Annotated in this window: 49 protein-coding genes and 1 tRNA gene (1 of these 50 only partly in view); 31 read left to right on the top strand and 19 right to left on the bottom strand. The window is 63.8% G+C overall.

Features of this window, described 5'->3' with window-relative positions; translation table 11 throughout:
• Nucleotides 1-37: 37 nt before the first annotated feature.
• The 3 genes from OCX61_RS26310 to OCX61_RS26300 form a co-directional block, all read right to left on the bottom strand.
• Nucleotides 38-2,902, bottom strand: a complete 2,865-nt coding sequence (locus OCX61_RS26310; protein WP_261941997.1) for a class I adenylate cyclase — start codon at nt 2,900-2,902, stop codon at nt 38-40.
• Between the two features lie 211 nt (nt 2,903-3,113).
• Nucleotides 3,114-3,359: a TIGR02647 family protein gene (locus OCX61_RS26305; protein WP_261941996.1), complete on the bottom strand. Its 246-nt coding sequence runs from the start codon at nt 3,357-3,359 to the stop codon at nt 3,114-3,116.
• 69 nt (nt 3,360-3,428) lie between these two features.
• Entirely contained in the window at nt 3,429-3,728 is a 300-nt protein-coding gene (locus OCX61_RS26300) for a hypothetical protein (RefSeq protein WP_261941995.1), read from the bottom strand.
• 148 nt (nt 3,729-3,876) lie between these two features.
• On the opposite strand from OCX61_RS26300, the gene OCX61_RS26295 reads away from it, so the two are divergent.
• Entirely contained in the window at nt 3,877-4,539 is a 663-nt protein-coding gene (locus OCX61_RS26295) for a glutathione S-transferase (RefSeq protein WP_261941994.1), read from the top strand.
• A gap of 134 nt (nt 4,540-4,673) precedes the next feature.
• On the opposite strand, the gene argH is transcribed toward OCX61_RS26295, so the two are convergent.
• Entirely contained in the window at nt 4,674-6,068 is a 1,395-nt protein-coding gene (argH, locus tag OCX61_RS26290) for an argininosuccinate lyase (RefSeq protein WP_176509181.1), read from the bottom strand.
• A 309-nt stretch (nt 6,069-6,377) separates the two neighbouring features.
• Between argH and OCX61_RS26285 the strand changes: the two genes are divergently transcribed.
• The 7 genes from OCX61_RS26285 to rsd all read left to right on the top strand — a co-directional run bounded on the left by OCX61_RS26285 (nt 6,378) and on the right by rsd (nt 12,816).
• On the top strand, nt 6,378-7,121 hold the full coding sequence (locus tag OCX61_RS26285; protein ID WP_261941993.1) for a LytR/AlgR family response regulator transcription factor: 744 nt from the start codon (nt 6,378-6,380) through the stop codon (nt 7,119-7,121).
• A 177-nt stretch (nt 7,122-7,298) separates the two neighbouring features.
• A complete protein-coding gene (gene hemC, locus OCX61_RS26280) occupies nt 7,299-8,240 on the top strand; it encodes a hydroxymethylbilane synthase (protein ID WP_261941992.1) in 942 nt (313 codons plus the stop codon).
• The gene (locus tag OCX61_RS26275) at nt 8,237-9,019 is read left to right on the top strand and encodes a uroporphyrinogen-III synthase (RefSeq protein ID WP_261941991.1); all 783 of its coding nucleotides are present in this window, start codon (nt 8,237-8,239) and stop codon (nt 9,017-9,019) included. Before hemC ends, OCX61_RS26275 begins: the two co-directional genes overlap by 4 nt.
• 31 nt (nt 9,020-9,050) lie before the next feature.
• A complete protein-coding gene (locus tag OCX61_RS26270; RefSeq protein ID WP_261941990.1) occupies nt 9,051-10,151 on the top strand; it encodes a uroporphyrinogen-III C-methyltransferase in 1,101 nt (366 codons plus the stop codon).
• Nucleotides 10,148-11,386, top strand: a complete 1,239-nt coding sequence (locus OCX61_RS26265) for a heme biosynthesis HemY N-terminal domain-containing protein (RefSeq protein WP_261941989.1) — start codon at nt 10,148-10,150, stop codon at nt 11,384-11,386. Before OCX61_RS26270 ends, OCX61_RS26265 begins: the two co-directional genes overlap by 4 nt.
• A 220-nt stretch (nt 11,387-11,606) precedes the next feature.
• Nucleotides 11,607-12,113: a disulfide bond formation protein B gene (locus tag OCX61_RS26260; RefSeq protein WP_261941988.1), complete on the top strand. Its 507-nt coding sequence runs from the start codon at nt 11,607-11,609 to the stop codon at nt 12,111-12,113.
• Nucleotides 12,114-12,345: 232 nt separating this feature from the next.
• Nucleotides 12,346-12,816 carry a sigma D regulator gene (gene rsd, locus OCX61_RS26255; RefSeq protein WP_261941987.1) on the top strand — a complete coding sequence of 157 codons (471 nt, stop codon included), beginning with the start codon at nt 12,346-12,348 and terminating at the stop codon, nt 12,814-12,816.
• Nucleotides 12,817-12,825: 9 nt separating this feature from the next.
• Here the strand turns inward: rsd and OCX61_RS26250 are convergent, their stop codons facing one another.
• Nucleotides 12,826-13,485 carry an FKBP-type peptidyl-prolyl cis-trans isomerase gene (locus OCX61_RS26250; protein ID WP_261941986.1) on the bottom strand — a complete coding sequence of 220 codons (660 nt, stop codon included), beginning with the start codon at nt 13,483-13,485 and terminating at the stop codon, nt 12,826-12,828.
• 299 nt (nt 13,486-13,784) lie between these two features.
• On the opposite strand from OCX61_RS26250, the gene OCX61_RS26245 reads away from it, so the two are divergent.
• On the top strand, nt 13,785-14,891 hold the full coding sequence (locus OCX61_RS26245; RefSeq protein ID WP_261941985.1) for an AlgP family protein: 1,107 nt from the start codon (nt 13,785-13,787) through the stop codon (nt 14,889-14,891).
• Here the strand turns inward: OCX61_RS26245 and OCX61_RS26240 are convergent.
• Nucleotides 14,867-15,349 (bottom strand): TIGR02444 family protein, encoded by a 483-nt coding sequence (locus OCX61_RS26240; RefSeq protein WP_261941984.1) that lies wholly within the window; start codon nt 15,347-15,349, stop codon nt 14,867-14,869. The two genes, OCX61_RS26245 and OCX61_RS26240, sit on opposite strands and share 25 nt — an antisense overlap.
• Nucleotides 15,350-15,399: 50 nt before the next feature.
• Here OCX61_RS26240 and OCX61_RS26235 point away from each other — a divergent pair, with 50 nt between their 5' ends.
• Together OCX61_RS26235 and OCX61_RS26230 are read left to right on the top strand one after the other, a co-directional pair.
• Nucleotides 15,400-17,310 carry an ATP-binding cassette domain-containing protein gene (locus tag OCX61_RS26235; protein ID WP_261941983.1) on the top strand — a complete coding sequence of 637 codons (1,911 nt, stop codon included), beginning with the start codon at nt 15,400-15,402 and terminating at the stop codon, nt 17,308-17,310.
• Between the two features lie 212 nt (nt 17,311-17,522).
• Entirely contained in the window at nt 17,523-18,155 is a 633-nt protein-coding gene (locus tag OCX61_RS26230; RefSeq protein ID WP_261941982.1) for a LysE family transporter, read from the top strand.
• A 30-nt stretch (nt 18,156-18,185) separates the two neighbouring features.
• On the opposite strand, the gene OCX61_RS26225 is transcribed toward OCX61_RS26230, so the two are convergent.
• Together OCX61_RS26225 and OCX61_RS26220 are read right to left on the bottom strand one after the other, a co-directional pair.
• The gene (locus OCX61_RS26225; RefSeq protein WP_261941981.1) at nt 18,186-18,938 is read right to left on the bottom strand and encodes a slipin family protein; all 753 of its coding nucleotides are present in this window, start codon (nt 18,936-18,938) and stop codon (nt 18,186-18,188) included.
• Nucleotides 18,938-20,290, bottom strand: a complete 1,353-nt coding sequence (locus OCX61_RS26220; RefSeq protein WP_261941980.1) for an NfeD family protein — start codon at nt 20,288-20,290, stop codon at nt 18,938-18,940. Before OCX61_RS26220 ends, OCX61_RS26225 begins: the two co-directional genes overlap by 1 nt.
• Nucleotides 20,291-20,388: 98 nt before the next feature.
• Here OCX61_RS26220 and OCX61_RS26215 point away from each other — a divergent pair, with 98 nt between their 5' ends.
• The 3 genes from OCX61_RS26215 to OCX61_RS26205 all read left to right on the top strand — a co-directional run bounded on the left by OCX61_RS26215 (nt 20,389) and on the right by OCX61_RS26205 (nt 21,860).
• Nucleotides 20,389-20,847, top strand: coding sequence for an aminoacyl-tRNA deacylase (locus OCX61_RS26215; RefSeq protein ID WP_027916942.1), 459 nt, complete (start codon nt 20,389-20,391; stop codon nt 20,845-20,847).
• Nucleotides 20,848-20,908: 61 nt separating this feature from the next.
• Nucleotides 20,909-21,151, top strand: coding sequence for a DUF2789 domain-containing protein (locus tag OCX61_RS26210; RefSeq protein ID WP_261941979.1), 243 nt, complete (start codon nt 20,909-20,911; stop codon nt 21,149-21,151).
• A gap of 70 nt (nt 21,152-21,221) precedes the next feature.
• A complete protein-coding gene (locus tag OCX61_RS26205) occupies nt 21,222-21,860 on the top strand; it encodes an NADH:ubiquinone oxidoreductase subunit N (protein ID WP_261941978.1) in 639 nt (212 codons plus the stop codon).
• 7 nt (nt 21,861-21,867) lie between these two features.
• Here the strand turns inward: OCX61_RS26205 and OCX61_RS26200 are convergent, their stop codons facing one another.
• From OCX61_RS26200 to OCX61_RS26190, 3 genes are all read right to left on the bottom strand, one after another.
• Nucleotides 21,868-22,305 (bottom strand): CBS domain-containing protein, encoded by a 438-nt coding sequence (locus tag OCX61_RS26200; protein ID WP_261941977.1) that lies wholly within the window; start codon nt 22,303-22,305, stop codon nt 21,868-21,870.
• A 232-nt stretch (nt 22,306-22,537) separates the two neighbouring features.
• Nucleotides 22,538-24,268 (bottom strand): dipeptidase, encoded by a 1,731-nt coding sequence (locus tag OCX61_RS26195; RefSeq protein ID WP_261941976.1) that lies wholly within the window; start codon nt 24,266-24,268, stop codon nt 22,538-22,540.
• Between the two features lie 157 nt (nt 24,269-24,425).
• Nucleotides 24,426-24,502 (bottom strand) — tRNA-Arg (locus OCX61_RS26190).
• A gap of 265 nt (nt 24,503-24,767) precedes the next feature.
• Here OCX61_RS26190 and OCX61_RS26185 point away from each other — a divergent pair.
• The 9 genes from OCX61_RS26185 to OCX61_RS26145 all read left to right on the top strand — a co-directional run bounded on the left by OCX61_RS26185 (nt 24,768) and on the right by OCX61_RS26145 (nt 34,298).
• The gene (locus tag OCX61_RS26185) at nt 24,768-25,517 is read left to right on the top strand and encodes a GntR family transcriptional regulator (protein WP_261941975.1); all 750 of its coding nucleotides are present in this window, start codon (nt 24,768-24,770) and stop codon (nt 25,515-25,517) included.
• Nucleotides 25,514-27,238, top strand: coding sequence for a fumarate reductase/succinate dehydrogenase flavoprotein subunit (locus tag OCX61_RS26180; RefSeq protein ID WP_261941974.1), 1,725 nt, complete (start codon nt 25,514-25,516; stop codon nt 27,236-27,238). The genes OCX61_RS26185 and OCX61_RS26180 overlap by 4 nt, the downstream gene beginning before the upstream one ends.
• Nucleotides 27,239-27,397: 159 nt before the next feature.
• On the top strand, nt 27,398-27,643 hold the full coding sequence (locus OCX61_RS26175) for a 4Fe-4S dicluster domain-containing protein (RefSeq protein WP_008096634.1): 246 nt from the start codon (nt 27,398-27,400) through the stop codon (nt 27,641-27,643).
• A 123-nt stretch (nt 27,644-27,766) separates the two neighbouring features.
• A complete protein-coding gene (locus OCX61_RS26170; protein WP_261941973.1) occupies nt 27,767-29,173 on the top strand; it encodes an ABC transporter substrate-binding protein in 1,407 nt (468 codons plus the stop codon).
• A 15-nt stretch (nt 29,174-29,188) separates the two neighbouring features.
• Entirely contained in the window at nt 29,189-29,971 is a 783-nt protein-coding gene (locus OCX61_RS26165; protein ID WP_261941972.1) for an ABC transporter permease, read from the top strand.
• Complete coding sequence (locus OCX61_RS26160; protein ID WP_261941971.1) at nt 29,971-30,819, top strand: ABC transporter ATP-binding protein; 849 nt, start codon at nt 29,971-29,973, stop codon at nt 30,817-30,819. Before OCX61_RS26165 ends, OCX61_RS26160 begins: the two co-directional genes overlap by 1 nt.
• Entirely contained in the window at nt 30,816-31,781 is a 966-nt protein-coding gene (locus OCX61_RS26155) for a HEAT repeat domain-containing protein (RefSeq protein ID WP_261941970.1), read from the top strand. The genes OCX61_RS26160 and OCX61_RS26155 overlap by 4 nt, the downstream gene beginning before the upstream one ends.
• Nucleotides 31,781-32,062, top strand: a complete 282-nt coding sequence (locus OCX61_RS26150) for a DUF971 domain-containing protein (protein ID WP_261941969.1) — start codon at nt 31,781-31,783, stop codon at nt 32,060-32,062. Before OCX61_RS26155 ends, OCX61_RS26150 begins: the two co-directional genes overlap by 1 nt.
• 64 nt (nt 32,063-32,126) lie before the next feature.
• Nucleotides 32,127-34,298 (top strand): dermonecrotic toxin domain-containing protein, encoded by a 2,172-nt coding sequence (locus tag OCX61_RS26145; protein WP_261941968.1) that lies wholly within the window; start codon nt 32,127-32,129, stop codon nt 34,296-34,298.
• Here the strand turns inward: OCX61_RS26145 and OCX61_RS26140 are convergent.
• Nucleotides 34,295-35,158 carry an ABC transporter ATP-binding protein gene (locus tag OCX61_RS26140; protein WP_261941967.1) on the bottom strand — a complete coding sequence of 288 codons (864 nt, stop codon included), beginning with the start codon at nt 35,156-35,158 and terminating at the stop codon, nt 34,295-34,297. The two genes, OCX61_RS26145 and OCX61_RS26140, sit on opposite strands and share 4 nt — an antisense overlap.
• Nucleotides 35,155-36,759: an ABC transporter permease gene (locus tag OCX61_RS26135; RefSeq protein ID WP_261941966.1), complete on the bottom strand. Its 1,605-nt coding sequence runs from the start codon at nt 36,757-36,759 to the stop codon at nt 35,155-35,157. Before OCX61_RS26135 ends, OCX61_RS26140 begins: the two co-directional genes overlap by 4 nt.
• A gap of 297 nt (nt 36,760-37,056) precedes the next feature.
• On the opposite strand from OCX61_RS26135, the gene OCX61_RS26130 reads away from it, so the two are divergent.
• Nucleotides 37,057-38,094, top strand: a complete 1,038-nt coding sequence (locus OCX61_RS26130; RefSeq protein WP_261941965.1) for an ABC transporter substrate-binding protein — start codon at nt 37,057-37,059, stop codon at nt 38,092-38,094.
• A gap of 36 nt (nt 38,095-38,130) precedes the next feature.
• Nucleotides 38,131-39,036 carry a TauD/TfdA dioxygenase family protein gene (locus OCX61_RS26125; protein ID WP_261941964.1) on the top strand — a complete coding sequence of 302 codons (906 nt, stop codon included), beginning with the start codon at nt 38,131-38,133 and terminating at the stop codon, nt 39,034-39,036.
• Between the two features lie 195 nt (nt 39,037-39,231).
• Here OCX61_RS26125 and OCX61_RS26120 read toward each other — a convergent pair whose 3' ends face one another.
• A complete protein-coding gene (locus tag OCX61_RS26120; protein WP_261941963.1) occupies nt 39,232-40,146 on the bottom strand; it encodes a LysR family transcriptional regulator in 915 nt (304 codons plus the stop codon).
• A 193-nt stretch (nt 40,147-40,339) separates the two neighbouring features.
• On the opposite strand from OCX61_RS26120, the gene OCX61_RS26115 reads away from it, so the two are divergent.
• From OCX61_RS26115 to OCX61_RS26095, 5 genes are all read left to right on the top strand, one after another.
• On the top strand, nt 40,340-42,676 hold the full coding sequence (locus OCX61_RS26115; RefSeq protein WP_261941962.1) for a TonB-dependent receptor: 2,337 nt from the start codon (nt 40,340-40,342) through the stop codon (nt 42,674-42,676).
• Nucleotides 42,677-42,693: 17 nt separating this feature from the next.
• On the top strand, nt 42,694-44,370 hold the full coding sequence (locus OCX61_RS26110) for an aryl-sulfate sulfotransferase (protein WP_261941961.1): 1,677 nt from the start codon (nt 42,694-42,696) through the stop codon (nt 44,368-44,370).
• 370 nt (nt 44,371-44,740) lie between these two features.
• Nucleotides 44,741-46,183 (top strand): NADP-dependent succinate-semialdehyde dehydrogenase, encoded by a 1,443-nt coding sequence (gene gabD / locus OCX61_RS26105; protein ID WP_261941960.1) that lies wholly within the window; start codon nt 44,741-44,743, stop codon nt 46,181-46,183.
• A gap of 182 nt (nt 46,184-46,365) precedes the next feature.
• The gene (gabT, locus tag OCX61_RS26100) at nt 46,366-47,643 is read left to right on the top strand and encodes a 4-aminobutyrate--2-oxoglutarate transaminase (RefSeq protein ID WP_261941959.1); all 1,278 of its coding nucleotides are present in this window, start codon (nt 46,366-46,368) and stop codon (nt 47,641-47,643) included.
• Nucleotides 47,644-47,780: 137 nt separating this feature from the next.
• Nucleotides 47,781-49,043 (top strand): response regulator, encoded by a 1,263-nt coding sequence (locus tag OCX61_RS26095; protein WP_261941958.1) that lies wholly within the window; start codon nt 47,781-47,783, stop codon nt 49,041-49,043.
• Between the two features lie 120 nt (nt 49,044-49,163).
• On the opposite strand, the gene OCX61_RS26090 is transcribed toward OCX61_RS26095, so the two are convergent.
• Together OCX61_RS26090 and desA are read right to left on the bottom strand one after the other, a co-directional pair.
• Nucleotides 49,164-50,150 carry a GGDEF domain-containing protein gene (locus OCX61_RS26090; protein WP_261944368.1) on the bottom strand — a complete coding sequence of 329 codons (987 nt, stop codon included), beginning with the start codon at nt 50,148-50,150 and terminating at the stop codon, nt 49,164-49,166.
• A gap of 141 nt (nt 50,151-50,291) precedes the next feature.
• Nucleotides 50,292-51,476, bottom strand: a complete 1,185-nt coding sequence (gene desA / locus OCX61_RS26085) for a delta-9 fatty acid desaturase DesA (protein ID WP_261941957.1) — start codon at nt 51,474-51,476, stop codon at nt 50,292-50,294.
• Nucleotides 51,477-51,624: 148 nt separating this feature from the next.
• Between desA and dibA the strand changes: the two genes are divergently transcribed.
• Nucleotides 51,625-53,520, top strand: a complete 1,896-nt coding sequence (gene dibA / locus OCX61_RS26080; protein ID WP_261941956.1) for a phosphodiesterase DibA — start codon at nt 51,625-51,627, stop codon at nt 53,518-53,520.
• A 287-nt stretch (nt 53,521-53,807) separates the two neighbouring features.
• On the opposite strand, the gene OCX61_RS26075 is transcribed toward dibA, so the two are convergent.
• The 3 genes in view from OCX61_RS26075 to OCX61_RS26065 are tightly spaced (at most 1 nt apart) and all read right to left on the bottom strand, a layout consistent with a single transcriptional unit that may run on beyond the window.
• Entirely contained in the window at nt 53,808-54,452 is a 645-nt protein-coding gene (locus tag OCX61_RS26075) for a methionine ABC transporter permease (protein ID WP_261941955.1), read from the bottom strand.
• Nucleotides 54,442-55,551: a methionine ABC transporter ATP-binding protein gene (locus OCX61_RS26070; protein WP_261941954.1), complete on the bottom strand. Its 1,110-nt coding sequence runs from the start codon at nt 55,549-55,551 to the stop codon at nt 54,442-54,444. The genes OCX61_RS26075 and OCX61_RS26070 overlap by 11 nt, the downstream gene beginning before the upstream one ends.
• A gap of 1 nt (nt 55,552) precedes the next feature.
• On the bottom strand, nt 55,553-56,072 hold the 3' portion of the coding sequence (locus OCX61_RS26065; RefSeq protein WP_261941953.1) for a MetQ/NlpA family ABC transporter substrate-binding protein. The gene runs 281 nt beyond the window's last position; the window shows 520 of its 801 coding nt (coding positions 282-801); its start codon lies beyond the right edge, outside the window — the gene reads right to left on this strand; the stop codon is at nt 55,553-55,555.

The raw sequence follows: 56,072 nt of genomic DNA, 5'->3' as shown, positions 1-56,072 counted from the left end.
CTTGTCGGCGATGGGCTGCGAAGCAGCCCCAAGATCTTCAAGGCTCCAGAGCAGCCTGCAACTGCGCCAGTCCATCATTCAGCGCCTGCTCCAGCTCGCGCTTGTAGCGCAGGTACAGGCTGGTCGACCCCTGCTCATCCTCGAGCAGCTCGGACAGGTCGAGGTCGGTGATGTAGCAGCGGTAGTGCCCGGCACTGCGGCGCTGGCCAAGGATCTGCCGGGCGACCACTTCATACAGCTGGTCGCCATGCTCCAGTTCGGAAAACTCCTGCTGGTCGCAATACAGCGTCACATGCACATCATCCCCCGTACCGGCCTGCAGAATGGCCTGAACTTCGTAATAAGGTTGGTCGAGGCCAGCGCTGGGCGCCGGGCGGGGCTCGATGCTGCGTGCCTTGCCCGGCCCGGAGGGCAGCAACTGGGCATAGTGGATGCCAAGTGAAGCCTGCTGCAGATGGTCGAGCGGAAGGCGGGCATCGTGGCGCACCACCACCGAACGCAGAAAACGCTGCAACGGCAGCAACAGGTGGTTCTCGTCGTGCAGCGGCAGACGCTGCTGCCACAGGGCGTTGTACTCATCCAGCACGTACAGGTCGGCCCAGCCGTCGAGCAGACGGTAGAACACCTGGATGCAATTGCGCCGGCCGTGTTCCAGTACCAGGGGCAGGTCGTAGTCCTGCAGCGCATTGCCATCCAGGTGCAACGGGCTGTAGCGGTTGCGCACTTCGCCCAGGTGATCGAGCAGCGCGTCATGCTCGGCCAAGGTCGCCAGGCTGACCTGGCCGGGCAACAGTTCCAGCACATGGGTGTATTGCGCTACCTGCAGCAGGTAGCGGTGGTTCAGGCCCTGGTCGAGCAGCAACTGCACCGTGTCGAAGATCTCCTCGACCCGCTGGCTGATGGCCTGGGCGCGGTTGTGGCAGAAGCAGCGCACCCGAACCTGCGGGCGGTGGCGGCGCTGGCCGAGGCTGTTGAGGAAGTCACGCAGGCAGCGCAGCAGTGCGTGTTCACCGTCGTAGCGCTGCACCAGCACTTCGTTCCAGCTGTTGAGGGTGATCTGGTCGACCGTCAGCACCAGGTTCTCGCGCACGCCGGCATAGCTCAGGGAGTCAGTGCGCTCGGTGGTCATCAGGATGTTCAGGTCGCGGTGATGGCGCAGCGGGTCCACGCCGACGTTGACCAGCAGCAGGATCTCGTCAGCCACGCTCGGTTGCAGCAGGCGCTCTTCGCTGACGCTGCCCAACGGCAGCGGGATGCTCTGCTGCAGGCTGCCCAGCAGGTTGAACAGCTCGAACTCGCTGAGGTCGCTGTCGCCCGGGTGCAGGGCAATGCGCGTGGTGCTGTCGATGACGCCGTTGCGGTGGGCCCAGGTCAGCAGTTCGAGCAGCTCGCGGCAGCGCTTGATCGGGCTGAAATGCTCCCATTCGTGCACCCCCAGATTACCGTTGTACAGCCCCCAGTGATGGCTGCCAGGCTCCTTGCGGTTTGGCGACTGGACCAACGTCAAGGTGTCTTCGGCGATGTCCGGGGCAATGCCTGGGTTGATCACTTCGATCTTGCCGGCGCGGCGTTCGAAAGCCGCGTACAGGCGCCGGCCCAGGACATTCAGGTCACGCTGGTCGGCGCGGCTGCTGGCGGCCTGGCTTTGCGCGAACTGGCCGAGGAAGCGATAGCTATGGTTGAGCTCCGCTACCAGTTCACGGCGTTCGACGGCGACTTGGCGGACCTTCCATTGGCTGCGGCTGTCGAGCATGGCCAGTTGGCGTTCGTCCCAGCCCCACTCATCGGCCAGGCGCTGCAACAGCTGCCGCTGCCAGCCGTTGCTGCGGCTACGGTCCAGTCCGCTCAGCTTCTTGTTGACCTTCAGGTACAGGCTGCGCCTGACCAGTTCGAGCCGCGCGGTTTCGCCGCGTTGCTGCAGGTAGCGCTCGATACGCCGGTACACCATCACATAGGGATCGAGTTCGTCGAGGTTGAGGTGGTTGGCGAACACTGCCTGCTTGTAGTCCAGGCTCAGGCAGCGCACGGTCGGGTGCTCGCTGGCATAAACCTCGGTCAGCAGCAGCTTGAGCAGCGACTTGTAGGGCGAGTCGATGCCTTTGTACAGCTGCCACAGCCCAGCCCCGACATACTCGCCGGGCGGAATATGTGCAAGGTTGCCAAGGTCGAGGGCGTCCTGGTTGCGGATGAAGCGCTTGGACAGCAGGGTCTGGGTATAGGCCTGATAGTTGTGCTCTTCATAGACCGGCACCAACCACCACAGCGGCGTGCGCCCGGCGAGCCAGATGGCGGTGCGGTAAAACTCGTCGAGCAGCAGGAAATGCTGGGTGGTGCCGCAGTCATCGGAGCTGAGCTGGCTGTCACGTTGGCCCTGAGCGAAGCTTTGCGGGTCGATCAGGAAGAAATGCGCCTCGGCGCCCTGGCTGGCCGCCCAGGCTTCCAGCAGCAGGCATTTGCGCCGCAGTTCATCGCGTTCGGCCTCACTCAAACCGGGGGCATGGCACACCCACAGGTCCATGTCGCTCTGTTCGGCTTGGGCCAGTGAGCCAAGGCTGCCCATCAGGAACAGGCCGTGGATCGGGCGTGGCGGGTTGCCATGGCGCGCCTTGTAGGCAAACGAGCGAGCCAGGCGCTGGGCGTCGGCGACCTGTTCGGCATCCGGCTCGAAGCCCGCCACCCCGGCCGGTGTGGCACCAGAAACGTAACCGGGCAGCAGCGGATGGTTGACGTGGAACAGCAGCGGCAGCAGGGTCAGGACCAGCTGCTGGCGGCTCGACAGGCCCTCCATTGCACGTTCGAGCCGGCATTGGTTGATGTGCAGGAAGCGCGCACGCAATGTCGCCAGCACCTTGCGGTCGATGCCTTCGTCCAGGTCAGGGCGGATTTCGTGGGGGTGGTTCATTGCACACTCAGGGCGGGCCGGGGGAGCTGTGGGCGAGTTTAGCCTGAGTGGGGCAGTCGGATAAGCGGAATATGGATTATTGGCGCCATTTTTCTATCGCCTGTTCTGGCCCTTTCGCGGGCCAGCCCGCTCCCACAAGTACCGCGCCATACTTGGGGGGCGGTGTAAAACCTGTGGGAGCGGGCTTGCCCGCGAAGAGGCCGGTGTGGGTTTATGCGGGCTGTGGGGATTTGAGGATGTTCAGCAGCAGTTGCACGCTTTCTACCGCATCATGCCCCAGGCTGGTCAGGTAACCGCCATCGGGTTGATCGGTCAGTTGCTTGTCGTACAGCCGTTGCGCGGCGGCGACCAGGGCAGGGGAGGCGTTGGCGTGAATCTTGATCCCTTCCTGGCTGCTGTCCAGGTTGAACAGGGCGAGCACTTCCAGTTCGGCGATCAGCTCGGGGGTAAAGGACATGGCGACTCCTGACTTCCAGACGAGGATGGCGGCACCGCCAGCGGTGCCTGACCCTGGAGTGTAGCCGGGTTATTCGTCGTCGCCTTGATCTGCCTCAGGCGGCAGTTCGGGCAGGGCGCGCAGGGCGGCCTCGTACCACTCGCCGTTGAACGGGCGGTCATCCTTGAGCATGTTGTCGATCTCGATGGCCAGCACGTGGGCCATGAGGTTGAGGATGTCTTCGCGCTCGTAGCCGACCAGGGTCAGCTTGTTGAAGGTGGCCTTGGCCGCTGGCGGCTCGCCGCTTTCAATCTGGTTTTCGATGGCCTCGGTCAGCGTCGCCTCGGCGAAGGCTTCGTCGTCATTGTCGATTTCGTCGTGCTCGCTCATGGCGGTACTCCTGTGGTGGGGACGCACAGTTTGCCATGCCCGCGTCAGCAATGCCCGGTCATTGACCGGGTGCATGACGCTGGTCAGGCATCGGCGTACGGTCTATAACAGCCGAGCCATCCCCACACGGCCTGGAGGCTGTAACCCCATGCTCAAGCTTCACGGATTCTCGGTCAGCAACTACTACAACATGGTCAAGCTGGCCCTGCTGGAGAAAGGCCTGCCTTTCGAAGAAGTCGCCTTCTACGGCGGTCAGGCGCCGCAGGCGCTGGCAGTCAGCCCGCGCGGCAAGGTGCCGGTGCTGGAAACCGAACACGGGTTCCTCAGCGAGACCAGTGTGATCCTCGACTACATCGAGCAGACCCGCGGGGGCAAGGCGCTGCTGCCTGCCGACCCGTTCGAGCAGGCCAAGGTGCGTGAACTGCTCAAGGAAATCGAGCTGTATATCGAATTGCCGGCGCGTACCTGCTATGCCGAATCGTTCTTCGGTGCGGCGGTGGAGCCGCTGATCAAGGAGCGGGCGCGTAGCGAACTGCTGGCGGGCTTTGCCACGCTCAAACGCAATGGGCGCTTTGCCCCTTATGTGGCGGGCGAGGAGCTGACGTTGGCCGACCTGATGTTCTGCTTCTCGGTCGATCTGGCCTATGCGGTGGGCAAAAAGGTGCTGAATATCGACTTCCTGGCAGACTTCCCTGAGGCGAAGGCGTTGCTCGAGAAAATGCGCGAGAACCCGCACATGGCGAAAATCGTGGCGGACAAGGAGGCGGCGATGCCGGCCTTCATGGAGATGATTCGTAGCGGCAAGCGCTGAATGACCGGGGGCTGCTTTGCAGCCCATTCGCGGGCGCGCCCGCTCCCACATGAATTGTGCATTGCCTGAGCCTTGCACCATACCTGTGGGAGCGGGCTTGCCCGCGAACGAGGGCGAAGCCCTCGCAATGGACCTTAGCGCGAAGCCAGCAGGGCCTTGCCGCGAGCGACGGCAGCACGCACCTGGGCCGGTGCCGTACCACCGATGTGGTTACGGGCATTCACCGAGCCTTCCAGGGTCAGTACGGCAAACACATCCTGCTCGATCTGGTCGCTGAACTGGCGCAGTTCGTCCAGGCTCATCTCGGCCAGGTCCTTGCCGGTGTCGACGCCATATTTCACGGCGTGGCCGACGATTTCGTGGCAGTCACGGAACGGCAGGCCGCGGCGGACCAGGTAGTCGGCGAGGTCGGTTGCGGTAGAGAAACCGCGCAGCGCCGCTTCGCGCATGATGGCGTGCTTGGGCTTGATCGCCGGGATCATGTCGGCAAAGGCGCGCAGCGAGTCGCGCAGGGTGTCGGCGGCGTCGAACAGCGGCTCCTTGTCTTCCTGGTTGTCCTTGTTGTAGGCCAGCGGCTGGCCTTTCATCAGGGTCAGCAGGCCGGTCAGGGCGCCGAAGACACGGCCGCTCTTGCCACGCACCAGCTCCGGCACGTCCGGGTTCTTCTTCTGCGGCATGATCGAGCTGCCGGTGCAGAAGCGATCAGGCAGGTCGATGAACTGGAACTGGGCGCTGGTCCACAGCACCAGTTCTTCGGAGAAACGCGACAGGTGCATCATCGCCACGCTTGCGGCAGCGCAGAATTCGATGGCGAAGTCACGGTCCGAAACGCCGTCCAGCGAGTTGCCGGCCACGGCCTCGAAGCCCAGCAGCTTGCAGGTCAGTTCACGGTCGATCGGGTAGGTGGTGCCAGCCAGCGCGGCGCTGCCCAGCGGCATGCGGTTGGCGCGCTTGCGGCAGTCGACCAGGCGCTCGTAGTCGCGGCTGAGCATTTCGAACCAGGCCAGCAGGTGATGGCCGAAGGTGACCGGCTGGGCGGTCTGCAGGTGGGTGAAGCCGGGCATGATGGTTTCGGCTTCACGCTCGGCCTGCTCCAGCAGACCCTGCTGCAGGCGGGTGATCTCGGCCAGGATCAGGTCGATCTCGTCACGCAGCCACAGGCGGATGTCGGTGGCTACCTGGTCGTTGCGGCTACGGCCGGTGTGCAGCTTCTTGCCGGTGATGCCGATGCGGTCGGTCAGGCGTGCTTCGATGTTCATGTGCACGTCTTCGAGATCGACGCGCCAGTCGAAGCTGCCAGCCTCGATCTCGCCCTGGATGGTTTTCAGGCCATCGATGATGGTGTCGCGCTCGGCATCGCTGAGCACGCCGACCTGCGCCAGCATGGTGGCGTGGGCGATCGAACCCATGATGTCGTGGCGGTACAGGCGCTTGTCGAAGTCGACCGAGGCGGTGAAACGGGCGACGAAGGCGTCGACGGGCTCACTGAAGCGGCCGCCCCAGGACTGATTGGTCTTGTCGGTGCTCATGGATTCACTCATTGCAGGCGTGAACGAAAAAGTGGCGCCGATGATAGCAGGGTTGGGCCGACTGCCGCAGGGCGTCGGTCGTCAGAAACCGCTGGAAAACATCCATAAAGGCAGGCCAGGACGATATTCAACGATTGAACGGCAGTGTTCCACGGACCGTCTACAGTTGGACAGAGGACTGGCAGCGATTCTGCCGGCTCAGTGAATCTTTGGCCTTCGTATCGGTCTAGAGCGTGACCGCAGTGTCGCTCGACCTGCTCTTGTCTACGCTATACCTGTGCGAGACTCACTCAGGAATCCAGAGCAATTATGAATGTCCTGATCGTTGATGACGAACCCCAAGCCCGTGAACGCCTCACACGGCTGATCGCTGAACTTGAGGGGTACTCCGTGCTGGAGCCCAGCGCCACCAACGGCGAGGAGGCCCTGGCACTGATCGAAAGCCTCAAGCCCGATGTGGTCCTGCTGGACATCGGCATGCCAGGCCTGGATGGCCTGCAGGTCGCTGCTCGCCTGTGCGAGCGCGAGGCGCCGCCGTCGGTGGTGTTCTGTACCGGTGATGATGAATACGGTGCGGAGGCTTTCAAGGACAGCACCCTCAGCCACGTGACCAAGCCGATTCAACCTCAGGCCCTGCGCGACGCCTTGCGCAAGGCCGAGAAGCCCAACCGTGCCCAGTTGGCGGCGCTGACCCGGCCTGGCAGTGAAGGCGGCGGCCCGCGCAGCCATATCAGTGCGCGCACGCGCAAAGGGATCGAGCTGATTCCTTTGCCCCAGGTCATCTATTTCATTGCCGACCATAAGTACGTGACCTTGCGGCACGAGGCCGGTGAGGTGCTGCTCGACGAGCCGCTCAAGGCGCTGGAGGACGAATTCGGCGAACGCTTCGTGCGCATTCACCGCAATGCGCTGGTTGCCCGCGAGCGTATCGAACGCCTGCAACGCACGCCGCTGGGGCATTTCCAGCTGTTCCTCAAGGGCCTCGACGGTGATGCCCTGACCGTCAGCCGCCGGCATGTGGCGGGTGTGCGCAAGATGATGCAAACACTCTAAGGCCGAGCCTGCATGGCAAGGGCCGCGCCCTTGTTCGCGGCTCAAGCCGCTCCCGCAGGTACAGCGCCGCCTGTAGGAGCTGCGTTGGCCGCGAAGGCCCTCACGCGGATCCACATCTGCTAGCGATGCCGGTGATGCTGTTATCATCAGCGGCATTTCTCTGGATCGGGGCGTTCCATGTCCACTCGCGAAATCCGCATTGCCACCCGTAAAAGTGCCTTGGCCCTGTGGCAGGCCGAATACGTCAAAGCCCGCCTCGAGCAGGCCCACCCCGGTCTGCTGGTGACCCTGGTGCCCATGGTCAGCCGCGGCGACAAGCTGCTCGATGCGCCGCTGGCGAAGATCGGCGGCAAGGGCCTGTTCGTGAAGGAACTGGAAACAGCGCTGCTGGACAATGAAGCCGACATTGCCGTGCATTCGATGAAGGACGTGCCCATGGACTTTCCTGAGGGCCTGGGGCTGTACTGCATCTGCGAGCGCGAAGACCCACGCGATGCCTTTGTCTCGAACAACTTCGCCAGCCTCGACGCGCTTCCGGCCGGCAGCATCGTCGGCACCTCCAGCCTGCGCCGTCAGGCCCAGCTGCTGGCACGTCGGCCGGACCTGAAAATCCACTTCCTGCGCGGCAACGTCAACACGCGCCTGGCCAAGCTCGACGCCGGTGAGTACGACGCCATCATCCTCGCCGCAGCGGGCCTGATCCGTCTGGGCTTCGAGGACCGCATCACCGCTGCCATCAGTGTCGACGACAGCCTGCCAGCCGGTGGCCAGGGGGCGGTGGGTATCGAGTGCCGCAGCGCCGACAGTGAAATCCATGCCTTGCTGGCACCGCTGCACCATGCCGATACCGCCGACCGCGTGGTTGCCGAGCGAGCCTTGAACAAGCGCCTCAACGGTGGCTGCCAGGTGCCGATTGCCTGCTATGCGGTGCTCGAAGGCGACCAGCTGTGGCTGCGTGGCCTGGTGGGCCAGCCAAGTGGCGGCACCTTGCTGGTGGCTGATGCCCGCGCGCCGCGTGCCAATGCAGAAGCCTTGGGCGTGCAGGTTGCCGAAGACCTGCTGGGCCAAGGCGCCGAGGCCATTCTCAAGGAAGTCTACGGCGAGGCCGGGCATCCGTGAGCCCCTGGCGCCTGTTGCTGACCCGGCCTGAAGAGGACTGCGCGGCACTGGCGCAGAGCCTTGCCGCTGCCGGTGTGGCCAGCAGTTGCTTGCCGTTGCTGGCCATCGAGCCAGTGGTGCTGGGTGGGGCACAGCAGCAGTTGCTGACAGGGTTGAGTCAGTGCCAGGCGATCATCGTGGTCAGCAAGCCAGCTGCCCGGCTGCTGCTCGGGCGGTTGGCAGAAGCCGGTCTGCAGCCCCCGCCGACAAGGTGGTTCACTGTGGGTGAAGCGACCGCGGCGGTGTTGCAGGCCGCCGGTCTGAAGGTGACTTTCCCTACACAAGGTGATGACAGTGAGGCCTTGCTCGCACTGCCGATCCTGCGCGAGGCTGTCGCAGTTCCTACCTCACGCGTGGTAATTGTCCGTGGCGTCGGAGGTCGCGAACTGCTGGCCGAGCGTCTTGCAGAGCAAGGTGCTAGTGTCGAATATCTGGAACTGTATCGTCGCTGCTTGCCGGAGTACCCGGCGGGCACACTGATGCGCCGCATACAAGCGGAACGCCTCAATGGCCTGGTGGTCAGCAGTGGGCAGGGTCTTGAACATTTGCAGCAGATGGCCGCCGCCGACTGGCCGCGCGTAGCCAGCCTGCCGTTGTTCGTGCCGAGCCCGCGGGTCGCTGAACAGGCCCGGGCCGCCGGGGCCCAACAGGTTGTGGATTGCCGTGGCGCGAGTGCCACGGCCTTGCTGGCAGCCGTGCAGCGCAGTGCTGCACCTGCCTCTCAAGGCGCTTCGCACTAGCGCGAGGCGCCCCCATGCAAAGGATGGATACGTGAGCGAAACTGTCTTGTCCAACAATGATCAGCCGTCGGTGCAAGAGCCGGCGCAACCCGTCACCGACAAGCCTGTAAAGCGTTCTGGCAGTGGTCTGGCCGTGCTGGCGCTGTTGTTGGGTGCGGCCGGGGTTGCAGTGGGGGGTTGGGGTGTCTGGCAGGTGCGGCAGCTGCAAAGCAGTGAAGTGAACCAGGGCCAGCACCTCGAAGCCCTCAACCAGCGCGCCGCTGCACTGCAGCAGCGTGAACAGCAGATCAGTGCGCAACTGGCCAGCCTGCCGGCGGCCAGCGAACTGGAAGACCGCCGCCGCCTGGTGGCGCAGCTGCAAGGCGACCAGCAACGTCTCAGCCAGCGTCTGGAAACCGTACTCGGCGAGAGCCGCAAGGAATGGCGCCTGGCCGAGGCCGAACACCTGTTGCGTCTGGCCACCCTGCGCTTGTCCGCGCTACAGGACATCACCAGCGCCAAGGCGCTGGTCGAAGGTGCCGACGAAATCCTCCGCGAGCAGAGCGACCCGGGTGCCTTTGCCGCCCGCGAGCAGCTGGCGCGCAGCCTGGCCACACTCAATAGCACCCAGCAGCCGGACCGCACCGGCCTGTTCCTCAAGCTCGCCGCCCAGCGTGAGCTGGTGCAGCAACTCAGCGCCCAATCGCCCGAGTTCGCCAGCAACGCCGATGCGCTTGGCGCGCTGACTGCCGATGGTGATGGGGCCAGTCGCCTGTCGCAGTGGTGGGCAGAAATCTCCAAGTACTTCCAGATCGACTTCAATGCCGACGACAATGTGCGGCCGTTGCTGGCTGGCCAGCAGCTCAACCAGCTGCGCCTGGCCCTGAGCCTGACCATCGAGCAGGCGCAGTGGGCTGCGCTCAATGGCGAGGCCAAGGTCTACAACCAGGCCCTGGATGATGCACGCAGTGTGCTGCTGGCCAACTTCAATGCTGATAACCCGCAAAGCAAGGCGATGCTCGACAGCCTCAACGCGCTGGCGGAGCAGCCTGTCTCGGTAGTGACCCCGGACCTGAGCGAAAGCCTGGCGGCGGTGCAGGCATATATCCAGCGCCGCCATCTGCCAGCCGAGGCTGAAGGGGGCAAACCATGAAGCGTGTCTACCTGTTGGCCGTACTGGCGATCGTGATTGCCGCAGCGCTGGGCATTGCGGTGGCCAAGCACAGTGGTTATGTACTGATCGCCTACGGTGGTTTCCGTTACCAATCCGGATTGTGGGCGGCACTTGCGGCGCTGGCGGGCGTGGTGGTGGTGCTGTTGCTGCTGCGTTACCTGGTCGGCCTGGTGCTGACCTCCAGTGGCGTGGTCAACCCGTGGTCGCGGCGCAACCGCAGCCGCCGCGTGCGGATCGCCATCGAACAGGGCCAGCTGGACCTGGCCGAGGGCCGCTGGGCCAGCGCTCAGCGCCACCTGCATCGTGCTGCCGAGGCTGAGCGCCAGCCACTGCTGTATTACCTCGGCGCCGCCCGCGCCGCCAATGAACAGGGGCGCAAGGAGGACAGCGACAACCTGTTGGAGCGTGCCTTGGAGCGTCAGCCCCAGGCCGAGCTGGCCATTGCCCTGACCCATGCGCAATTGCAGATGGACCGCGGCGAGCGCGATGCTGCGCTGGAAACCCTGCTGGCCATGCAGGAGCGCCACCCCCATAACACCCAGGTGTTGCGCCTGTTGCAGCGCCTGCACCTGGAGCGTGGCGACTGGTCGGCGCTGATTCGCCTGCTGCCGGACCTGCGCAAGGGCAAGGTGTTGCCGGCCGATGAGCTGGCCGCGCTGGAAAAGCGCGCCTGGGGCCAGAACCTTGGCCTGGCGACCACCCGTGGCGAGGATTCGCACAGTGCCCGTCAGGCCCTTGAGCTCGCCTGGCAGCAGTTGACCGCAGCCCAGCGTCAGGAGCCGCAACTGGTGCTGGCCTATGCCGAACAGCTGCGCCAGGTCGGTGCCCAGGGCGAAGCCGAGCAGGTGCTGCGCACTGCGCTCAAGCGTGAGTACGAAAGCCACCTGGCTCGCCTGTATGGCCTGGTCCGCGGTGATGACCCGGCGCGTCAGCTACAAACCGCCGAAGGCTGGCTGAAGGCCCATCCCCAAGACCCGAGCCTGTTGCTCACCCTGGGTCGACTGAGCCTGCAGAACCGCCTGTGGGGCAAGGCGCGTGACTATCTCGAAAGCAGCCTGCGCATGGAGCGTAATCCGGAAGCCTGTGCCGAACTGGCGCGCCTGCTTGCCAGCCTGGGCGAAACCGAACGCAGCAATCAGCTGTTCGAGGAAGGCCTGGGCCTGCTCGATGAGCGTCTTCTGGCACTGCCGTTGCCTGAGGGCGCGCGCGCCTGAACGCCCATGAGCCCGCGCCAGTGCGCGGGCTCATGGGGCCGGTAACTTATTCAGCGTTATAAAGTTAGTTCTACAATCTTCTCTTAAGAAATTTCCTACAGCTCGAATTGAAACTTCCCTTGCAATACAGCGACTTGTCATTCCAGTAGCGCCTTGAAACAACCCCGGCCTTTCCTCTACCGTTCCAGGCCACTTCAACTTTCCCGGGACATTTCTGCCCATGTCTATGGCCAGTCTGCGCACGTTCTTCATTCCGGCATGCCTTGCCGCGCTGGCGGTGCTGGGGGCGTCTTTCCATCTCGAAAGTGTTCTTGGGCTTGTGCCTTGCCCACTGTGTTTCAGCCAGCGGGTACTGCTGGGCATTTATGCATTGGTGAGCCTGTGTGCGGCGTTGCATGCGCCTGGCATTGCCGGGGCACGGCGGTACGCGCGAACGGCGCTGCTGTTCGCAGCCAGCGGTGCCGTGCTGGCTGCGCGCCATGTGTGGTTGCAGGGGGCGGTAGATGCCAGCCACATGTGCCCGTTGCCGATCGGGCGCATGTTCGAGCTGTCGTGGCGCGAAGCTGCGCGCCAGCTATTGCTCGGCGGCCCCGACTGCAGCTCGCTGACTTGGAGCTTTCTCGACCTGACCTTGCCGGAATGGAGCCTGCTGGCGTTTCTGTTGCTGGCAGCGCTGCCCTTGAGCTGGCTGCTGGCGTATCGTTTCCGCTCGCTTGGCAATCCTTGACCTGGCGCATAGCGCTGGCCGATAGCGCGACCAATGGTGGTGCATCGGAGTATTAAACACTTGTATGAACTTTGTCTGCTGCGTACCTTGATGCTAAGCACGCGCGGGAATAATCTCCCAGCACGCATACCGAAAACACAACTGCTCGATGCCGTCCTGCTGATGTCACCTTTGTGCTGCACGGTCGTGGTGCGAGGTGCAGCGGCATCTACCCAGAAGGGAAGAGATCGCCATGCTCGATAGTTGTCAGAACGCCCAGGAACGCTGGGGTGGGGTTCACAAGCTGATCGACCGTTGGCTCGAGGAGCGAGAGGAGCTGGTCCAGGCTTTCCGCATCTTGCGCGACGCCAAGCCAGCCTTTGCCGACAAGCACAAGAACCGCGACTTCTGTGCGGTGCTGGTGGATTATGTGTCAGCCTGGCACTTCGAAGTTAGTGAGCAACTGGTCACCGAGGCCAAGGCGTTCGGGGATGAGAAGGCGCTGAAACTGGCCGAAGAGATCAACCCGCGAATCAACGACATTACCCAGATCGCACTGGCTTTCAACGACCATTGCGAGAAGGGTGAATGCAAGGACATCGAGCGCTTCGCCGAGAAGCTGGGCAAGTTGGGCAGCCTGCTGCACGAACGCTTCGAGCTCGAAGACTGCCTGATCGAGGTGCTGCATAACGCGCACAAGGAAGAGGGCGCGGTCGAAGCTTGACGGTCGGCCTCAGTCGCCGACCGCCAGCAACTCGATTTCGAACACCAGCGGCGTGTAGGGCGCGATCAGGTCACCCGCGCCCTCGGCACCGTAGGCCTGTGCCGAGGGGATAACCAGGCGCCAGGTCGAACCCGCCTTCATGTGTGGCAGCGCCACCTGCCACCCTTCGATCACCGAGTCGAGGCTGAACCACTGCGGTTGCTGGTTCTGGTCGAATACCGAGCCATCCGGCAGCCTGCCGACATAGCGCACCTGAACCTTGCCGCCGGCTTTGGGCTGCGCGCCATTACCCGCTTTCAGCTCAGTGTACAGCACGCCTTCGGGCAGTTCGTGCATGCCGGCGCGGGCCCGCTCGTTGGCCATGAAGCGGGTTTCCACGGCTTGCAGCTTGGTCACTTCGGCTTGTTCGGCGGCGCTGCTGGCCTGCTCTTCGTGCTGTTGGAGAATGGTCTCCATGCGTGCCTTGTCGAGCTTTAGTGGCTGGCCCTGATAGGACTGGCGCAGGCCTTCGACCAGCGCATCCAGTTGCAGGCCGGGCATTTCCTGGCGCAGGCGCTCACCCAGGCTGGCACCGAGGCTGTAGGCCAGATCGTGATCATTGGCAGGAGCGGTATCGGCCAGGGCGAATGGCGCCATCAGGCACAGGCTGAGAACAAGAATACGAGACATGGGTAGGTTCTGATCCAGATGTGTGTAATGGCTCGGGTGCTTGGCGTGATTGATTGGTTGTTGTCGAGATCGAGCGCCGCCCGCGCGGCGCTCGATATACGCAACGATAAACGACTCAAGTCATGCACCCCGCAAAAACCTGCAACGTTTTGTTAAGCAACTACACTTGCACGGAGCTGCAAGATAACAACTTTGCCCAGGCATGCAACGCGGCGCCATCAATACTGTCAACATGCCCTAGCGGCGGTAGCAGCAGAAGCATAGTATGAGCCGCAATCTCGTCAGCCAGGAGGTAAACCATGTCGGCTAAAAAGAAACCAGTAAATACGCCGTTACACCTGCTCCAGCAACTTTCGGGCAGCCTGCTCGAACACTTGGAAGAGGCCTGCTCGCAAGCGCTGGCTGATGCGGAGAAATTGCTGGCCAAGTTGGAAAAGCAGCGCGGCAAAGCCCAGGAAAAACTGCACAACGGTCGCCTGAAGTTGCAGGATGCGGCCAAGGCAGGCAAAGCCAAGGCACAGAACAAGGCGCAAAAGGTTATTGGTGAACTTGAAGCATTGCTCGATTCGCTCAAGGAACGCCAGACTCAGACGCGTACTTACATTCAGCAACTAAAGCGTGATGCTCAAGAAAGCCTGAAACTGGCCCAAGGTGTTGGCAAGGTTCGTGAGGCCGCTGGCAAGGCACTCGACCAGCGTGCAGTGGCTGCCAAGACTGTGAAACCGGCTGCTGCCAAGGCACCGGCCCGCAGCGCCGCCAAGCCTGCTGCCGCCAAGGCCCCGGCCAAACCGGCCGCTGCCAAGGCCCCAGCCCGCGCTACCGCCGCCAAGCCAGCCGCTAAAGCTGCCGCAGCCAAACCTGCAGCCAAGCCGGCCGCGAAAACTGCTGCAGCCAAGGCGCCTGCCAAACCAGCGGCCGCCAAGCCTGCAGCAGCCAAAGCCCCGGCCAGAGCCGCCGCAGCAAAACCTGCCGCCAAGCCAGCCGCGAAACCTGCTGCAGCCAAGGCGCCTGCCAAACCAGCGGCCGCCAAGCCTGCAGCAGCCAAAGCCCCGGCCAGAACCGCCGCAGCCAAACCTGCCGCCAAGCCAGCTGCGAAACCTGCTGCAGCCAAGGCGCCTGCCAAACCAGCTGCCGCCAAGCCTGCAGCAGCCAAAGCCCCGGCCAGAACCACAGCCGCCAAACCTGCCGCCAAGCCAGCGGCTAAACCGGTTGCCGCTAAACCCGCTGCCGCCAAGCCAGCCGCCAAACCTGCAGCGAAGGCCCCTGCAAAACCGGTCGCGGCCAAACCTGCCGAAACCAAACCGGCTACACCAGCCGCCACTGCGCCAACGACCAACTCGGCCGCTCCCGCCACCCCCTCGGCACCTGCCAGCACCCCAGCTCAGGCGCCGTCTTCGGCTTCCTGAAGTGCTGCGGCCGCGACGCGCAAGCTAACCAGCGCGTCGTGGCCACGGGCCTGGACCGGTGCCAGCCGGTCCAGCCAATTGTCCGTGGGCTCATGCGAGCCTGAGGGCCATTGTTGCGCACAGGTTTGCAGCCGTTGCAGCAACTCCTTCTCCGCTTGTAACTCCAGACCCTTCACCTGCTCACGCAACGCCGCCAGGTGTGGATCGTGCTGCGCGGGCGTGCGCCATTGCTGGCGCAGGCAACGCAACGGCGCAACCACATCGTGTTGCCACGGCCCGGCAATCGCACGCAATGCCTGGGCGCGCTCTTCGCTGAAGCTGACGGCACGCGCCTGCAGCCAGGTCGCACACAGCAACAGGCAGACGTCGCCCCCCATTGCCTGCACATCCAGGCAAGCCGTTTCGGCACCTGGGCGGGCATAGAGCGCCAGGGCGTGATTCCACAGGTCGGTGTACATGATTCCACTCACGCTGCGGGCCGAGGAAGCTGGTAGACTCCGCGACCACTATGATCAGACTATCCAACCTCACTTTACAGCGTGGTCCGCAGCGCTTGCTAGAAGGCGCCGAGATGACCCTGCACGCCGGTCACAAGGCCGGCCTGATCGGCGCCAACGGCGCCGGAAAATCCAGCCTGTTCGCCTTGCTGCGCGGTGAGCTGTCGCCCGATGCCGGCGATTGCCAGCTGCCCGGCGACTGGCGCATCGCCCACATGCGTCAGGAGGTCGATACCCTCGACCGCCTGGCCGTGGACTATGTGCTTGACGGTGACGCCCGCCTGCGCAAGGTTCAGGCCGAACTGGCCGTGGCCGAGCAGGCCCACGACGGTACTGCCCTGGCGCGCCTGCACAGTGAGCTGGAAGTCGCCGACGGCTACACCGCCGATGCCCGCGCCCGTAAATTGCTGGCTGGCCTGGGGTTCACCAACGAGCAGATGGACCGCCGCGTCGGTGACTTCTCCGGTGGCTGGCGGATGCGCCTGAACCTGGCCCAGGCGCTGATGTGCCCGTCCGACCTGCTGCTGCTCGACGAGCCGACCAACCACCTCGACCTCGACGCGATCCTGTGGCTGGAAGACTGGCTCAAAGGTTACCCGGGCACACTGTTGCTGATTTCCCACGACCGTGATTTCCTCGATGCCGTGGTCGACCATGTGCTGCACGTCGAGCAGCGCAAGCTCAACTTGTACAAGGGTGGTTACACCGCCTTCGAGCGCACCCGTGCCGAGCGCCTGGCGCAGCAGCAGCAGGCCTACGAGAAGCAGCAGGCGCAGCGCGCGCACATGGAAAAGTACATCGCCCGCTTCAAGGCCCAGGCCACCAAGGCCCGCCAGGCGCAGAGCCGGATCAAGGCCCTGGAGCGCATGGAAGAGCTGTCGGCGGCCCATGTCGATTCACCGTTCGACTTCGTCTTCCGCGAATCGCAGAAGATTTCGAGCCCGCTGCTGAGCCTGTCCGAAGGCCGCCTGGGCTATGGCGACAAGGCCATCCTCGACAAGGTCAAGCTGCAGCTGGTGCCGGGAGCACGCATCGGCCTGCTCGGCCCCAACGGCGCCGGCAAGTCGACCCTGATCAAGAACCTCGCCGGTGAGCTCGAGCCGCAGTCGGGCCGCCTGGTGCGTGGCGAGAACCTCGCCGTCGGCTACTTCGCCCAGCACCAGCTCGACTCGCTGGACGACAAGGCCAGCCCGCTCTTGCACCTGCAGCGCATCGCGCCGACCGAGCGCGAGCAGACCCTGCGCGACTTCCTGGGTGGCTTCGATTTCCATGGCGACCGTGTCGACGAGCCGGTGGTGAACTTCTCCGGTGGTGAGAAGGCCCGCCTGGCCCTGGCGCTGATCGCCTGGGAACGGCCGAACCTGCTGCTGCTCGACGAACCTACCAACCACCTCGACCTGGAAATGCGCCTGGCGCTGACCATGGCCCTGCAGGAGTTTGCCGGTGCCGTGGTGGTGGTTTCCCACGACCGTCACCTGCTCAAGAGCACCACCGACGACTTCCTGCTGGTGGCCGATGGCAAGGTCGAGCCTTTCGATGGCGACCTCGACGACTACAGCCGTTGGCTGGTCGAGTATCGCCAGCGCAGTGCGCCGGCCAGCAATGCCCCGGTCAACCCGGACAAGACCGACAAGAAGGCCCAGCGTCAGGCTGCGGCGGCCTTGCGCCAGCAGTTGGCACCGCACAAGAAGGCGGCCGACAAGCTGGAGAGCGAGCTCAACCACGTGCATGCGCAGCTGGCCGAGGTCGAGACTGCGCTGGGTGATGGTGGTGTGTACGAAGCGGCGCGCAAGGATGAGTTGCGCGATCTGCTGGCGCGGCAGACCAAGCTGAAGCAGCGCGAAGGTGAGCTTGAGGAAGCCTGGATGGAGGCTCTGGAAACCCTGGAGAGCATGCAGGCTGAGCTTGAGGCTTTGTCCTGATCCATTGTGGCCGCCTGTTCCGGCCCTTTCGCGGGGCAAGCCCGCACCCACAGGCACTTCACAGGCTCTGAAGTTTGTGGTTTTCCTGAGGGAGCGGGCTTGTCCCGCGAAAGGGCCAGCACAGGCGATGGAATGTCCGCAGAATTTGCTGGTTATTTTTTCGCCAACCCCTTAGCTTAACGTTTTGCAACAATTGTTGAGCGAGGTGTGTGATGTCGATGGAAGTGTGGTTGGGCTTCTTTGCCGCGTGCTGGGTGATCAGCCTGTCGCCGGGTGCCGGGGCGATTGCCTCGATGTCCAGCGGGCTGCAGTACGGTTTCTGGCGTGGGTACTGGAATGCCCTGGGCCTGCAACTAGGCCTGATCGTGCAGATCGCCATCATCGCCGCCGGCGTGGGTGCCGTCCTGGCCGCTTCCGCCACCGCCTTCCAGCTCATCAAGTGGTTCGGTGTCGCCTATCTGGTCTACCTGGCCTACAAGCAATGGCGCGCCCTGCCGATGGACATGGCCGACGAGTCCGGCGTGCGCCCGATCGGCAAGCCGTTGAGCCTGATGTTCCGGGGGTTCCTGGTCAACGTCAGCAACCCCAAGGCGCTGGTGTTCATGCTCGCCGTGCTGCCGCAGTTCCTCAACCCGCATGCGCCGCTGCTGCCGCAGTACATCGCGATCACCGTGACCATGATCAGCGTCGACATGCTGGTGATGGCGGGTTACACCGGGCTGGCTGCGCGGGTGCTGCGCCTGCTGCGCACGCCCAAGCAGCAGAAGCGCCTGAACCGTACCTTTGCCGGGTTGTTCATCGGCGCGGCGACCTTCCTCGCCACCCTGCGTCGGGCGCCAATCTGACCGAGAGCCGGGGCTGCCAGGCAGCCCCGGTCATTTCTGCTTGTCCACCAAGCCCTTGAGCAAGTCGATCGGCAGCGGAAAGACAATGGTCGAGCTCCTGTCCCCGGCAATCGCCCCCAGTGTCTGCATGTAACGCAACTGCATGGCCCCCGGCTCCTTGCTGAGCATCTGCGCGGCCTGCATCAGCTTTTCCGACGCCTGCAATTCACCCTCGGCGTGAATCACCTTGGCCCGCCGCTCGCGTTCGGCTTCTGCCTGGCGGGCGATGGCGCGGATCATCGATTCGTTGAGGTCCACATGCTTGATCTCGACGTTGGCCACCTTGATGCCCCAGGCGTCGGTCTGGGCGTCCAGTACCTGGCGGATGTCCGAATTCAGCTGCTCGCGCTCGGCCAGCAGTTCGTCCAGCTCGTGTTTGCCCAGCACCGCTCGCAAGGTGGTCTGGGCCAGCTGGCTGGTGGCGACGAGGAAGTCCTCGACCTGGATGATCGCCTTTTGCGGATCGAGCACGCGGAAATACAACACCGCATTGACCTTCACCGATACGTTGTCGCGGGTGATCACATCCTGCGGCGGTACATCCAGCACCACGGTGCGCAGGTCGACCCGGACCATCTGCTGGATCACCGGGATCAGCAGGATCAGCCCCGGGCCTTTGACCTGCCAGAAGCGCCCCAGCTGGAACACCACGCCGCGCTCGTATTCGCGCAGGATGCGAAATGCCGAGAGCAACAGCATCGCCAGCACGATCAGCACCGCGCCGAAACCCACTTGCATGAACATCATCGGTCTCCTTGCGCCGCCGGTGCGGCGGCGCTCACTTCCAGCATCACGCCATGGCGCGCCGTGACCCGAACGTTCTGCCCGGTCTGAAGCGGCGTTGAGCACTGGACTTGCCATTGTTCGCCCTGGGCCTGTACCGAACCACAGAACGGGTTGTCCGCCAGCACGTGGGTGACCGTCACCAGGCTGCCGACCAGGCCGGCGTCACCGCTGACCAGCGCCCGTCGCCGCGCCTTGATGGCCATGCCCAGCACACCGCCGATCAGCAGCGCCGAGAGCACGGCGAGAGTGCCGATCAGCAGCAGCGGGATACCGAAGCCCGGTGCATCGGTGTCGATCAGGATCACCGCGCCTGCCACGAAGGCCACGATGCCGCCGAAACCGACCACGCCGAAGCTGGGCAGGAACGCCTCGGCGATCATGAAGGCGATGCCGAGCAGGATAAGTGCCACGCCGGCGAAGCTCACCGGCAGCAGCTGCAGGGCGTACAGCGCCAGCAGCAGGCAGATACCGCCGACCACGCCGCCCAGCGCTGAGCCGGGGTTCATGAACTCGAACAACAGGCCGTACACCCCGATCATGATCAGGATCAGCGCCACGCTAGGGCTGGTAATGACGGCCAGCAGGCGCGTGCGCCAGTCCGGCAGGTGCTCGACCAGCGCCGCGTCCCGTGTTTGCAGCAGCCGTGGTTCGCCGGCGGCGACCAAGGTCTTGCCGTCGAGTTGGTGCAGCAGATCGGGCAGGTCGTTGGCCACCTGGTCGATCACTTTCAGGCGTAGCGCTTCACTGGCAGGCAAGCTGACTGCCTCTCGCACCGCCTGCTCTGCCCAGTCGGCATTGCGCCCGCGCAGCTGAGCCAGGCCTCGGATGTATGCGGTGGCATCGTTGACCTGTTTGCGCGCCAGGGTCTGTTCCTCGTCGCTCGGCTTGGCCTTGTCGTCCTTTGGCGTACCGGGCAGGCCACCGATCTGCACCGGCGTGGCGGCGCCGAGGTTGGTCCCCGGGGCCATGGCCGCGACGTGGCTGGCATACAGGATGTAGGTGCCGGCGCTGGCGGCACGGGCGCCGCTGGGGGCAACGAAACTGACGACCGGCACCGGGCTGGCGAGAATCGCCTTGATCATCTGGCGCATGGCGCTGTCCAGCCCGCCGGGGGTGTCCAGGCGCAGCACCACCAATTGGGCGCCCTGGGCCTTGGCCTGTTCGAGGTTGCGCAGCAGGTAGTCGGCGCTGGCCGGGCCGATGGCATCATCGATACCCAGCACCCAGACGCTGCCGGGCGCCGCCTGACCGGCCTGGGCAAGGCCAAGCAGAAGCAACAGCAGCAAGCAGCGGCAACATCGAGTGATCACCTGTCGTCACCTCGTCGACCTCTCTGCTTGAAGTTTAGCCATGCCTGCCGGCCCAAGGCCTAAAATTGGAAATTGGGGGGCGAAACCGGAGGTGCATCATGCGTATGGCCAAAACCCTGCAGCAGCGCCTGGACCAGGCCAACTGCGACTACGACATCATTCCCCACCCACACTCGGCCACCAGCCTGGAGTCGGCGCGCACGGCCGGGGTGCCCGCAGAGCGGGTCGCCAAGTCGGTCATGCTCGACGACCGCCATGGCAACTACATCATGGCCGTACTACCGGCCAACCGGCACATGGACATGAGCAAGGTGCGCATGTCCGGCGCCTGGCAGCTGACCCGCGAAAGCGCCTTGCCGATGCTGTTCGGCGATTGCGAGCGGGGTGCCATCCCGGCGATGGGTGACGCCTACCAGATCAAGATGCTGCTCGATTCGAGTCTTACCCGCCAAGGCGATGTCTACCTGGAGGCGGGTGACCACGATCACCTGATCCACATGAGCATGGAGCAGTACCTTAAACTGGTGCCGCAAGCCGAAGTACGCGAGCTGTGCTGATGTTTTCAAGCCAATGCCGGGCCGGCGTCGTGGACGGCCAGCCCGGCACACAGGAGGAACCATGGACGCACCGATCCATCCATTCGCCGAGCTGTTCAAGCAACTGGGCCTGCCCGACGATGCGCAGAGCATCGACCAGTTCATCACCAGCCATTCGCCCTTGAAGAACGAGACCAAGCTGGTGGATGCACCGTTCTGGACCGAGTCCCAGCGCGCTTTCCTGAAAGAAAGCATCATTGAAGATGCCGATTGGGCGGTGCCTTTCGATCAACTCAACGAAGCGCTGCGCCGCCCCCGAAAATAAAGTGCCGAGCGGCACCTGACGAGTGATTGGCCGTTGCTATGCTCAGGAAAAAACAAGAGGGGATAGCGTGATGAAAGATCCCTACGCACCAGGTTTCTGGTGCTCCGTGACGATCCTGGGCACCCTGACGGCCAGTTATTTCTATGGTATCCGCCACACCCAGCAGATGAACCAGGCGATACAGTTCCTCTACGCTGCCGCCGCCGTGACTGGCGCGGTCGCGCTGGTGGCGCTGACCTGGATTGCCTGGCAGCAGTTGCGCCTGAACAAGCGTGAAGTGGTCCAGGGGCGAACATTGCTGACCATCTGGAACACCAAGGTCGCGCTACGCCGTGTCGAGACAGTGTTCGACCGCTATTTCTGGGGCAGCTACTGGCATTCCGGTCGCACCTTCGAGGAGGTCATGGGCGAGCTCAAGGGCACCCCGCTGGAGCAGAGCCTGGATGCCCTGAAACGCCAGTGCCGGGCGCTCGACCGGGAAATCCACGACCATCACCATCACTGGCTGGCCAATGCCCGCGATCTGTCCAGCGTGGCCACGGCCATGGCCCGCGAGCGTTATCAGCTGGACTTGTGCGAGCCGTCGAGCAACGGCCATGGCAATACCGCCGTGCTCAATCGTGACCTGGAGGTGCTGGTGTACACCTGGTCGGCGCGCCTGCGCAGCTTCGACCATCAGCTGGACGAGCTGGAGCGCGCCTACCACTGAGGCGCAATCATTCGCCGCGGATGTACTGCTCCAGTTGCTTGATCAGGTTGGCCTGTTCGGCGATGGTTTCCTTGACCAGGTCACCGATCGACAGCAGCCCGAGCAGCTTGCCGTTGTCGACCACTGGCAGGTGGCGCAGGTGGAGGTCGGTCATTCGCTGCATGCAGTAATCCAGATTCCTCTTCGGCTCAACGGTGATCACTGGCGCGCTCATGATCTCGCGCACCGGCGTTGCGGCGGAGGAGCGGCCCTTGAGCACCAGTTTGCGTGCGTAGTCCCGTTCACTGACGATCCCCACTACCTTGTCGTTTTCGACCACAGGCAGCGCACCGACGTTTTTCTCCGCCAGCAGTTTCAGGGCGTCGAGCACCGAGTCATCCGGGCCGATGGTGTACACGGTCTGGTGCTGGGACTTGGTCTTGAGGAGTTGTTCGACGTTCTTCATACGGGCCTCTGCGGGTGAATAAGACGAGCTCTCCGAGTAAATAAAGCATCCGGCAAGCCGGCCTGCACGGCAATGCAGGAAACGGCATGGAGTCGATTGAAAAACGTCATGGGTGTTGCCCGTGCCGGCCTCTTCGCGGCTAAAGCCGCTCCTACAGGATTTCTACAGCCCGCAAATGCGCCGCAGTACCTGTGGGAGCGGCTTTAGCCGCGAAGAGGCCGGTACAGCTGACTCAGAGCTTCGGCATCTGCCCGATCCGCGCCACCATCTCGCTCACGATCTGCAAGTCGAGCATGAACTGTTCCACGGTCTTGAACTCGTTGTCGTTGTGCCCGGTGTACTTCACATCCGGCATGGCCAGGCCGAACTGCACGCCGTTGGGCAGGTCATGCACCGAGGTGGCACCAGCCGAGGTGCCGAATTCGTGCTTCATGCCCAGGTTCTCGCTGGCCACATCCAGCAGCGCCTTGACCCATTCGCCCTCGGGGTTGCGGAACATCGGCTCGTCGAGGCTGTAGTCGAAGGCCACCGAGGTGTGGCTCTGGCGGGTCCATTTGCCGAGCTTGTCGGCCAACTGGTCCTTGAGCGTAGCCAGCGGCTTGCCTTTGGGGATACGCAGGTTCACGGCCAGCTTCAGGCCCTTGTCATCTACGCCGACGAAGGTCAGCGAGGTGGTCAACGGGCCCATGAACGGGTCTTCGAAGCCTATGCCCAGTTGCTTGCCCAGATAGTCCAGGCCCCAGTTGTCGGCGGCGTAGCGGGCGGCATCGGTGAAGTGGTTGTGCTTGAGCGGCACCTGCTGGCCCAGGCCATTGAGGAAGTCGAGCATGCGCGCCACCGGGTTGATGCCGGACTCTGGCTCCGAAGAGTGGGCAGAAACGCCGGTCACGGTGAGCAGCACGTTCTTGCCATCGACCTTGGCATCGATGCTGAAGTCGCCGCCATTGTGCTTCACATAATCGGCGCCGGCATTCTTCAGGTTTTTGGCCAGCGCTAGCGGGTTGTCGCTAACCAAGGTGGCCACCGACGTGGTCGGAATCTGGTTGGTCGCCAGGCCACCGGTCAGGTTGATGATTTCCGCTCCCTGGCCGGTGGCCGGGCGTTTGCTGAAGCTGGCCATGACCGTGCCGTAGCCCTTCTCGGCAATCACCACCGGGTAGCCGCCATCGAGTGCCAGGTTGTAGTCAGGCGTAGGGTTGCGCTCGAAGTAGTAGGGGATGGCGTCGCCGCTGGTTTCTTCGGTGGTGTCGATCAGCAGCTTGAACTGCCGGGCCAGGGGCAGGTTTTCATCCTTGGCCACTTTCAGTGCATACAGCGCGACGATGATGCCGTTCTTGTCATCCTCGGTGCCGCGGCCGTACATGCGGTCGCCGACCTGGGTGACCTTGAACGGGTCGAGGCGGGTGCCGTCGGCCAGTTTCCAGTTGTCCGGGTTGACCGGTACCACGTCGGCATGGGCGTGGATGCCGACTACTTCCTTGCCTTCGCCCAGCGAAATCTCGTAGACGCGGTTGTCGACATTGCGGAAGGTCAGGCCGAAGCCCTCGGCCAGGGCCTTGATCTTGTCGGCGATCTTGAGGAACTCGGGGTTTTCGTGCTGCGGCACGCCGTCGACGCTGAACGTGGGGATAGCGACCAGCTCGCGCAGGTTCTCTGTGGCGGCCTTGGCGTACTTGATGCGGGTGTAAAGGCCGAGCAGGCGGTTGATCTCGTTCTGCTGCTCGGTTGCGAGCGGCTTGCCGGCCAGGTAGGCGTCGAGCGTGGCAGCGAGGTTGTCGGCCTTGGCCAGCTCGCTACTTTTGAGTTTGCCGAGGAATTGCTTGAAGTCAGCCGGGTTGCTGCCCTCGAAGGCTTTGACGATGGCGGCGGACTGTTGCTGAGTTAGGTTGGCCTGGGCCGGTTGGGTGAACAGGCCGATGCTGGCCAGTAGCAAGGCGGTGGAGGTGAGCTTTTTCAGGTGCATGCGCGCGCATTCCTTCGCGAATCATTGTTGTTGGGTGCCCGTCGGATACGGGAAGGGGCCCACGCTAACATCAATGACCCATGGCACGGGAGTGCCAGAAACGCGACATGTCGCACAAATGAAAAAGCCCCGGGAGTGATCCCAGGGCTTTCTGATATGGCGCACTCGGCGGGATTCGAACCCACGACCCCTGCCTTCGGAGGGCAGTACTCTATCCAGCTGAGCTACGAGTGCAACGCGCACGCATGATACCCATCTGATTCGGCGGCGTCCATCGCCTTGATCTAAGGCTGTTTTTCTCGGTTGACCGTTCGTGGCTGAAGCCTCTCCCACAGCTTCTGCGCGGTCTGCCGGAGCGGCGTCAGCCTCGAAGGGCCTGTACAGGCCAACCCAAATCCGTCTATCCATATGCGATATCAGTATTTCCTTACCTCTTCTTATGCCCTCTATGATCTGGTCACAACTTGTTATAACAAGTCATCGATCAGCGAAGAGACCCATGGCCGAACTGCTCCCCCTGTCCCCGGTACCGCTTTACACCCAGCTCAAGGAATTGCTGCGCGAGCGCATCCTCGACGGTACGTACCCACCGCATAGCCGCATGCCCTCGGAAAGCGAGCTGGGCAAGGCTTTCGATGTCAGCCGTATCACCGTGCGCCAGGCGCTCGGCGATCTGCAGAAAGAAGGGCTGATTTTCAAGATCCACGGCAAAGGCACCTTCGTCGCCAAGCCCAAGGCGTTCCAGAACGTCAGCACCCTGCAGGGCCTGGGTGAGTCGATGACGCAGATGGGCTACGAGGTGATCAACCGCCTGCGCAGCTTCCGCCATGTGCCGGCCAGTGCTCTGGTGGCCGCGCGCCTGCAGGTCGAGGAGGGCAGCCCGGTCACCGAGATCCGCCGGGTAAGGCTGATCAATCGCGAGCCGGTATCGCTGGAACTGACCTGGCTGCCCAAGACCGTCGGCGAAAAGCTGGAGAAGGCCGACCTGGTCACTCGCGACATCTTCCTGCTGCTGGAAAACGACTGCGGCATCGCCCTCGGCCACGCCGACCTGGCCATCGACGCGGTGCTGGCCGACAGCGACCTGACCCAGGCGCTGGAGGTGGAGGAGGGTGCGCCGATCATGCGCATCGAACGCCTGACCCATGCCGCCGACGGCACGCCGCTGGACTTCGAACACCTGTATTACCGCGGCGATGCCTTCCAGTACCGCCTGCGCATCGACCGCCAGAAGGGGAGCAAGGCATGAGCATCGAGACCCAGGATTACGACATCATCGTCATCGGCGGCGGCACTGCCGGGCCAATGGCGGCGATCAAGGCCAAGGAGCACGACAAGCAGTTGCGCGTGCTGCTGCTGGACAAGGCCAACGTCAAGCGCAGCGGCGCCATCAGCATGGGCATGGACGGCCTGAACAACGCCATCATCCCCGGCCATGCCACGCCCGAGCAGTACACCAAGGAAATCACCGTGGCCAACGACGGCATCGTCAACCAGGCCGCCGTGCATGCCTACGCCACCCACAGTTTCGAAACCATCGAGCAGCTCGACCGCTGGGGGGTGAAGTTCGAGAAGGACGAGACCGGCGACTACGCGGTGAAGAAGGTCCATCACATGGGCGCCTATGTGTTGCCCATGCCCGAGGGGCATGACATCAAGAAGGTGCTCTACCGCCAGCTCAAGCGCGCCCGGGTCGAGATCAGCAACCGCATGGTCTGCACCCGTGTGCTGCTCGATGCCGAGGGCGCCGCTGCAGGTGTGCTGGGCTTCGACTGCCGCACCGGCGAGTTCCGCGTGGTCCGGGCCAAGGCGGTGATCCTCGCCTGCGGCGCCGCCGGCCGCCTGGGCCTGCCGTCGTCGGGTTACCTGATGGGCACCTACGAGAACCCCACCAATGCCGGTGACGGCTATGCCATGGCCTACCATGCCGGTGCCGAGCTGGCCAACCTCGAGTGCTTCCAGATCAACCCGCTGATCAAGGACTACAACGGCCCGGCTTGTGCCTACGTCACCGGCCCGCTGGGCGGCTACACCGCCAATAGCAAGGGCGAGCGCTTCATCGAGTGCGACTACTGGAGCGGGCAGATGATGTGGGAGTTCCACCAGGAGCTCGAAGGCGGCAACGGCCCGGTGTTCCTCAAGCTCGACCACCTGGCCGAGGAAACCATCCAGAACATCGAAGAGATCCTGCACAGCAACGAGCGCCCCAGCCGTGGCCAGTTCCATGCCGGGCGTGGCACCGACTACCGCCAGCACATGGTCGAGATGCATATTTCCGAGATCGGCTTCTGCTCGGGGCATTCGGCCTCGGGGGTGTGGGTCAACGAGAAGGCCGAGACCAGCGTCAAAGGCCTGTACGCCGCAGGCGACATGGCGGCGGTACCGCACAACTACATGCTTGGCGCGTTCACCTACGGCTGGTTTGCCGGTGTGAATGCCGCACAGTACGTGGCCGGGCGGGAACTGGCCGAGGTCGATGCCGGGCAGGTCGAGCGCGAACGCGCGCGGGTGTTCGCGCCGTTGCAGCGTGAGCATGGTCTGCCGCCGGCGCAGGTGGAATACAAGCTGCGACGCATGGTGAACGATTACCTGCAGCCGCCGAAGGTGACCAGGAAAATGGAAATCGGCCTGGCGCGCTTTGCCGAGATCGAGCGTGATCTCGAGCAGATGAAGGCCAGCAACCCGCATGAGCTGATGCGGGCCATGGAGGTCTCGGTGATCCGCGACTGTGCCGAAATGGCGGCGCGGGCCTCGTTGTTCCGTGAGGAGAGCCGCTGGGGCCTGTACCACCACCGGGTCGACTTCCCCGAGCGCAACGATGGCGAGTGGTTCTGCCACTGCCATCTGAAAAAAGGCGAAAACGGTGAAATGACCAGTTTCAAGAAAGCCGTCGAGCCGTACCTGATCGCGTTGGATGCCGAAGAGCAGACTGCCTATGACCGGTTGCGAGTCAAAGCCAATGCCGCCTGAGCGACACCTAACCTTGCGGGAGCGGGTTCACCCGCGAACACCGGCGAAGCCGGTGCCATCGACCGTGTTGGATTCTTCGTGGGTAAACCCGCTCCCACAGGGAAATGTGCAAGCCTCTAGATGAAAAGGTGCCCATGAAGGCCCCAAGGACCCCGTGAAATGGCCTACCAGCCCCAGGAAATCTTCTTTCGCAGCAGCGCCCCGGTGACCATCGACGAAGACAAGTGCATCGCCGAAAAAGGCTGCACCGTCTGTGTCGAGGTCTGCCCCATGGACCTGCTGGCGATCAACCCGGCCACGCAAAAGGCTTACATGGCCTTCGACGAGTGCTGGTACTGCATGCCCTGCGAGAAAGACTGCCCCACCGGCGCGGTCAAGGTCGATATCCCGTACCTGCTGCGCTGATTGATCCCCGCCATCCGGCGAGCCACCGGACGCGCCTCCTGTAATGCCCCCCTCGTTTCCCACCACCCAAGCCCGGTGGCGGAGACGATTACACAACTCAAAACGATTCGAGGGGAAACACCCATGCGCCTTGTAGCAACCGTGGCCGGCCTCGCGCTGGCGCTCACCGGCCTGAACGCCAGTGCCGAAACCATCCGCATCGCCATCGGCACCCAGGACACCACCATCAACTGCGCTACTGGCGGCCTGCTGATCCGTGAACTGGGCCTGCTCGACAAGTACCTGCCGCACGATGGCAAGTACAAGGATGCCCAGTACCAGATTGAGTGGAAGAACTTCACCAGCGGCGCGCCGCTGACCAACGAGATGGTCGCTGGCAAGCTCGACTTCGGCGCCATGGCCGATTTCCCCGGCTCGTTCAACGGTGTCGCGCACCTGGATGCCGGCAAGCGCAGCCTGTTCATCAGCGTGCTGTCGGGCAGTGTGCACGGCAGCGGCAACGGTATTGTCGTACCGGCAGCGTCGAAGGTGCAGTCGCTGGCTGAACTCAAGGGCAAGACCATCTCCGTGCCGTTCGCCTCCACCGCCCACGGTATGCTGCTGCGCGCCGTCGCGGCCCAGGGCTGGGACCCGCAGAAGGACGTGCGAATCATCGCCCAGGCGCCGGAGATTGCCGGTTCCGCCCTGCGCAGCAACCGCATCGAGGCCCACGCCGACTTCGTGCCGTTCGCCGAGCTGTTCCCCAACCGCGGCTTTGCCCGCAAGATCTACGACGGTGCCCAGGCCAACGCGCCGACGTTCCATGGCGCGCTGGTGGACGCCGACTATGCGAAGAAGTACCCGGAAGTGGTCACCGCTTATCTGCGCGCCAGCCTCGAAGCTGACCGCCTGATCGCTGCAGAACCGGAAAAATACAGCGAACTGATGGAGAAGGTCACCGGCATCGAGGCCGAGGTCAACTACCTGTTCCACGGCCCGCTCGGTCTGCAGACCCGCGACCTGACCTGGAAGCCTGAATACCGCCAGGCGGTAACGACCTCCATCGACACGCTCAAGCTGCTGAAGAAGACCGACCGCGGCCTCGACACCGACCAGTTCATCGACGACCAGTACATCCGCGCAGCCTTCAAGCAGGCCGGCTTGGATTACGACAAGGCGCTGAAGAACTACGGCCCGCTGCCGCTCAAGGCCAACGATGCGCTCACCGGCAAGCCGATCACCGACTTCAGCCGCCTGGCGCAGATCTGGGTGCGCGGTGAAGACAAGGTACGCCACTACGCCTCGCCGGAAGCCGCCCTTGGCGCGCTGGCCCAGTTGGAGCAGGAAGGCAAGGACATCCGCGCGATCTACGCCCAGGCTGCCGACAGCGGCATCAAGCTGCTGGCCAACCAGGCCTGGTTCGTGCGCAATGCCCACGGCGAGCTGGCTGCATTCCTGCTCAAGGACCAGGCCGAGCAGTACGCCAAGGCCCATGGTGGTGAAGCGCTGGACTTCGTCAGTGCCAACCAGAAGCTGGTCGCCCAGCGCTGACCGGGAGGCACCGAGATGACTCGCCACCTCAAGCGCTGGCCCGTGCGCCTGGCTTCGCTGCTGGCCTGCCTGCTGTTCTGGCAAGTAGCGGCCAGCGTCAAGCTGGACCTTGGCCTGCTGACCTTCACCTATGTCCCCACGCCGCAGGCGGTGCTGGCGGCAGCCTGGCAGTTGCTGACCTCCAGCGCCCTGCTGGCTCACCTGGGCAGCAGCCTGTCACGGGTGTTTGCCGGATATGCCGCTGCGGCACTGCTGGGGGTGGCCCTGGGCTTGTTGATCGGCCGCTCGAAATGGGCCGAGGACACCTTGCTGCCGCCACTCGAAGTGCTGCGGCCGATACCGGCGGTGGCGTGGATCCCGCTGGCGATCCTGATGTTCCCGTCGTCGGAGCTGTCGATGGTGTTCATCACCTTCACCGGTGCGCTGTTCCCGATCCTGCTCAACACCGTCCATGGCGCGGAGGCTGTCGACCCGCGCCTGGTCGCCTCGGCGCGCAGCCTCGGTGCCGGGCGCTGGTCGATCCTGCGTGAAGTGGTACTGCCTGGCGCGTTGCCGAGCATCGTCACGGGCCTTGCCATCGGCATGGGCACCTCGTGGTTCTGCCTGGTCACTGCCGAGATGATCGCCGGGCAGTTCGGCATCGGTTACTACACCTGGGAGTCATACACCTTGCAGAACTACCCGGACATCGTTGTCGGCATGCTGTTGATTGGCATGCTGGGCATGGGCAGCAGCGCCCTGGTCAAGCGCCTCGGCGCATTCGCCACGCCCTGGTACCGCACGCGGAGGGCCAGCTGATGAACAGTTATCAACAGGCCGGGCGGATCGATGGGCATGGCCTGTCGATTCGGCTGGGGCAGGGCCGAGAAGCCTTCGAGGCGGTGCAGCGCCTGGACTTTGCCGTGGCGCCGGGGGAGTTCGTCTGCATCCTTGGGCCATCGGGTTGCGGCAAGTCGACCTTGCTCGGTGCCCTGGCCGGGCACCTTGTGCCCAGCAGCGGCCAGTTGAGCGTGGACGGCCAGGCTATCACCGGGCCGTCGCCGCAGCGTGGCATGGTGTTCCAGCACCACACCTTGCTGCCGTGGCGCAGCGTGCTCGACAACGTCGGCTTCGGCCTGAAGATGCAAGGCCTGGGCAAGGCCGAACGCCGCCAGCAGGCCGGCGAAATGCTCCAGCTGGTGGGCCTGGCCGACTTCGCCGAGCGCTGGCCCAGCCAGTTGTCCGGCGGCATGCAGCAGCGTGCCGAAATCGCCCGGGTGCTGATCAACCGCCCGCGCCTGCTGCTGATGGACGAGCCTTTCGGCGCTTTGGATGCGCAAACCCGTTCGCGCATGCAGGAATTGCTGCTGGATATCTGGGCGCGCATCCGCACCACCGTGGTGTTCGTCACCCACGATATTGATGAAGCCTTGTTCCTGGCTGACCGCATTCTGGTGATGAGCCCGCGCCCCGGTCGCTTCATCGAGGACCTGCGCCTGGACTTTGCCCGCCCGCGCCGCGCCAGCCTGCTGACCAGCCCTGAATTCACCCACCTCAAACGCCATTGCCTGGCCTTGCTGCGCCATGAAGAAGGCCGCGAACTGCCGCGCCTGACGCCACTTGGCCTGCCAGCCACCGACCATCCGCCGCTCAGGATCGCGCTATGACCGAACGAAGCACCGACAACCCCGAAATTCTTGAACTGCTGCCACGCCTCGGCGCCGATGACGCCGGCGTGCGGCGCATTGCCTTGATCGAACTGGCCGACCTGGAAGACCTCGATGCCTTGCCGTGGCTGACCGATGCCCTGTTGGTCGATGGCGCCGACGACGTGCGCGCCGAGGCCGCGCGCCTGCTGGAAGCCTGGGAGGAGCCGGAAGTGGTTCAGGCTTTGTGCGCCGCACTGGCGGATGGTGCCGAGGCGGTGCGCCTGGCGGCTGCGCAGAGCCTCAGCGAGTTGAAGAGCCCGGAAGCCGGCCAGTTGATTCTGCCGTGGACGACCCACGCCGATGCCTTTGTCCGGGCCAGTGCCTTGCGTGCCCTGCGTGAGTTGCGCCTGGGCGACGCCGCCGGGCCTGCGCTGCGGGCGCTGGAGGACCAGGACGCGGCGGTGCGGCGCGAAGCCGTGGGTATTCTGGGTTGGCTCAAGCACGAGCCCGCGCTGCCTGCCTTGGCGAAACTGGCCGAGCACGAGCCCGACACCGAGGTACGCCGTGCCGCGATTGGCGCCTTGGGGCTTGCGCGTGATCTTGCTGTGTTGCCGGCGCTGGTTGGCGCCCTGCGCGATGCCGCCTGGCAAGTGCGCGAAGAAGCCGCGACGACGCTGGGCAAGGTGGGCCATGCTCAGGCGGGGCCGGCACTGGTGGCGGCGCTGGGCGATGGCTTCTGGCAAGTACGCCTGCGCGCTGCCCGCTCATTGGGCCGCTTGCGTCATGGCGAGGCGCTGGATGCCCTGGCCGACTTGCTCGGCCATGGCATTGCCAACCTGCGCAAGGAAGCCGCGCTGGCGCTCGGCGAACTGGGGCAAGCCCGTGCCTTGCCGGCGTTGCAGGCGGCTGAGGCGGACAGCGATCCAGAAGTGCGCAAGGCCGTGCGCATCGCCTTGGCGCAGCTGCGCGGGGCTGCTTGATGAACAGCCCCAATGCAATACGCAATCAACGCGAGGCAGGGCAACTGACCGTGCGCTGGCAGGATGGCGAGCAGGTCATCAGCCATGCGCGCTTGCGCGGTGCCTGCCCGTGCTCGCAATGCCGCGCCGCCCATTGGCGCGGTGCAATTGGCGTGGTGCAGGACGATGTGCGGGTAGAGCACATCGAGCCGCAGGGGTACGGCGTGCAATTGCTGTTCAGCGACGGACATCAACGGGGTATCTACCCCTGGGAATACTTGCGCGGGCTGGGGGTGGCATAGCAGTACCCCATTAATCACCTCGGGGCGGAGCAGTTTCAACGCTTTCAATCCGAGGAGCATGAGCATGAGCGACCCCTACGAGCAGAGCCTCGAGTGGCTCAAGGACGCCAAGGTCATTGTGGAGAAGGCCCGGCGATATCGGGAGGCATTTCCTGACCTGCACTCGCTGGCGCACGAGCAGGCAAGCGCTTATCTGTCGACGCAGACCGGCCTGGCGCTGGACCCCGACCAAGTGTGGTGGCACCACTTCCGTATGGGGGACAACCGGCGAGCCCGCTGCTTTACCGGTTGGACACACCACCGTGCACCGGTCAGCTCAGTGACCTTTACCGAGTTGTGGATCAGGCGGCTTGATGTGGAGGTGCAGGATGAAGATGCCGACGCTATCTTCAGCTTGAATGGGTTTTACAATGAAGGCCCTGACGCGAAGGCATACGGTGCAGAGAATGAAGTGAAGCTTGACCCGGTGCAGGTCAGGAGCCATTTTTGGGAACTCGACTTTGCCAGCGTGGTGCGTGAGCGTACGGATCAATTCTGGCGCAATGAAGGCAAGGACTTGCCGCTGCTGCTCAAGGTTCGTTTCATCGCCGCCATCGAAAGCAGCCTCTCCGATGGCCACATCACCACCGAGGATCGCCAGCGGCTATGGACCTGGATGGGGCTGGAGGCCGGGAAGCGTCTGAGCCTGGCCAGTTTGCAAGACCCAGGCGGCGGCGGAGACTATTCGGTTCGCTACTACCCGATGCACGGTGGGGGGCACCTGCTGACCTTCGCTGTCCCCAGTGGCCGCTTTCTTCTCTATACCCCGACTGCGGACGTGGTACTGCGTGCATTCGATGACGTAGCCGCTTTGCGCATCTGGGTCTCCAGGCGTTTGCACGCGGAAGATGGGCTGCGATGGTACGACGCCCTGCACCAGCCCTACGCCCAGGTTGACGAGGCCACGCGCAAGGCGGGGCTGCAGATACTGCGTGAGCGCAGTGGGAAGGGGCCGGTGCCACACTGGCCGTTTGGCCTGGGCGCCGAAGTCTCTCGGCCGCTGTTCGAGCAGATGGCTGACTGGGTCAAGGATGACATCGAGGCCAGCCACCGTGTTCTGGTCTCCAACAGCGACCTGCGCAAGCAGCTCTGGCGCCATGCGCTGGGTATCGCGATCACTGCACTGAGTGTGTTAAGCCTGGCATGGCAGCCCTTCGGCATGGTGCTGTTCGTGCTCGGCAGCGTCCGCCTTGCGCTGGATATCGATGCGTTGGTGCATGCTCCTACCAAGGCTCAACGCATTGAAGCGTTCACCTCAGCCTTGGGCGACGTGCTGGTGATAGCGTTTTCGGTGTTCTCGCTGCTGCCCAAGGGGGTTCCTGAACAGTGGGACACCTACATGGCGGTGGATGACACGTCCAGCGACCTGGTTTCGCGTGCTGTGCGCCAGCGTCACAGAGGCTTGCTGAACCAGGCCGACTTGCCCGAGTTCGAAGGGCACATGGCGCCAATGGACGAATTCGGTACGCCGCATGTCGAGCGCCAGGGCAAACGCTTCTACAGCTTCAAGCACGAAGGTGAAGTGCACAACAACCTGATCGAGCAATACAGCAGCCACATGGCCAAGGCCAACGATGTGTTCAGTATCGGCAGGCAACGCTTGGCGGCAGTACCTGAAGACGAGTTGCGGGCTTACCTCGACAACCTGTTCGACTCGATGGAGCAACTGCCTGCCAGCGATGCCAAGGTACTGTGGCGCGGAGGTCGTGGCCCGCGTGTGACCATCGGGGCGCGCTGGCGGGCTGGTGCAATCCGCCAGGGTGATGTGCTGGTCAGCACCGACATCACGTCGTTTACCGAAAGCCCGTTCATCCCGCGCCGGTTCATGCTGCCCAAGGAGGCGGCCAACCTGCCGCTGGAACAGGTGGCGGGGCATTTCGATGACAATACGGTGTTGTACGAGCTGCTCGCCGATGGCCAGGCCAGTGGTGTGCCGGTGGCCTCCCTGTCGTTGAACTGGCAGGAGGCTGAGGTACTGTTCACGCCGGGGCGTTACTTCCAGATCGAGTCCGCCGGTGAGGTCAGCGGTGCCCATTACCGTTTCCTGCGCATCCGCTTGCGTGAGGTCGCCAAGCCCACGGGCAAGCCGGTTTACGCCATGCGCACCGGCTTGCCCTTCGACCGCCAGGCTTACCAGCAGCTGGTGCAGCATGACGCTGTGGTCGAGCGTTTCTTCCCGGCTTCGGAGTGGACCTAGAGGGCGATCAGTTCGGGCCGCAATCCCTCTACCCGGCGTGCTGGCGGCGGCAGGTAGCCGCCGTCGCCAGTGATCTGGTGCAGGACCTTTTCGCGCAGCCCATGCAACGCCACACCGGTGCGCAGGCGCGGGTGCGGCAGGCCGATTTCCACCACCGACTTGATGCGACCGGGGCGCGGTTCCAGCACCACAACCCGGTCGGCCAGGTAGGTGGCTTCTTCGGCATCGTGGGTCACCAGCAAGGTGGTGATGCCGGCACGTTCGCGGATGGCCAGCAGTTCGTCCTGCAGCTGCTGGCGGGTCAGTGCATCGAGCGCGCCGAACGGCTCGTCGAGCAGCAGGATGCGCGGGCTGGCCACCAGGCCACGGGCAATCGCCACGCGCTGGGCCATGCCGCCGGACAGCTGGTGCGGGTAGGCCGATTCGAAACCGACCAGGCCCACCAGTTGCACGAACTCGTGCACACGCCGGGCGCGCTCGCCCTGGGTCAGGTTTTCGTTGACCAGACCCAGGCCGATGTTCTGCTCCACCGTCAGCCAAGGGAACAGGCGATGCTCCTGGAACACGATGCCACGCTCGCCGCCGATGCCGCTGACCGCCTGGCCATCGACGCGGATGCTGCCGCTGTATTCGGTGTCCAGCCCGACCAGCAGGCGCAGCAGGGTCGACTTGCCGCAGCCCGAGGCGCCAACGATGGCGATGAACTCGCCTTCGTTGATGGCCAGGTTGAAATTGCGGATGGCCTCGAAGGGCTGGCCATCGACGCTGAAGGTTTTGCCGACGCCTTCGAAGCTGACCAGCGGTGGCGTGGTGTCGGCCTGATTGGCCGCGAGCAGGTGCGAGGCATTGAAGGCGTTCATGCGGTTCTCCAGCGCGTGGCGCGCGATTCGAGGTGTTGACCGAGGGCGCCGAGCAGGGCGCCGACCAGGCCGATCAGGACCATCGCGGCCATCACCTGGTCCATGCGAAACAGTTGTTGTGCGCCGATCATCAGGCTGGCGATGCCGCCGTCCGAGGGCATGAAGTACTCGGCGCCGATGGTGCCGAGCCAGGCATAGATCAGCGACAGGCGCAGGCCGGCAAAGATGGCCGGTGCAGCACCCGGCAACACCAGAAGGCGCAGGCGTTGCCACAGGTTCAGGCGAAGTGTGCGGGCCGCCTCGCCCAGTTGCGGCGAGAGGCTGGCGATACCTCGTTGGGTAGCGATCAGCAGCGGAAAGAATGCAGCCAGGCCGACGAACACGTTCTTGGCCCCTTCGCCCAGGCCGAACCAGGCGGTGAGCAAGGGGACCCAGGCGAACAGCGCCACTTGGCGCAGGGCTGAAAGGCTTGGCCCGAAGAGGCGTTCTGCGTGGTGGGAAAGCCCCAGCAACAGCCCGCTGAGCAAGCCGGCGCCGCCGCCCAGGAGCAGGCCGGTCAGGGTGCGCTGCAGGCTCAGCAGCATGGCCTCTGGCAGCGAACCATCGGCCAGCCCGCCGAACAGTGTGTGCAATACGTTCAGCGGCGAAGTGAGGATGTTCGGGTCGACCCAGCCGAAGCTGTTGCTGGCTTGCCACAGCGCCAGCAGTGCCGCCGGTAGCAGCAGGCTTTGCCAGCCCCGTGGAATGGGCCCGCGATGTTGTTCGCCAGTGGCCGGTTGCGGCCAGAACAGCAGGCGCTTTTCCAAGGTCGAGAAGCCACGCTCCAGCAGCGCGCCGACCAGGCCGATCACCAGGATGCACAGCAGCACCAGGTCGAGCATGAACAGCTGCCGGCCCCAGACCATCAGGTAACCGATGCCTTCGCTGGAGGCAAGCAATTCAACGGCCAGCAACGAGGTCCAGCCAGTCGCCAGGGCCAGGCGCACGCCGGTGAGGAAGGCGGGCAGGGCGGCCGGCAGCAGCAGGCGCAGGAACAACAGATGGCGTGGCAGGCGCAGGGCGGTGGCGGCTTCGCGCAACTTGGGCTGGGCATCGCGCACGCCAACCAGGGTGTGCAAGGTGACCGGCACCACCACCGCCTTCACCAGCACCACCAGCTTGAGCAGCTCGCCGATACCGAAGAACAGCATGAACAGCGGGATCCAGGCCAGGGTGGGGATCTGCGCCAGGGCCACGAAGGTCGGCAGTACCAAGGTCTGCGCATGGCGAGAGGTGCCCAGCCAGCTGCCGAGCAGCAAGCCGCTGCTGATGCCCGCCAACAAGCCCCAGAACAGCCGCTGCAGACTTATCCACAAGTGCCCCCAGAGCTCACCGGAGCCAAACTCCAGCGCGCTTTGCCACACCAGTGAAGGTGCCGGCAGGATCTGCTCGCTCATCCAGTGCTGCCGGCTCGCAACCACCCACAGCAGCGCAATCAACGCCGGCAGCAACCAAGGCAGTGCCCGCTCCCCGGAGAGGACGCGGTCCCTGTGGGAGCGGCCTCGCGCCGCGAATGGGCCGCGCAGCGGCCCCCCTCGAATCCTGCTCAGAACTCCATTCATCGGGCATCTCTCGAAGCGTTCCAATGTTATGCACTTATGGAATTAAAAATTCACCAAAGCGACTTTCAAGAGATAAGAGCATGCAAGCCATGCATGCGGAACCCCCTCGTCATTGCGTTTTGCTCATATTTTCCATGCGTTTCCCGCAAGCCCCTCCGCGCCCCGCATGGATGCTGATTTATGTCTTTCAGTTACTAAAAAATGAAGTTTTGATCTTTGTAGGTTCTAACCAGACCTGCCTAGCTTCTGGCCAAAGCGCCGGCCATCGCCGGTGGCAGCCTGCCAAGGAGCCTTGCCATGAAAACCCCACTGCGCCACCTGATCACTGCCCTCGGTCTGGCCTTCACCCTGAGCGGTCACGCGGCCGAGCTGGCCAAGCCAGAGAGCATCCGCATCGCCGTGCCCGACCTGAGCGCTGGCAGCAAGCACAGTGCTGGCGGCGTGGTCGATGTACTGCGTGACCAGCAACTGCTGGAAAAGGAATTCGCCAAAGACGGCATCCGTATCGACTGGCACTTCTTCAAGGGCGCAGGTCCGGTGGTCAACGAAGCCCTGGCCAACGGCCAGGCTGACTTCGCCTACCTGGGCGACCTGGCGGCGATCGTTGGCAAGGCCAATGGCCTCGACACCCGCGTGCTGTCAGCCGGGGTGCGTGGGGTGAAGAGCTACCTGGGCGTGGTACCGGGCTCCGGCATCAAGACCCTGCACGACCTCAAGGGCAAGCGCGTGGCGGTGTTCCGCGGCACCGCCAACCAGCTGTCATTCGCCAGCGCGTTGGCCAGCCAAGGGCTGTCGGAGCGCGACCTGAAAGTGATCAACCTGGATTTCAACGCCGCCAACGCGGCACTGGCCGCCAAACAGATCGACGCTACCTGGGGCTTGTCCAACCTGCTGTCGCTGCGTGAGCGTGGGCTGGTCGAGCTGCCGGTCAATTCCCGCGACCTGGCAGGTGCCGGCAGCACCCAGGCGGTATTGCTCGGCACGGGCGATTTCATCCGCAAATACCCCGAGCTGGTGCAGCGCCTGGTCAATACCCAGGAGCAGGCCACCCGTTGGCTGCGCGACGAGCACAACCGCGATGCCTACGTTGACCTGGTGGCGAGCAACGCCAATTGGCCACGCAGCATCCTCAGCGATGACCTGGCCCAGGAAGACCTCGCCCATTACTTCGATCCGCGGCTGGACGCCGATTTTGTCGCCCAGTTGCAGCAGGGCGTCGACCTGGCCGCCCGCGAGCGCCTGATCCGCCGAGGCTTCCAGGTTTCCGATTGGATCGAGCCGCGCTTCCTCGATACCGCTCTGCAGCACGAACAGGCCGTGCAGGCCGCCCGCTGAACCCACAACCCGACCATCACCGCAAGGACCACGACCATGAGCAATGCCGCACTGGCCTCCGCGCCACACGCCCTCGAACTCGACATCCATCCGGTTGCCGGCCGTATCGGTGCCGAAATCCGTGGGGTGAAGCTGTCCGCCGACCTGGATGCCGCCACCGTTGACGCCATCCAGGCCGCCCTGGTGAAACACAAGGTGATCTTCTTCCGTGGCCAGACCCACCTGGACGACCGGGGTCAGGAAGGCTTTGCCAAGCTGCTCGGCGAACCGGTCGCCCACCCCACCGTGCCGGTGGTGGACGGCACCAGCTACCTGCTGCAGCTGGACGGCGCCGAAGGCCAGCGGGCCAACTCCTGGCACACCGATGTGACCTTCGTCGATGCCTACCCCAAAGCCTCGATCCTGCGCAGCGTGGTGGCGCCGGCTTCCGGTGGCGATACCGTGTGGGCCAACACGGCGGCGGCCTACCTGGAACTGCCCGAGCCGCTGCGCGAGCTGGCCGACAAGCTGTGGGCGGTGCACAGCAATGAATACGATTATGCGAGCATCAAGCCCGATGTCGACCCGGCGAAGCTTGAGCGTTATCGCAAGGTGTTCACCTCGACCGTGTACGAGACCGAGCACCCGGTAGTGCGGGTGCACCCGATCAGTGGTGAGCGGGTGTTGCAGTTGGGGCATTTCGTGAAGCGCATCAAAGGCTATTCGCTGGCCGATTCGCAGCACCTGTTCGCGGTGCTGCAGGGGCATGTGACGCGGCTGGAAAACACCGTGCGCTGGCGTTGGGAGGCGGGGGATGTGGCGATCTGGGATAACCGCGCCACGCAGCATTATGCCGTGGATGACTACGGTACCCAGCCGCGGGTGGTGCGTCGGGTGACCTTGGCCGGTGAAGTGCCGGTTGGGGTGGATGGGCAATTGAGCCGGACTACGCGTAAAGGCTAAGCCCTGCGCAGAACCTGTCTTGCTCAATTGTTAAAAGCTGGCGCGATCCCTGTGGGAGCCGCGCTTGCCGGCGATGGGCCGCGAAGCGGCCCCGCGATTTCAAGGTTGTTGCATAAATTGCCGGGGCCGCTTTGCGGCCCATCGCCGGCAAGCGCGGCTCCCACAGGTACGGCGTACTCCTGGGAGCTGCACCCTTCAGATCTCGGTATCACAGGCAATCAGCTGCCTGACCAACCCCTGCGCCAGCGGCGACAAGCCATACCCCACCCGGCTCACCACCCCATAGCGGGTATAGAACGCCTCTTCCTGCTCCGGTGCCAGGTCCACCAGTTTCAATGCAACCAGTCCCCGCTCCATCTGGTAAGGCCGCAAGTTGGCATTGCAGGCGATGCCGATGGTGTCCGAATGCATCACCACGTTCAGCAATGCATAGCCATGCTCGCACTCCACCGTCGGCAGAAAGTCCTGGCGCCCGCTGAGGTCGCTGAGGATCTTGCGGATGTTCGGCGGGCGGAAAGTGGTCGCCAGCGGGTAGTCGAACACATCCCGTGCACGTACCTCGGCCTGCTCGGTCAGCGGGTGCCCGGCCCGGCAGCAGAAGTGCCAGCGCTGCGGAGCCAGCTTGTGCACGCGGTAGTCCGGGTCGGACTCGAACTGGCGTGTGTCGGCAACGAAGAACTCGATCTCCTCGGCGATCAGCTTGCGGTTCAGCGCCTGCCAGTTATCCACCTGGAAACAGGTGCGTGCCGCCGGGTACTCAGCGACGAAGCGTGCCACCGCCCGTGGCACCAGGCCGCCGGCGGGTGCCGGGCCGGAGCCGAAGCGCACCACGCCGGTGGTGGCGCCATTGAACTGGTGGATCTCGTTGACCAGGTTATGCGCGCCATGCACCAGGCGCCGCGAGTGCTCCAGCACCAGCAACCCCTGGCGGGTGGGGGAGAGTTCCTTGCTGGCGCGGTCGACCAGGCGGCAGCCGATGTTGTGCTCCAGGGTCTGGATGCTACGGCTGAAGGCCGATTGCGACAGGTTCACCGCAGCCGCCGCGGCGACGAAGCTGCGGTGCTCGACAAGGGCGATGAAGTGGCGGAGCTGGCGGAGGTCGATATGCATTTTCTACATGAAAACTTTCGGTCGAATGCAATTGCTGACAAGGGTTAGCCACCTTATAAAGGGTGTTACTTATTCCACAAAATATGATTTACAAATATTTATATCTCTTAAAAGAATATAAGCCCAACTGACCGCGATTCGGTTCCGCCAACGGAAATGCTCGCCCAGGGCCCATGCCTCAAGGAGCATCTGCATGTCCGGACTTTCCCGTTGGCCTGCGCGCGCGTCGCGTTTCACCTTGCAACCCTTGGCCGCCGGCGTGTTGCTGGCGGCATCCAACGGCAGCTTTGCCGATGAACCCGTCAGCGTTACCCCGGCTGTGGAACAGGAAGCCAAGCTCGGCACGGTCACGGTCAATGCCCGCCGCCGCGAAGAAACCGCGCAGAGCGTGCCCACGCCGATCAGCGTGCTCAGCAGCGAAACCCTGGAAACCCAGCGCATCTACCGTGTGCAGGATCTGCAACAGCTGGTGCCAAGCACCAACGTCGCCTATGTGCATGCACGGCAGTCGAGCATCTCGATTCGGGGCCTGGGCAACAACCCGGCCAGCGACGGCCTGGAAGGCAGCGTCGGCATCTATCTGGACAACGTCTACCTTGGCCGCCCGGGCATGGCAGTGTTCGACCTGCTCGACGTCGAGCAGCTGGAAGTGCTGCGCGGCCCGCAGGGCACGCTGTTCGGCAAGAACACCACGGCAGGCGTGCTGAACATCACCTCGCGAAAACCGACCTTCCAGCCGCAAGGGAGCATCCAGCAATCGGTTGGCGAGGATGGCTACCTGCAGACCCAGGGCAGCTACTCCGGGCCGATCACCGAGACGCTGGCTGGGCGCATCAGTGCCTATCACACCGAGGACGACGGCTATGTGAAGAACATCCACAACGGCGACGAGCTCAACGGCGGCAAGCGCCAGGGCTTTCGTACCCAGTTGCTGTTCAAGCCGAGCGAAACCTTCAACCTGCGCTGGATCGGCGAATACAACGAGGAAGACTCCAACAACGGCATCCTCAGCCTGTACAGCACCGGACCGACCATCAACGGCGTCAACCGCTACGAGAGCCTGGCCGCCCAGGCGGGCGCGACGCTGGTGTCAGGCAAGGACCGCAAGGTCAACTTCGATGCCGACCAGCAGGTGACGGTGTTCCAGGGCGGGACCTCGGTGGAGGCCAACTGGACCCTGCCCAATGACTTCACCCTGACTTCGATCAGCGCCTATCGTTGGTGGGACTTCACCCCGCGCAACGACGACGGCCTCGATGTGCCGGTGTTCTACAGCGCCGGGGTGTCAGTGCGCGACAAGCAATACTCACAGGAAATCCGCCTGGCTTCGCCTACCGGTGGCTTGTTCGACTATGTGCTCGGCGCTTACTACTTCAAGCAGGACCTGGACAACAAGTCCTTCACCTATTACGGCCCCCAGGCCGACATCTGGAACATCACCCCGGCGGGCGCCCTGGCCAACGTCAATACCATCGGCAACGGCCATATCGATACCGACAGCTACGCGTTGTTCGCCCAAGGCACCTGGCACCTCACCGACCGCCTGGACTTCACTGCCGGCATCCGTGGCACCTACGAGGAAAAGAGCGCCTGGGTCACCCGCGATGCGCCAACCGGTGGTGCTGCCGTGACCGGTGCCGCCGCCGCTGCGCGCCAGGGCCGGGTAGGTGCGTACGATTCGGGTGACCTCAACCAGTACAGCTTCAGCCCCTCGGGTCTGCTTGGCCTGAGCTACCGCTTCAACGAGCAACTGTTGGGTTATGCCACCCTCACCCATGGTGAGAAATCCGGCGGTATCAACCTTACTGTCGGTGCCGCGCCACGCTTGGGTACCGACTCGCTGCTGGTCGGTACCGAGCGGGTCAACAACGCCGAACTGGGCCTGAAAAGCTCGCTGTTCGACGACCGCCTGCAGCTCAATACCAACCTGTTCTGGGCCCAGGTGCACGGTTATCAGGCCAACGTCTATGACCAGATCAACCGCGTGCAGTACCTGGCCAACGCTGGCAGCGTGCGCTCGCGCGGTCTGGAGTTCGAAGCCACGGCGCTGCCGATCCGCGGCCTGACGGTCAACTTCAATGGTTCGTGGAACGACGTGCGCTACACCGAGTACAAGGATGCTCCTTGCCCGCCTGAGGTGAGCCTGGCCAATGCCACCGCCACCTGCGACCTGTCCGGCCACCAGGTGGTGGGCGCCTCCAAGTACATCGCCAACCTCAACGGCGAATACAAGTGGCAGGCCAGCCAGCACGTCGAGCCCTACGTCACCGCCAGCTACGCGTTCCGCTCAAGAGCAGTGGGCACCATCGACGATTCCGACTTCGGCCAGATCCCCAGCTACGCGCTGGTCAACCTCTCCGCCGGTGTGCGCCTGGACCAGGGCGACGGCGTGGTCGACCTGTCGCTGTGGGTGAAGAACGCCGGCGACAAGACCTATTTCACCAGCCTGTGGAACTCCGCCAACGGTGGTTATGCCGGCGTGCTCGGTACCCCGCGCACCTTCGGCGCCACCGCCCGTTATGACTTCTGAGCACAAGGAGCTTTGCCATGAATGCCAAGACCGAAACCCCCGCACTGCCTGAAGGCGCCTGCCTCACTGCCAAGGTCCCCGAGCGCAACGAGGCGCTGCTCGGCGATGTGGTGGTCAACCCGTACCGCCTGGCACCGCTGACCGCGATCATCCGCGACGGTGGGCGCAGCCTGAGTGCCACCCATGTGCGGGTGCGCGGCAAGGGCGAGCGCGGTGTGGACATTACCTACGAGGTGTCCGAGCGTTCGCTGTGGACCTATGGCGGCATCCCGGTATTCGGCCTGTACCCGGATCACGTCAACCAGGTGGAAGTGACCTACAAGCTCGATGGCGAGCGCATCCGTGAGCAGTACCAGATCTACGCCCCGGCCGTGCGCCTGCCGGTGGTGGCGAAACAGACTGCGGCACTGCCGCAGGTGGAACCGGTCAAGGTGGCGCCAGGCTTCGAGCAGCGCCTGTACCTGTTCAACCACCTGCAAGGTGACATCCCCGGTGCTCGCGCCTTCAAGTGGAACGGCCTGGGCGGCGCTGCCGAGTGGGACCAGGTCGGCAACAACTGGATCGCCGACAGCAACGGCGATGTGCGCTGGTACCTGGACATCGAGCAGATCCATGATTCCAACCGCCGTGATGGCCTGGGCGGGACCATGGGCTTCCAGCAGACCCGCGACGGCAAACTGATCTGGGGCCAGGGCCAGACCTACTCCAAGTACGACCTGCTCGGCCGGCGCATCTGGCAGCGCAACCTGCCGGACAAGTTCGCCGACTTCTCCCACGAGATCCGCGAAACCAGCAACGGCACTTACCTGCTGCGAGTCGGCACCAGCGATTACCGTCGCCCGGATGGCAAGCGGGTGCGCTCGATCCGTGACCACATCATCGAGGTCAGCGAAGCAGGCGACGTGCTGGACTTCTGGGACCTGAACCAGATTCTCGATCCCTATCGTGGCGACTTGCTGGAAACCCTGGGCAAGGCGGCCATCCAGCTGCCCGAAGGTGTGCAAAAACAGGATGACCGGCTGGCCAACGAACTGGCTGAAGGCAACCTGCCGTTCGGCGACACCCCGGGCGTGGGCACGGGGCGTAACTGGGCGCACGTCAATGCCATCGACTACGATGCCGATGACGACAGCATTATCGTTTCAGCTCGGCATCAGGGGGTGGTGAAGATCGGTCGCGACAAGCAGGTGAAATGGATTCTCGCTTCCCCACAAGGCTGGCCGCAGCACCTACGCGAGAAAGTGCTGACCCCCGTCCAGAGTGAAGGCTTCGACTGGTCATGGACCCAGCACACCGCCTGGCTCACCGGCAAGGGCACACTGACGGTGTTCGACAACGGCTGGGGCCGCGACTTTGCGCCAACCAAGCTCAGCGGAAACTACAGCCGGGCGGTCGAGTACAAGATCGATGAAGCCAAGGGCACGGTGGAGCAGGTCTGGGAGTACGGCAAGGAGCGTGGCGACGAGTGGTACAGCCCGGTGACCTCGGTGGTCGCCTACCGGCCGGAGACCGACACGCAGTTCATCTATTCGGCTTCGGTGAATTTCCTCACACCGGAGAAGCTGACCACCACGGTGCTCAATGAGGTGCGTCGTGGCACCCAGGAGGTATTGGTGGAACTCAAGGTCCACAGCCGCCAGCCGGGCTCGGTTGGCTACCGGGCGCTGGTGATCGACCTGGCCAAGGCATTCTGATCGATTCCTGCCGGGAGGGCCGTCGGTCCTCCCATCACATTTCCTTCAGCTGCATCGTCTAACCTGTACCGGCCTCTTCGCGGGCAAGTCGGGGCGCCGAACCGCCGCTCCCACAGGATCTCCACAGTTTTCAGTGCCTGTGCAGTACCTGTGGGAGCGGCGGTTCGGCGCCCCGACTTGCCCGCGAAGAGGCCGGTTGCCACTGTGCAGAATCATGAATTTTTACCCAGTCTGTTCGACCATTCGTTCTTTTTTTCGAACAGCCTATTGTCCAACACCCCAGCAGCCGCTTAGCATTCGTTTGAGATTTCAAACGCTCGATGCCCTGCCTTGGGCGCTTTTCAAACAATCAACAATTCGGGAAGCCGACATGCAGCTCAAAGACGCTCAGTTGTTCCGCCAGCAAGCCTTCATCAACGGTGAGTGGCTGGATGCGGACAGCGGCCAGACCATCAATGTGACCAACCCGGCCACGGGTGAAGTCATCGGTACCGTGCCGAAGATGGGCACCGCGGAAACCCGCCGCGCCATCGAAGCTGCCGACAAGGCCCTGCCGGCCTGGCGCGCACTGACCGCCAAGGAGCGTTCGAACAAGCTGCGTCGCTGGTTCGAACTGATGATCGAGAACCAGGACGACCTGGCTCGCCTGATGACCACCGAACAAGGCAAGCCACTGGCCGAAGCCAAGGGCGAAATCGCCTACGCCGCCTCGTTCATCGAGTGGTTCGCCGAAGAAGCCAAGCGCGTCTACGGTGACACCATCCCGGGTCACCAGCCAGACAAGCGCCTGATCGTCATCAAGCAGCCAATCGGCGTTACCGCGGCCATCACCCCGTGGAACTTCCCGGCCGCGATGATCACCCGTAAAGCCGGCCCGGCCCTGGCCGCTGGCTGCACCATGGTGCTCAAGCCCGCTTCGCAGACCCCTTACTCCGCCCTGGCCCTGGTCGAGCTGGCCACCCGCGCCGGCATCCCGGCTGGTGTGCTGAGCGTCGTTACCGGCAGCGCTGGCGAAGTCGGCGGCGAGCTGACCGGCAACTCCCTGGTACGCAAGCTGTCCTTCACCGGCTCGACCGAAATCGGTCGCCAGCTGATGGAAGAATGCGCCAAGGACATCAAGAAGGTTTCCCTGGAGCTGGGTGGCAACGCCCCGTTCATCGTGTTCGACGACGCCGACCTGGACAAGGCGGTCGAGGGCGCGATCATCTCCAAGTACCGCAACAACGGCCAGACCTGCGTCTGCGCCAACCGTATCTACGTGCAGGACGGCGTCTACGACGCGTTCGCCCAGAAGCTGGCCGCTGCAGTTGCCAAGCTGAAGATCGGTAACGGCCTGGAAGAAGGCACCACCACTGGCCCGCTGATCGACGGCAAGGCTGTCGCCAAGGTCCAAGAGCACATCGACGATGCCGTTGGCAAAGGCGCCAAGGTGCTGTCCGGTGGCAAGGTCATCGAAGGCAACTTCTTCGAGCCGACCATTCTGGTCGACGTGCCGAAAACCGCTGCTGTGGCCAAGGAAGAGACCTTCGGCCCACTGGCGCCACTGTTCCGCTTCAAAGACGAAGCCGAAGTCATCGCCATGTCCAACGACACCGAATTCGGCCTGGCCTCGTACTTCTACGCCCGTGACATGAGCCGTGTGTTCCGTGTCGCCGAGGCCCTGGAATACGGCATGGTGGGTATCAACACCGGCCTGATCTCCAACGAAGTCGCGCCATTCGGCGGCATCAAGGCTTCGGGCCTGGGCCGCGAAGGCTCCAAGTACGGTATCGAGGACTACCTCGAAATCAAATACCTGTGCATCAGCGTCTGATCGCCGGGTAAACGGTTTTACCTCTGCCAGCGGGGCGCGAGAGCGACGTCTCGCTGGCCTTTTTGACATCGCAGTACCTGGTGGCCAGGGCGTTCACGGCAGTCGATCAACGAATACTGTTCGCGAGCACACCCAGCCACCCCCGAATAAAAGCGCCGCTGATCGGCGCAAATGAGGGCACTATGAGCAAGACCAACGAATCCTTGATGCAACGTCGTGTAGCCGCCGTCCCACGTGGCGTCGGCCAGATTCACCCGATCTTCGTCGAATCGGCGAAGAACTCGACGGTGATCGACGTTGAAGGCCGCGAACTGATCGACTTCGCCGGCGGCATCGCAGTACTGAACACTGGCCACCTGCACCCGAAAGTGGTTGCAGCTGTGCAAGAGCAGCTGACCAAAGTCAGCCACACCTGCTTCCAGGTGCTGGCCTACGAGCCTTACGTCGAGCTGTGCGAAAAGATCAACAAGCTGGTCCCAGGTGACTTCGCCAAGAAGACCCTGCTGGTTTCCACTGGCTCCGAAGCGGTTGAAAACGCCGTCAAGATCGCCCGCGCCGCCACTGGCCGCGCTGGCGTGATCGCCTTCACCGGCGGTTACCACGGCCGTACCATGATGACCCTGGGCCTGACCGGCAAGGTCGTGCCGTACTCCGCTGGCATGGGCCTGATGCCAGGCGGCATCTTCCGCGCCCTGTTCCCGAGCGAACTGCATGGTGTGAGCGTTGACGACGCCATCGCTTCGGTCGAGCGCATCTTCAAGAACGACGCCGAGTCGCGCGACATCGCCGCGATCATCCTCGAGCCAGTACAAGGCGAAGGCGGCTTCCTGCCAGCGCCGAAAGAGCTGATGAAGCGCCTGCGCGAGCTGTGCGACAAGCACGGCATCCTGTTGATCGCCGACGAAGTGCAGACCGGCGCTGGCCGTACTGGCACCTTCTTCGCCATGGAACAGATGGGCGTTGCGCCTGACCTGACCACCTTCGCCAAGTCCATCGCTGGCGGCTTCCCGCTGGCCGGTGTGTGCGGCAAGGCCGAGATCATGGACGCCATCGCTCCGGGCGGCTTGGGCGGCACCTACGCCGGTTCGCCGATTGCCTGCGCTGCGGCCCTGGCCGTTATCCAGGTGTTCGAGGAAGAGAAACTGCTGGATCGCAGCAAGGCTGTCGGTGAGCGCCTGACCACTGGCCTGCGCGAAATCCAGAAGAAGCACCCGATCATCGGCGACGTCCGTGGTCTGGGCTCGATGATCGCTGTGGAAGTCTTCGAAAAAGGCACCCACACCCCTGACGCTGCTGCCGTTGCCCAGGTTGTGGCCAAGGCGCGCGACAAGGGTCTGATCCTGCTGTCCTGCGGCACCTACGGCAACGTCCTGCGTATCCTGGTTCCGCTGACCGCCGAAGACGCGTTGCTGGACAAAGGTCTGGCGATCATCGAAGAGTGCTTCGCTGAACTCGCCTGATGTGACGCGTTTCTAAAAAAAACCCGCTTCGGCGGGTTTTTTTTGTGCCCAGAAAAGCCGCGTGGCGCTATGGTTGTGGGAGGATTTGCCTTGGAAGCTGCGAAGGACTGTGTGTCAGGGATATTCAGGAGTTGGCCATGAGTGCTGCAGACCCCACGCCGCCGTGTGTATTGATTGCCGAAGGCGACCCCTGGGTGCGCGAAATGTTGAGCGAAATGTTGCTCAGCGTGCGTTGTGACGCCCGCTTGCAGGTCTGTGCCGACGGCACTGAAGCGCTGACGGCGCTGGCCAGCAAGCCTGACCTGATCATCGCTGCCCGCGAACTGGCTGGCTTCGATGGCCTCGACCTGCTGCGCAAGGTGCGCACCAAGGGCCCGGGGCTGCCGTTCATTCTCATGAGCAACCGCAGCGATAGCGCCAGCGTGCGCGAAGCGTTGCCGCTGCACCCCACGGCATACCTGAGCAAGCCGCTGAACCTGGAGAAGCTGCGCAAGAGCCTGGAAGAGCTGCTGCTGGCCGTGGGCGAGCAGATCGCCTGCCCGGTACCGCCGTTGCAGCCCGGCGCCAACCTGCCGGCCTACCTCGAACAACGCCGCGCCACCGCCGATGGCGGGCCACTGTTCGCCGACGTGCAGGTGGCGATCAAGCGCGCACTCAACCCGCAGGGCCTGAACCTCAAGGTGCTGGAAGAAGAAGTGCGCGACGACCCGCAGATCACGGCGGTGCTCATCGCCGCTGCCAACAGTGCCAGCCTGCACCGTGACGCACCGGTGCAGACCCTGATGCAGGCGCTGAACAAGCTCGGCAGCACCCAGAGCATGAACCTGATCCTCGGCCTCACCCTCAAGCGCAGTGCGCGCCTGAGCGACCCGCTGCTGACGCAACATGCCACGCATTACTGGAACCTGTCGCTGCATACGGCCGAATACGCCCGCTCGCTGGCACGCATGCTCGAGCTGGATCAGGAGCGCTGCTACTGCGCCGGCCTGCTGCATTGCCTGGGCGACCTGGCGGTGTTGCGCTGTCTGCAGGAGTGGCGCCTGGCCGGTGGTGAACTCGATGAGGACCGGGTGCAGTTGTCGCTCAACGAGTTCGGCGCGGCATTCGGCTCGGCGTTGCGTACCCGCTGGCGTTTGCCGCTGAGCCTGCGCGAGCTGATCGCGGCGATCTACCAGCTGGGGGGTGGGGTGTATTCGCGGGAGATCCTGGCCTTGAACCTGGCCGGGCAACTGGCGCGCTTGCCGGCGGCTCAGGGGTTGGAGAAAGTGGCTGGCAGCAAGACCGCGCGCTTGCTGAAGGTTGGGCTGCCTGAGCTCAGCCGGTTGCGCAAGGTGGAGAACCCTGAGGTGAAACCGCAGGGTGAGGAACCACCTGCTGCTGAAGAGCCAGCTTCGACTTGAGAGGCCGCTTCGCAGCCATTCGCGGGCGAGCCCGCTCCCACAGGGATGGTAGAACTCTAGAAGGCGGCGCGGTACTTGTGGGAGCGGGCTTGCCCGCGAAGGGCTGCGCAACAGCCCCAATCAGCCTCGCACTATCTGGTTCTTGCCCTGCCGCTTGGCCCGGTACATCGCCGCATCGGCACGGGCGAACAAGCTGTCCAGGGACTCGTCTTCGTCCGTCAGCACGGTCAGCCCCTGGCTCACCGTAACACTGTACGTCTCATCGCCATGGCTGAAGCCCTGCCGCTGAATCTCCCGCTGCAGGCGTTCGGCAATCTGCTCGGCCACTTGTGCATTGCAGCCCGGGAATACTGCCGCGAACTCCTCGCCACCGATACGCCCGAACAGGTCGCCGCGGCGTAATACGGCCTTGCCGCTGTCGGCGATGCGTTGCAGCACCTGGTCGCCTTCCTGGTGTCCGTAGCTGTCGTTGATGCGCTTGAAGTCGTCGATGTCCAGCAGCAGGAAGGCCAGCGGCGTGCCGTCTTCACGGGCACTGTCGAAGGCCTGCTGGGCACATTCGAAGAAGTGCCGGCGGTTGCTGCTCTGAGTCAGCACGTCGGTGGTGGCCAGTCGCTGCAGTTCGCCTTCGAGCTGCTTCTTTTCAGTGATGTCTTCGGCGATGCCGACGATGATCACCCGGTCGCCGTCGCTCTGCTGGTTGATGTAGCACTTGTCGCTGAGCCAGCGCACTTGGCCGCTGGCGTTGAGAATTCGGTATTCGCGGTCTTCCACTGCACCCTTGAGCAATACCTGGGCCAGGCTGCGTTCGGCGAATTCCAGATCGTCGGGGTAGATGCTGTCACGCCATTCGTTGTAGTCGGCCAGCACCAGGCTGGCCGAGCGACCGAAGATGCGTTCGTAGGCGGGGCTGACGTAGAGCACCTGGCGAGTTTCCCAGTCGAAGGCCCAGAGCACGGCGTTGACGCTGTCGAGCAGCGAGCTGTAGAGCTGTTCGCGCTCACTCAGGCGAGCGACCTCGCCCTGGGCGTGGAGCAGGGCTAGCAAGGTTTGAGCGGCTGCGGGAGGCGGGGTACCTGAAAACGACGAAGGAGGGTTCTTGGCCATGAGCACGGAGCAGTTCTCATTGATGAGGCGCGCGGCCACGAACCGGCCCGCCACGCGTGCGATATGGCGGGTTTGAGTGGATTTTCAGGGGGGAAGTTCCAGCAGGCACGCCCCGTTGCAGGGCGTGCCGATCAGCGGCTATCAGGCGCCAGTGGGGCGCAGCGAATAGGTTTTCAGCTGTGCTGCGAAGTCGCGCAGGGCATGGATGCCGCTGGCCTCGGCCTCGTGTACCCAGTCCTTCATGGCTGCCAGCATGTCGTGGCCGTTGGCGCTGGTGCGGGCCCAGATCTGTTGCAGGGCCAGGCGCTTCTCGTAGATGGTCTTCAGTGCATGGCTGTGGGCAAGCATGCTCTCGATGCGCACGTGGTGGCGGTCTTCCAGCAGGCTGGTCTCCCGCGATAGCAGGCGCTTGGCACGGCGGAAGCGGTGACGTACCGAAGCATCGACCTTGGCCAGCTCCTGCTTGACCAGCGGGCCGATCACCAGCTTGCGGTACTGGGCCATGATCTGGAAACGGTTGTTGAGGATGGCCATGGCCGTGTCCATGTCCAGGCTGGCCTTGCCTTCGACGCGGTGGGCGATGGGGGCCACACGCTGCACCTTGGCCAGGCGCAGCAGGCAGAACAGGCGGATCCACGCCCAGCCCATGTCGAACTCCCAGCGTTTGACCGAGAGCTTGGCCGAGTTGGGGTAGGTGTGGTGGTTGTTGTGCAGCTCTTCGCCACCGATGACGATACCCCACGGCACCAGGTTGGTGGCGGCGTCGCGGCATTCGAAATTGCGGTAGCCCACCGCGTGACCCAGGCCATTGACCACGCCGGCGGCCCAGAATGGAATCCACATCATCTGCACCGCCCAGATGGTGATGCCAATGGTGCCGAACAGCAGCAGGTCGATGACCGCCATCAGCACGATGCCGCCGAGCTTGTAGCGTGAGTAGAGGTTGCGCTCGATCCAGTCCTCAGGGCAGTTCTTGCCGTAGATGCGCAGGGTCTCGAGGTTGCGTGCCTCTTCGCGGTAGAGTTCGGCGCCTTTGCGCAGCACCGTGCCCAACCCTTTGTACACCGGGCTGTGCGGGTCGTCCGGGGTTTCGCACTTGGCGTGGTGCTTGCGGTGCACGGCCGTCCATTCGCGGGTGTTCTGTGCCGTGGTCAGCCACAGCCAGAAGCGGAAAAAGTGCTTGAGCGCGGCATTGAGTTCCAGGGCGCGATGGGCGGAGTAGCGATGCAGGTAAATGGTGACGCTGACGATGGTCACGTGGGTCATCAGCAGGGTGACGCCCACCAGTTGCCAGGCCGACAAGTCGAGCAGACCGTTGTACCACATAGGTGTAGAAGCCCTCGGGAATGCAGGGAGAAGGGTGTGATTATCCCTTGGCAGGGAAATAAAACCAGTCACCCTTTCAGATAGGAAGTCACGGCATGTTTCAGCCTTTATAATGCCCCATCCTTTTTCATGGGCTTTCCCCCCCGACATGTCTGTTTCCGTTCGCGACGCCTTGCGCATGGCCGCGCTGTATGTGGTGCTCTCGTTCCTCTGGCTGGTGCTGGCCGAGGTGGTCCTGCGCAGTATGTCTGACGACCCCCTGGCGTTGACCGTGGGCCGGCAGATCAACGTGGTGGTGTGGGTATTGGTCAGTGCCCTGCTGATCTTTGTGTCCCGTGCCCGCCTGCTCAACTTCATCGGTATCGGCGCGCGCCTGCGCAGCGAGGACCGCGAGCGCCTGCGCATGGCCGCTGCGGTGTTCGACAGCACCCTGGAAGGTGTCTTGGTGACTGACCGCCAAGGCCTGATCGTGCACGTCAACCGCGCCTTCATGCGCATCACCGGCTACCAGCAGGAAGAAGTGCTGGGCCAGCGCCCCAGCAAGTTCAAGTCGGGGCGCCACGGCGTGCCGTTCTACCAGCAGATCTATGCTGCTTTGGCCGACAAGGGTGAGTGGAGCGGCGAGATCTGGAACCGGCGTAAAAGCGGTGAAATCTATCCGCAATGGCAAACGATTTGCGCGATTCGCGATGACAGCGGTGAGCTGAGCCATTACGTGGCGGTGTTCAGCGACATCAGTGCGATCAAGCATACCGAGCAGGAACTGGCGTACCTGGCCCACCATGACCCGCTCACCGGCCTGCCCAACCGGCTGTTGTTCAACGATCGCGCCGAGCAGGCGCTGGCTGCGGCGCAGGCCAACAAGCGCGGCTGTGCCTTGCTGCTGCTCGACCTCGATCACTTTCAGAGCATCAACGATGGCCTTGGCCACACCATCGGCGACCAGTTGCTCAAGCTGGTCGGCGAACGCCTGCGTGACACCGTGGGCAACAACGTGACCCTGGCGCGCCTGGGCGGTGACGAGTTCGGCGTGCTGGCCGAGAACTGCCAGCAGGTTGGCCAGGCTGGCAAGCTGGCGCAGGGCATCATCGAGCGCATGCGCGAGCCCTTCGAGTTCGATGGCCACCGCCTGTTCATCAGTGCCAGTGTCGGGATCAGCCTGTTCCCCAATGACGCCCTGAGCGCCGAGCAACTGTTGCGCAATGCCGATTCGGCGCTGTTCAAGGCCAAGGGCAATGGCCGTGCCTGCTACGCGCTGTACACCGAGGAACTGACCGCCCACGCCCAGCACCGGGTGGAAACCGCCAGCGAGTTGCGCCGGGCGCTGGCCAAGGATGAGCTACGGGTGTTCTTTCAGCCCGTGCATGACCTGTTCACGGCGCAGATGGTCGGCGTCGAGGCGCTGGTCCGTTGGCAACACCCGGAGCGCGGGCTGGTGCCACCGGGCGAATTCATCCCGATCGCCGAGCGCACCGGGCTGATTGCCGAGATCGATGCCTGGGTGTTGCGTGAGGCCTGTCGGCAGATGGTCCGCTGGCAGGAGGATGGGCGCATGCTGGCGTTCGTTGCGGTCAACATCTCCAGCCGCCTGTTCGGCCAGCGTGAGTTGTATCGGCAGGTGGCCGATGTGCTGCACGAAACTGGCCTGGACCCGGCGTTGCTGGAGCTTGAAGTGACCGAGAGTGCGGTCATGGAAGACCCGGAGGTGGCGCTGGAGCAGCTGCATCGCCTGCGTGAGCTGGGGTTGAACCTGGCCATCGATGATTTTGGCACGGGATACTCCTCGCTGCTGCGGCTCAAGCGCCTGCCGGTGCAGAAGCTGAAGATCGACCAGGGTTTCGTGGCCGGTTTGCCGCTGGATGATGATGATATCGCGATAGTCCGGGTGATCATTGCCCTGGCGCGGAGCATGGGCATGCAGGTGCATGCCGAGGGCATCGAACAGGCTGAGCAGGCGCGGTTCCTGCTGGAGCAGCAGTGCCAGCTGGGGCAGGGGTACTGGTTCGGGCGGCCGGTGCCGGCTGGGGATCTGCACTGGGGCTGAGAGGTACGGCTGAAGTTGTTCAGCGCCTGTGAGATCGAGCGCCGCCCGCGCGGCGCATCGCGAGCTGCGCTCGCTCCTACGTTTGTTTCTGGCCAGTAACGCCTGTGACAGGCGCGCGCGACCGCCCTGTTGGTACGACGCGATATCGCGCCATGCGCCAGAGCGTTCGCGCGCAAATCCCGCAGGATTGATTGGCCCGAAACAAACGTAGGAGCGAGCGCAGCTCGCGATGCGCCGCGCGGGCGGCGCTCGGTCTCACAGGCGCAGAAGATGTTGTGGCGGGCACCTCAACGCTTGTTCAAGCCTTTCGCCAACCGGTCCCCACCCAGCTGGATCAACGCCACCAAGGCCACCAGCATGGCAATCACGGTCAACATGATCTGGCTGTCGAAGCGCTGATACCCATACCGATAGGCAATATCCCCCAGCCCCCCCGCGCCAATCGCTCCGGCCATCGCTGACGAGTTGATCAGCGTCACCAAGGTAATGGTGAACCCACCGACGATCCCCGGCAGTGCCTCGGGCAGCAGGACATGCCAGACGATGTGCCAACGCCGGCAGCCCATGGCCTGCGCTGCTTCCACCAGGCCATGGTCGACCTCGCGCAGGCTGACTTCGGCAATCCGCGCGAAGAACGGCGTGGCCGCAATGGTCAGCGGCACCACGGCGGCCCAAACGCCATAGGTGGTACCCACCACCAGCCGGGTGAAGGGGATCAGCGCGACCATCAGGATCAGGAACGGGATCGAGCGGAACAGGTTGACGAAGGCACCCAGCACCCGGTTCAGCAACGGTGCCTCGAAGATGCCGCCTTTGTCGCTGGTGACCAGCAGCACTGCCATCGGCACACCCACCAGCAGCGCGATCAAAGAAGACACGCCCACCATCAGCAGGGTGTCGAGCAGGCCTTCGAGCAAGCGATCAAGCCACATGGCCCAGTACCTCCACGTCTTCGGCCCAGCGGCGGGCGCGTTCGAGCAATTGATGCGTATCGTGCGGCGAGCCCTGTATCGACAGGATCAGCTGCCCCAGAGCATGCTCGCCGATGGTTTCCACGCCACCCTGGAGCAGGCGCACGCGCCCGCCCAACTCAGCGAACAGGTCGGACAGCGCCGGCTCGCCGAGCAGGGTCAGTTTGAGCACCACTGCGCTGTCACGGCCCACCGGGCTGGCCCGCAGGTTGGCCTGCAAAGCCGCAGGCAGCTTGGTCTGCAACGGTGCGAGCAGGGTGCGGGTGACCTCATGGCGTGGGCTGCCGAACACGCGCCAGACATCGCCCTGTTCGACCACCGCACCACGTTCCAGCACCACCACGCGCTGGCAGATGTCGCGGATCACCGCCATTTCGTGGGTGATCAGCACCACGGTCAGGCCCAGGCGCTGGTTGATGTCGCGCAGCAGTTCCAGGATCGAAGCCGTGGTCTCGGGGTCCAGCGCCGAGGTGGCTTCGTCGCACAGCAGGATCTCTGGGTCATGCACCAGCGCCCGGGCGATGCCGACCCGCTGCTTCTGGCCGCCGGACAGCTGGGCCGGGTAGACGTGATGCTTTTCCTGCAGGCCGACCAGTTCCAGCAGCTCGCGGACCTTGCGCTGGCGCTCGGCCTTGGCCACGCCCGCCACCTTCAGCGGCAGCTCGACGTTCTGCCACACGGTCTTGGCCGACATCAGGTTGAAGTGCTGGAAGATCATGCCGATGCGCCGGCGCAGCGCCACCAGGCGGTCCTCGTCGAACGGCGCGATGTCGACCTGGTCGATCAGCACACGGCCCTGGCTCGGCTGCTCGAGGCGGTTGATGGTGCGCAGCAGTGACGACTTGCCTGCGCCGCTGCGGCCGATGATGCCGAAGATCTCGCCACGGCGGATGTTCAGATCGATGCCTTGCAGCGCGGGTTGCTGCTGGCCAGGGTAGGTCTTGCCCAGCCCGATGAAACGGACATGGGCTTGGTTGACCTCCGGGCGCAGGGCCTGCTCCCTGGCCGTTGGCGGCGATGGTTGTGCGGTGGGCGCCCTGAGCGCGTTGGCCTGGCTCATGTCAGCCTTCCCAACCGGCCTGGTACAGGCTGCCATGGGCCTTGTTCAGCGCCGCGCGCACGGCCGGCGAGTGCTGGTAGATATCGACGAACTTGGCCAGGCGCGGGTCGTCCTTGCTTTGTGGGCGGATGACGAACTGGATCACGTATTCCTTGTTTTCCAGGCCATCGAACAGCAGCGCCGAAGTGGCATCGAAACTGTTGGCCAGGCGGATATAGGCTGGGTAGCCCTGAACCAGATCGGCGTCGTCGTAGGCGCGCACCAGTTGCACCGCTTCGACCTGCAGGATCTTCAGCTTCTTCGGGTTGGCGACGATATCGTCTTCGGTGGCCTTGTAGCCGACACCCGGCTTGAGCGTGATCAAGCCAGCCTTGGCCAGCAACTGCAGGCCACGGCCGCTGTTGATCGGGTCGTTGGCGATCGCCACGCTGGCGCCCTCGGGCAGTTCGGCAAAACGCTTGTACTTTTTCGAGTACAGGCCGACGTTGTTGATGATGCCTGGGGCGTAGGGCACCAGGTTG

Source organism: Pseudomonas sp. LRP2-20 (genome assembly GCF_024349685.1).
In the GTDB taxonomy this organism is placed as follows: domain Bacteria; phylum Pseudomonadota; class Gammaproteobacteria; order Pseudomonadales; family Pseudomonadaceae; genus Aquipseudomonas.
Note: the sequence above shows the minus strand (reverse complement) of the source record. Positions and strands in the feature narration are given on the sequence as shown.

Bases quoted from the DNA above. Each gene is read 5' to 3' on its own strand.
- hemC (WP_261941992.1), top strand. From the start codon at position 7,299: ATGTCCACTCGCGAAATCCGCATTGCCACCCGTAAAAGTGCCTTGGCC.
- OCX61_RS26195 (WP_261941976.1), bottom strand. From the start codon at position 24,268: ATGCACCTGAAAAAGCTCACCTCCACCGCCTTGCTACTGGCCAGCATC.
- OCX61_RS26180 (WP_261941974.1), top strand. From the start codon at position 25,514: ATGAGCATCGAGACCCAGGATTACGACATCATCGTCATCGGCGGCGGC.
- OCX61_RS26095 (WP_261941958.1), top strand. From the start codon at position 47,781: ATGAGTGCTGCAGACCCCACGCCGCCGTGTGTATTGATTGCCGAAGGC.
- OCX61_RS26125 (WP_261941964.1), top strand. From the start codon at position 38,131: ATGAGCAATGCCGCACTGGCCTCCGCGCCACACGCCCTCGAACTCGAC.
- OCX61_RS26310 (WP_261941997.1), bottom strand. From the start codon at position 2,902: ATGAACCACCCCCACGAAATCCGCCCTGACCTGGACGAAGGCATCGAC.
- OCX61_RS26130 (WP_261941965.1), top strand. From the start codon at position 37,057: ATGAAAACCCCACTGCGCCACCTGATCACTGCCCTCGGTCTGGCCTTC.
- OCX61_RS26295 (WP_261941994.1), top strand. From the start codon at position 3,877: ATGCTCAAGCTTCACGGATTCTCGGTCAGCAACTACTACAACATGGTC.
- OCX61_RS26250 (WP_261941986.1), bottom strand. From the start codon at position 13,485: ATGTCTCGTATTCTTGTTCTCAGCCTGTGCCTGATGGCGCCATTCGCC.
- OCX61_RS26090 (WP_261944368.1), bottom strand. From the start codon at position 50,150: ATGGCCAAGAACCCTCCTTCGTCGTTTTCAGGTACCCCGCCTCCCGCA.
- OCX61_RS26160 (WP_261941971.1), top strand. From the start codon at position 29,971: ATGAACAGTTATCAACAGGCCGGGCGGATCGATGGGCATGGCCTGTCG.
- OCX61_RS26120 (WP_261941963.1), bottom strand. From the start codon at position 40,146: ATGCATATCGACCTCCGCCAGCTCCGCCACTTCATCGCCCTTGTCGAG.
- rsd (WP_261941987.1), top strand. From the start codon at position 12,346: ATGCTCGATAGTTGTCAGAACGCCCAGGAACGCTGGGGTGGGGTTCAC.
- OCX61_RS26210 (WP_261941979.1), top strand. From the start codon at position 20,909: ATGGACGCACCGATCCATCCATTCGCCGAGCTGTTCAAGCAACTGGGC.
- desA (WP_261941957.1), bottom strand. From the start codon at position 51,476: ATGTGGTACAACGGTCTGCTCGACTTGTCGGCCTGGCAACTGGTGGGC.
- OCX61_RS26225 (WP_261941981.1), bottom strand. From the start codon at position 18,938: ATGTTCATGCAAGTGGGTTTCGGCGCGGTGCTGATCGTGCTGGCGATG.
- OCX61_RS26175 (WP_008096634.1), top strand. From the start codon at position 27,398: ATGGCCTACCAGCCCCAGGAAATCTTCTTTCGCAGCAGCGCCCCGGTG.
- OCX61_RS26075 (WP_261941955.1), bottom strand. From the start codon at position 54,452: ATGTGGCTTGATCGCTTGCTCGAAGGCCTGCTCGACACCCTGCTGATG.
- OCX61_RS26265 (WP_261941989.1), top strand. From the start codon at position 10,148: ATGAAGCGTGTCTACCTGTTGGCCGTACTGGCGATCGTGATTGCCGCA.
- dibA (WP_261941956.1), top strand. From the start codon at position 51,625: ATGTCTGTTTCCGTTCGCGACGCCTTGCGCATGGCCGCGCTGTATGTG.
- OCX61_RS26205 (WP_261941978.1), top strand. From the start codon at position 21,222: ATGAAAGATCCCTACGCACCAGGTTTCTGGTGCTCCGTGACGATCCTG.
- OCX61_RS26110 (WP_261941961.1), top strand. From the start codon at position 42,694: ATGAATGCCAAGACCGAAACCCCCGCACTGCCTGAAGGCGCCTGCCTC.
- OCX61_RS26155 (WP_261941970.1), top strand. From the start codon at position 30,816: ATGACCGAACGAAGCACCGACAACCCCGAAATTCTTGAACTGCTGCCA.
- gabT (WP_261941959.1), top strand. From the start codon at position 46,366: ATGAGCAAGACCAACGAATCCTTGATGCAACGTCGTGTAGCCGCCGTC.
- OCX61_RS26260 (WP_261941988.1), top strand. From the start codon at position 11,607: ATGTCTATGGCCAGTCTGCGCACGTTCTTCATTCCGGCATGCCTTGCC.
- OCX61_RS26145 (WP_261941968.1), top strand. From the start codon at position 32,127: ATGAGCGACCCCTACGAGCAGAGCCTCGAGTGGCTCAAGGACGCCAAG.
- OCX61_RS26230 (WP_261941982.1), top strand. From the start codon at position 17,523: ATGTCGATGGAAGTGTGGTTGGGCTTCTTTGCCGCGTGCTGGGTGATC.
- OCX61_RS26305 (WP_261941996.1), bottom strand. From the start codon at position 3,359: ATGTCCTTTACCCCCGAGCTGATCGCCGAACTGGAAGTGCTCGCCCTG.
- OCX61_RS26300 (WP_261941995.1), bottom strand. From the start codon at position 3,728: ATGAGCGAGCACGACGAAATCGACAATGACGACGAAGCCTTCGCCGAG.
- OCX61_RS26215 (WP_027916942.1), top strand. From the start codon at position 20,389: ATGCGTATGGCCAAAACCCTGCAGCAGCGCCTGGACCAGGCCAACTGC.
- gabD (WP_261941960.1), top strand. From the start codon at position 44,741: ATGCAGCTCAAAGACGCTCAGTTGTTCCGCCAGCAAGCCTTCATCAAC.
- OCX61_RS26235 (WP_261941983.1), top strand. From the start codon at position 15,400: ATGATCAGACTATCCAACCTCACTTTACAGCGTGGTCCGCAGCGCTTG.
- OCX61_RS26140 (WP_261941967.1), bottom strand. From the start codon at position 35,158: ATGAACGCCTTCAATGCCTCGCACCTGCTCGCGGCCAATCAGGCCGAC.
- OCX61_RS26200 (WP_261941977.1), bottom strand. From the start codon at position 22,305: ATGAAGAACGTCGAACAACTCCTCAAGACCAAGTCCCAGCACCAGACC.
- OCX61_RS26165 (WP_261941972.1), top strand. From the start codon at position 29,189: ATGACTCGCCACCTCAAGCGCTGGCCCGTGCGCCTGGCTTCGCTGCTG.
- OCX61_RS26135 (WP_261941966.1), bottom strand. From the start codon at position 36,759: ATGAATGGAGTTCTGAGCAGGATTCGAGGGGGGCCGCTGCGCGGCCCA.
- OCX61_RS26170 (WP_261941973.1), top strand. From the start codon at position 27,767: ATGCGCCTTGTAGCAACCGTGGCCGGCCTCGCGCTGGCGCTCACCGGC.
- argH (WP_176509181.1), bottom strand. From the start codon at position 6,068: ATGAGCACCGACAAGACCAATCAGTCCTGGGGCGGCCGCTTCAGTGAG.
- OCX61_RS26070 (WP_261941954.1), bottom strand. From the start codon at position 55,551: ATGAGCCAGGCCAACGCGCTCAGGGCGCCCACCGCACAACCATCGCCG.
- OCX61_RS26245 (WP_261941985.1), top strand. From the start codon at position 13,785: ATGTCGGCTAAAAAGAAACCAGTAAATACGCCGTTACACCTGCTCCAG.
- OCX61_RS26240 (WP_261941984.1), bottom strand. From the start codon at position 15,349: ATGTACACCGACCTGTGGAATCACGCCCTGGCGCTCTATGCCCGCCCA.
- OCX61_RS26115 (WP_261941962.1), top strand. From the start codon at position 40,340: ATGTCCGGACTTTCCCGTTGGCCTGCGCGCGCGTCGCGTTTCACCTTG.
- OCX61_RS26150 (WP_261941969.1), top strand. From the start codon at position 31,781: ATGAACAGCCCCAATGCAATACGCAATCAACGCGAGGCAGGGCAACTG.
- OCX61_RS26285 (WP_261941993.1), top strand. From the start codon at position 6,378: ATGAATGTCCTGATCGTTGATGACGAACCCCAAGCCCGTGAACGCCTC.
- OCX61_RS26185 (WP_261941975.1), top strand. From the start codon at position 24,768: ATGGCCGAACTGCTCCCCCTGTCCCCGGTACCGCTTTACACCCAGCTC.